Genomic DNA, 53,488 nt, shown 5'->3' on the forward strand with positions numbered 1-53,488 from the left:
AAAGAGGAAGAAGAAAAACGTAAAACTTCCTGGTGGAAGAGGTTTTGGAAATTCTGTGTAGCAGGTGAGATATAAATGAAAGTTTTATTTTATCTAAACAGAGGGGGAACTAAATATAGAGACTAAAACAAACTTTAACCAGGGGGTATTTTTTAACCCAGAGGATCGAACTGACGTCTGGGCTACCCCAATTGACTTTTTTAATAAAATCAATGAAAGGTATAAGTTAAATCTTGATGTGTGTGCCAAGCCATCAAACGCTAAATGTAAAAACTTCTTTACTCCTGAAATTGATGGATTGAAACAAAAATGGGTTGGCAGGGTATGGATGAATCCTCCATATGGAAGGGAAATTAAAAAATGGATTAAAAAAGCTTATGAAGAAGTTGAAAATGGGAATTCAGAAATTGCAGTTTGTCTTGTTCCTGCAAGAACTTGTTCTGCTTGGTGGCACGAATACTGTATGAAAGGTGAAATCTTATTCATTAGACACAGACTAAAATTTGGAGGAAGTAAAATTAATGCTCCATTCCCTAATGCACTAGTCATTTTCAGTAATGAACACGTGAATACATATAAAGCAATTGATAGAGAGGGCAACTTAGTTATTTAATAAAAGGATGATTTTAAGGAGTTGATTAGACATTAGTTTAAGTCAAAGGAAGTCTCAACGTATTCGAGAAGCTCTGATAAATTCAAACACAACTGCTGAGAAAATTGGAATGGATATAGCATTATCAGAAGTTCTCAATCTACTCAAGAGAAGAATTTTGGAGCTGGAATCTTTGTATTATCCAGAGTGGGAATATGAAAATGCAAAAGTGAAGCTTGAAGAGCTTAGAGAAATGGTGAATAAAGTTAATGCACTTCGAGGAACCGGGAAGGATGAACAAAGTGAATTTGAAAATGCAGGAAGCGGTTTTACATCTCAACAAATATGACAGCAGTTCAAAAAGTGCTCAAGATGCACAGAAGTTGTTGAATGCTTTGAAGGATACATACGAAGTAGTGGGTTGCCAGTTTAGACATTATAAAGGCGGTCTGTATAAGGTTATTGGAGAGGTCATTCACACTGAAACAGAAGAAAAGCTGGTTACATATGAAGATCAAGACGGTGTTCTTTGGGCAAGACCTAAAGAAATGTTCTTTGGAAAAGTGATTATTGATGGCAAAGAGATTAAGAGATTCACAAAAATAAATTAAAAGGATGATGAAGCCTGGAGTACATTAAGCATGGTAAATACGTAAAGGGATACATCGACTTTAATTTGCACTTTGATTCAAACGATGAAGAAAGCAGTTATATTGAACAAAGAATATTCAAGAATTCAAATGAGCTGTTTGAACATATGCAACCGAGTTTCTTAGAAGAGCTTAAAGATGCACATGGCGCTAATGATATTGAGGTCTTTGGTGTTACGTTTATAGCCGAAGAAAAGGGGATTGAATCAGTAATTACTATGTATGATACAAGCTCACAATTTAGAGTCTCAACCGAGTTAGATGTTAGTGATTTAGACAGTGAATATAAACAAACATTACAAACCATTAAAAGCATTGTAGATAAAAAACTCTAAGAGCAATGAAAAGGAGAATGAAAATGAACATTAGAGAGTTTATTGATGAGCAGAGAAAAGACGAAAAGTTCTTGGGTTTGAGATCAAAATTAAGAGAACTAATTGAACACAGAAGACTAGAACTTGTTGAGATACTTGGTCATAAAATCGATAGCTTGAATCAAGAGCAATTTATGGAATTCAAAGATAAATTCAGTGAATTAACTGCATTTAAAAAAAAGGTAAGTAATGATCCTTTCAACATTAGCCTGAATGAACTTGGCGAACTCCTATGTTTCCAAAAAAACAAGGAAGGCAGATACAAAACACTGGAGTATGTTTTGAGTAAAACGATTGATCCATACATTGATAAACCAAAGCAGGTTTCAGTTATTTCTAGATAAAATCACAGTTTCATAGGAAGGGGAAACAAAATGAGTGCAGCAAGAAAGTGGAGAGATCTAAGAAGCAAATTAATTGGATATAAGGTCTATGGTAAGTTCAGTGATGTTGTTATTGACCATATTCTCAATGATATGGATAAGTTAGACGTAAGACATGACAAAGATAAAAACAAAAAATAAAGAAAAGGGAGTTGTGGAATGGGAGCTGCTAAACAGTTATACGTTAAGCGCAGTCACTTTGTAACCTTGGATGAAGCAAAAGAAAATACGCAAGTACATATGAAGAATGGTGGTTCTTACACTGCTTTAAAAGGAGAGCTGATTGCGACCAATTTAGAAGGGGATCAAATGGTTATCACGCAAGAGCAGAAAGAAGATTATATCCCAGTACCAATGTCAGAGCTTTCTGATTTAAAAGCTAAGATGGCCAAAGGTTACATGGAAATGGGAGACCTTAACTTAGAAATGTCTGAAGCATTCCATCATGCTGAAAATGAAGCAGAAACAACCACGAACAGCCTAGTTAACGGGGAATATAAAGAATATTGATTATTACATATGAAAGCAAGACAGGTAACGTGAAAAGGTTTGCTCAAGCATTACAAAGGGAGTTAAACTTCGACATCATTGAAATTACAGATGACTTAATTGTCGAGGAAGAATTCATACATATTACATATACGATAGGCTTTGGGGAAGTACCTGAAAGGACTTTGCATTTTATTATTAAGAATAAAAATAAAATAAAAGGAGTTGTTGTGAGTGGTAATAAGGTTTGGGGTGATAACTATGGTTTAGCTGGGGACAAGCTTTCAGCAATGTTCCATGTACCATTGTTATTAAAGTTTGAACTAAGTGGAACAAAACAAGACTTGCAGAAGATTAATCGGGAGGTACAACTTATTGACAAACACAATACCAAAGTGGATCAAGCTCAATAATGAGATCATGATTCAGAAAGACGGTAAGTTTCAATTTGAGAAGGATAAGGAGGCAGTACACAGTTACTTTGTTGATTACATTAATCAAAACACAGTCTTTTTCCATGATCTAAAAGAGAAACTTGATTATTTGATTAAAAATGATTATTACGAAGAAGAATTCTTAAGCGAATACACATTTGAGCAGATTAAATCGATTTTTAAAATTGCTTACAGTTACAAATTCAGATTTCCATCTTTCATGAGTGCCTTTAAATTCTACAATGACTATGCATTGAAAACAAACGACAAAACAAAAATCCTAGAAAGATATGAGGATCGTGTCTCAATTGTAGCTTTGTATTGTGCAAACGGTGATTATGAAAAGGCTGTTGAGGAAGTACACGCTATGATGAAGCAAGAGTATCAACCGGCAACACCTACTTTCCTTAATGCCGGCCGTAAGCGAAGAGGTGAAATGGTGAGCTGCTTCCTACTTGAAGTGGGAGACAGTTTGAATGACATCTCTCGTGCAATTGACATTTCAATGCAGCTGTCTAAATTAGGCGGTGGTGTAGCATTAAACCTAAGCAAATTACGAGCCAAGGGTGAAGCGATAAAAGACGTAGAGAATGCAACTAAAGGTGTCGTAGGTGTTATGAAGCTATTGGATAATGCTTTTAGATATGCCGACCAAATGGGTTGATTTGGCCCCTTTCGTCAGCAATGGCGATCGAAAACCTCTTTAATTCATGGGAACTCCTACAAGGACAATCATGAGCGAAGCTAGACTAAAGTCTTGAACGTGCAACGACTAGCCGAAAGGCGTAGGCTGCAAGCTATTGGCAGTCGAAACAGGAGGCATCCTGAAAGGATGAAGATATAGTCTAACCTTCATGGCAACATGAAGCAGCCGTATGGCGGGGCGTGCTTAGCGAACACGCCTGAATGGTCTGCAAAGACAAGGTTCAGGAGCGGCTTATCTCAGTGTTTTTCATCCAGATATTACAGACTTCCTGGATACCAAAAAAATAAGTGCTGATGAAGATGTCCGAGTTAAAACACTATCCATTGGTGTAGTGCTTCCTGATAAATTCATTGAATTGGCAAGAGAAGATAAGGATTTTTATATGTTCTATCCTCATTCAGTTTACAAAGAATATGGACAGTATCTTGATGAGATGGACATCAATAAAATATATGATGAGCTTGTTGAAAACCCTAGGGTTAGAAAAGCCAAAGGAAATGCTCGAAAGCTGTTAGAGCAATTGGCCATTCTAAGAAGTGAATCTGGGTATCCGTATATTATGTTTGCTGACAATGTAAATAAAGTGCATCCAAATGAACATATTTCAAAAGTGAAGTTTTCTAATTTGTGTTAACTGTAGCACCTTCGGTCAGCAATGATCGTAGCAAACCCGTCTAAACGGTGAAACTCTATTCAATAGACAATACCGTGCTAAACCGCACCTTGCGGAAATGCCGAACGACTATCGAAACCACGCATACGCGTAAGGGAGTAGAGTACATCGCAAGCATATGGCGATGGAAACGGCGGGCGACCTTATAGGTCGATGATATAGTCTATTCTTACGAGTGATCGTAAGCAGTTCATAAGAGAACGGACGAGAGTGTTGCGCCTTTCGTTGAATATTAAAGTCAGAGGTACTCCAAGCATCACAAGTATCAGTTTATACAGATTACGATCAGGAAGATGAAATTGGATTAGATATCTCATGTAATCTTGGATCCATGAACATTGTAAATGTAATGAGTAATCAATCAATTGCATCAACGGTCAGAATAGCAATTGACTCGCTGACAACTGTTACAAGGAAAACAAACATTGTAAATGCCCCAGCTGTTGCGAGAGCAAATACACTAATGCGATCAATTGGTCTAGGACAGATGAACCTACATGGTTTTCTGGCTCAAAATAAAATCTCTTATGAAAGTGAAGAGGCTAAGGACTTTGCAAATACATACTTTATGATGGTTAATTTCTACTCCTTGCAGCGTTCAATGGAAATTGCAAAAGAAACAGGGGAGACATACTACAAGTTTGATGGATCAACCTACAAATCAGGCGAGTATTTCGAAAAGTACGTGACAAATGATTATAGCCCTAAATATGAAAAGGTTAAAAGCCTATTTGGAGATCAACATATTCCTAACATTGAAGATTGGATGAAGCTTAAAGAGGATGTGATGAAATATGGTTTGTATCATTCGTATAGGCAAGCTGTTGCACCTACTGGGAGCATCTCATATGTTCAATCATCTACGGCCGGTGTAATGCCTATTATGGAGAGAATTGAGGAACGTACATACGGAAACAGTAAGACATATTATCCGATGCCAGGTTTATCGGCTCAGAATTGGTTCTTTTATAAAGAAGCGTATGACATGGATATGTTTAAGGTAGTTGATCTAATTGCAACTCTTCAGCAGCACGTCGATCAAGGTATTTCATTTACGTTGTTCCTGAAAGATACGATGACGACAAGAGATTTAAACCGGATTGACTTATATGCGCATCACAAAGGTATTAAAACGCTGTATTATGCTCGAACGAAGGATACGACTCAAGAGGGTTGCTTGTCATGCGTTGTTTAAATATCTATACGGACAAACGCATCACAGAAGTCGGTGAAGTCTTTCGATATCTATATATTAGCCTTGGATGCTTTCGACTTGTATTTGCGTTAGGAGAAACAGTTTGGTATGAGAAGGGAAGAAAACGACGGATTCCTATATTTTTTAAGAAAGATCGAAATGTTTTCTTCTTTTATTGTTATTACCTTGCAGTAGCTATTGGAGTTCCAGAAGTTAAGGAGGACGAATAATTGACAAAAATTTATGACGCAGCAAACTGGTCAAAGCATGAAGATGATTTCACCCAGATGTTTTACAACCAAAATGTGAAGCAGTTCTGGCTTCCCGAAGAGATCGCATTAAACGGCGATCTCCTCACTTGGAAGTATCTTGGAACAAAGGAACAAGACACTTATATGAAAGTTTTAGCTGGGCTTACCTTATTAGATACAGAGCAGGGGAACACGGGCATGCCGATTGTGGCCGAGCACGTTGAAGGGCATCAAAGAAAAGCAGTATTAAACTTTATGGCCATGATGGAAAATGCTGTCCATGCGAAATCTTACAGCAACATCTTTCTAACTTTGGCTCCAACCGAGAAGATCAATGAAGTGTTTGATTGGGTGAAAAACAATAAGTTTCTTCAAAAGAAAGCAAGAACAATTGTTTCAATTTATAAAGCAGTTGAGAAAAACGATGATATTTCCTTATTCAAAGCAATGGTTGCATCTGTGTTTCTGGAGAGTTTCTTGTTTTACTCAGGGTTTTATTATCCACTTTACTTTTATGGACAAGGGAAGCTCATGCAGAGCGGTGAGATCATTAACCTGATTATTTAATAGTCCCTTTTGTCGGCAACGGCAAATGCGAACCTCTCTAATTGCTGGAAAATCCTTTTTAGGACAATCAGCAGCGAAGCTATGCGAACCCAAAGGAGGTGAAAATGATAAGGAAAGAAGTCGAAGAAGCGCCTTGGTGGATAACGGAAACGGGAGTTATCATATCAAAAAAAATAAAGAAGCCAAGAAAGACATTTATTACTCCACATGGCTATGAAATGATAGGATACACGCATCCGAAAAGAGGAACACAGAACTTTTTAGTACATAGGTTAGTCGCGAAATATTTTATTCATGAAATACCAAAAGGAATGTTTGTAAACCACATAGACGGAAATAAACTAAACAATCACGTTCGGAACTTAGAGATAGTTACACCTAAAGAAAATACTCTACATGCAATGAAAATTGGATTAATGTCAGGACAACCTGGAGAAAGTAATTCAATGTCAAAGCTCACAGACTCAGAGGCAACAAATTTAATCTATGATTTGCTTGCTGGAATGAATAATGTTGAAGCTGGTGAAAAATACAGCCTTCATCCTCGTTACGTTAGTCTGATTCGACATAAAAGAAGATGGAAGACTTTATGGGATCGCATAGAACGTTCAACGACTATCGCATAGGCGGCGAAATTCCGCAAAACGAGTAGGGCGCAAGCTATTGGCGTGGGTGAGAACCCCTTAAATCGAAACGGGAGGCATCCTACAGGGATGATGATATAGTCTGCTCCTTACGGTAACGTAAGGCGGTTGCGACAGGGCAACGAGCTGAGAGTAGCGAACTCGGTTGAACTAAAGGTATTAGAGACGAAGCACTGCACGGCGTTTACGTCGGTTTATTAGCACAGGAGATATATAAGAATCAAACTCCTAAGAAGCAAAAAGAACTGTTCACATGGGCTTTAAGCTTGCTCCAAGAGCTTTATGAAAATGAATTGGAGTATACAGAAGATGTTTATGATCAGGTTGGCTTAGCTCCAGATGTAAAGAAATTCATCAGATACAACGCAAATAAAGCATTAAACAATCTAGGCTTTGATCATTGGTTTGAAGAAGAGGATGTTAATCCAATCGTTATTAATGGATTGAGTACTAAAACTAAGTCGCATGACTTCTTTAGCCAAAAAGGAAATGGGTACAAAAAAGCAACTGTTGAGCCATTAAAGGATTCTGATTTCATTTTTACCGAGAAAGGATGTATTCAATGAGATTAATTAAATTAGAGCAGCCTAATTGCAATCCGTGTAAAACGGTGCCAATTACTTAAAACAAGCAAATATTCAATTTGAGACAGTTGACGTTACACAGGAACCAGAAGTAGCAGCAAGATTTGGTGTCATGGGAGTACCGGTAACCATTCTGCTGAGTGATCAAGGAGAGGAAGTAAAACGAAGCATTGGCTTTAAGCCCGATGAGCTTGATAAGTTAGCAAGGGAGGTTGTTTGAAATTTCAGAAGAACAAAAATCGTTAATAAAGATTGGAGACAAACTTAAATGCCTAAGAGGGGATTGGCATTTTGAAACTAATTGCATTTACACAGTTTATGGAGATAGGCCAGACAATACTAGTACGCCAGTTATATGGTGTGATGAAATATCTCCCCATACAGTAGAGGGATTGGATTTAGGACAGTGGGAAATTGTTTAAAAAATCAGAGTTCCAACGTTGAGCTTAAGTAGGAATAAGAGAATAAAAATAAACAACATAAATTAAAGGAGATAATACTTAATGCAAATTAAAATCAAATATCTAGACGAAACTCAAACGAGAATCAGCAAAATTGAGCAAGGGGATTGGATTGATCTGCGGGCAGCTGAAAATGTAGCAATCAAAAAGGATGAGTTTAAACTTCTCCCGTTAGGAGTAGCTATGGAGCTACCAGAAGGATATGAGGCTCATATCGTACCCCGGGGAAGTACATTTAAAAACTTTGGCATCATTGAGACAAACTCAATGGGTGTTATTGATGAGTCCTACAAGGGAGACAATGATTTCTGGTTCTTTCCTGCATATGCATTACGGGATACAGAAATTAAAAAAGGGGAACGTATCTGTCAGTTCAGAATCATGAAGAAAATGCCTGCAGTTGAATTGATTGAGGTAGATCATCTAGGCAACGATGATCGAGGTGGACACGGATCAACTGGAACTAAGTAATACAAGCCCTGGCTTAGATCATGATGTTTGTCCAGTGGAGGGTCTTAGCCAGGGTACAACTTAAAATACTCAAAAAGCTCAATAATTATGCCAAACAAAGAGGTTGTTTCAGGAAAAGGTTTTACAAAAAGGCGTCGATACAGGGATGTTGATGGAATGAACATCTCAATAAAAGAAGACTTTTATCTAAAACAATAAGGAGGAAAAAGACCATAAACAAAAACAGTTATAAAGATTTGCAAGCAAAATATGACAACATGCTCTTCAGGAATGGTCTGTGTTTAGGATTTATTCAAAAACATGGGCTTGAAGATGTGTTTTTGGAGCATATGAAACAAGTTGCAGCTTATGAAGAAGACCAAAGGTATAGAGTTGCAGCAGTTAATTTTTTGAGTTTATTAGAATCAAATTAAAACAAAAAGGGGCAAAGATATGGAAAATATTTATCGCTATTATAAATTAAACAAAGGATTACAGGCTGTGAAAGTTGTCTCTGAGTTGTTTCCTAAAGAAAGCGAAGCTTATAGAGAACTGATTAAAATTGAAATTGGAATTTTGGAGGAAAAGAGAGAGCTTCTTAATGGCAAAGGAAAAGTGAACAAACTGGATCAGGAACAAACAACAGACCTAGGAAGACAGCTAACAGATAAGATCGCTGAAGTTTTAGAAATTGTTGAAAGGATTAGCCATCATGAATAAACACATAGAGAAAATAAAAGCCCATCTAAAAGAAATAGAAAATTTTAAACAAGGTCTCCAATTATTCAGCGAGGATGAAGAAGAATACATAAGCTTATTAGCTAAGATTCAACATCAGTTTGATTTAATTTCAGATGAATCAATGGAAGGGTTTAAAGAATTAACCTTACATATAAGAAATACAGGACAGAAAAGAATACAACGGGGAATTGACCAGTTACCTCATGCAATTAAAGAAAGTGTAAGCGAAGAAATTAAAGACATGAAGAGATCCGGCGAGCTGTTTGATTGAACATAGTTATTTATAAGATAAAAATAAAATAAGGAGATGTATTAGAATTACATACTTTACGTTATTACTTGCAGCATACTTATTTACACTAAACATTAATGAAATTAGACTAATTACACGAGGAGAACAGAACGTATACGCTAAAGTTACACATATACTTTCTAATTCACCGTATAAAGAACTGAAGAAAAATAAGAACTTAGTGTATGCCATTACATTGTTCAAGGGGATTTCGTTCATTGTCCCCTTGGCTACTATTGGATTGATTACGCACGGTAACGTGCTAATGTTAGCTTGGACAGCTTTTGCTTTAATATATACCGGTTTAACAATGTTTAAAATTCTTGATGTTTTGGACGGTGACTCAAACAATAAGCAAAACAAGTTCGTATACATGCTTTTTGTTTGCGGTAATCTTATTTTTGTAGGTAACTATATTTATTGTGTCATCTGAGACAGTTCATATGGCTCTTGATATGGCATAAGGCCATTAAGGCGATTCATGCATGGATGTCTTGGTGAATTCTTAACTGTGAGAAGCCTGTTGTAATGGGTTTTGATAACAAATGCCTCGTCTTTATTTATTCCTTTTAGGAGCTGTTTAACATCGTGGCATTGCTTATTAAAACTTCGTTTATCGAATCGCTTTGGACAATCACCCCAAGCAAAGATTATCTTTTTAGATTCTTTGGCTAAATTGGCTATAATTTGATGATTAGTCTTAACAGCAGTTTCATACAGACTCCTGTCCGCTTTTTGAAGCTTATGAATTATTGAGGACAATTCTGCTGAGTCTGTTTCGTAAAAAGGATAGAGATTGACAATATGAATGGATCCAACTTCATTTAATGAGTGGCTAAAATTACATAACTTAGTTATAGTGAGGTCTGATACTTCTTTGTCAGCAATACTTGGATTTAACATAATAAACACATATGAAGAGTCTAAATTATTATTAAGCTTTATTGATAAACAATATCTTGCTTCAATTGAGTCTGTTAATCTTTCGGTTTTACATTCCAGTACTTCTTTAACCACCGCTGGCTTGTATTTGTAAACAGACAAAAAGATCACCTCTTTCCATTATGTGGGCAAGAATATTTTACCAAACGATGGAATTGAAAGGAAGGAAAATATGAGTCAATTTGATAAGCAGTACAACACAATCATAAATGACATAATTAATAATGGAGTATCAGACGAAGAATTCGATGTCAGAACCAAATGGGATACAGATGGGACACCGGCACATACACTCAGTGTAATCAGTAAGCAAATGCGGTTTGATAATTCCGAAGTACCGATTTTAACGACTAAAAAAGTCGCCTGGAAAACAGCAATCAAGGAATTACTTTGGATATGGCAGCTTAAATCAACCAATGTTAACGAATTAAACAAGATGGGCGTCCATATCTGGGATCAATGGAAACAAGAAGATGGTACAATCGGCAAAGCATATGGATATCAGCTAAGTAAAAAGAACAGGGAGCTAAACGGTGAGAAAGTTGACCAGGTTGATTATCTTCTTCATCAGTTGAAAAATAATCCATCATCACGTAGAAATATTACAATGCTTTGGAATCCTGATGAATTAGATTCAATGTCCTTAACCCCCTGTGTGTATGAGACACAATGGTACGTAAAACAAGGCAAGCTTCATTTAGAGGTAAGAGCACGTAGTAATGATATGGCTTTAGGGAATCCGTTTAATGTATTCCAGTACAATGTATTACAGCGTATGATTGCTCAAGTTACTGGCTATGAGCTGGGTGAGTACATCTTCAATATCGGAGACTGTCATGTATATACTCGCCATATAGACAATTTGAAAATTCAAATGGACAGAGAACAATATGAAGCACCTGAGCTATGGATTAATCCAGATATGAAGGATTTTTATGATTTCACAATTGACGATTTCAAACTGATTAATTATAAGCATGGAGACAAGCTTTACTTTGAGGTAGCAGTATAATGCTATCTCTTATTGCTTGCTGCGACAAATCAATGGCCATTGGGTACGAGAATAATCTTCTTTACCATATTCCTGACGATATGAAACGTTTTAAAGAATTCACTACAGGAAAGTTGTGTATTCAGGGAAGACTTACATACGAATCGATCGTAAACATTACAGGAAAGCCACTTCAGAACCGAAGGAATATCATATTGACTAAAAATAAGGATTTCAAGCCTGATCACTCTTCATTCGTTTATCATTCAATTGATGATGTATTAAAGCTTATACGTGGCCAATTGGATACAAATGAAGAAGTAATGGTCATTGGAGGAGGCGCTATTTACGAGGCATTCTTACCGCATGCAGACAAGGTTTATTTAACGATTGTTGATTCAGTTGCTGCGAAGGCAGATTCATATTTTCCAAGGTTAAATGATGATTGGAGAGTAATCGAAAAGGATCACAGAAAAGCAGACAACAATACCACATTTAATTATTCATTTGTGACTTACTCAAAATAATTTAAGAATAAAAATAAAATAGTTATAGACATCCGAGAAGTTGAATGATAAGATAAAGACAAGTTAAAAGCTTGTCTTTTTTTACACACTTTTAGAATAAAAATAAAATAATAAATGGGAGTGGCGATATGAAAACTGCAACGGATTACCTTGTTTCCATTTCGGAACCTCTTGCAGCAATTGAGGAGACTAAACAACGACTTCAAAATGAAATTGATAGCCTTTATAAAGAGCTAGGGAAAGTTGATAAAGAGCTCAATGAATTTTATCACAAGCTAGAAGAGGACAAATTTAATGCTTCAGAGGGATATCACCTTTCGTTAAAAGGTCAAAAGATATTGAGAAAGCGAAGAAGCTTAAAACAAGAGCTCCAATTATTGAACACACTTTACGGGAGTTTAAACAAAAACGGATGGACTCTTGAATCACTAAAAATTGCAGAGTATAGAATTAACAAAAAGAAAAACAATCATTTAAAGTATGAATCAGTTTAAAAACATAATCCACATTCACATTGTGAATACATATTTAATCCTTATAAGGAGGTGATAAATTGCAACAAAAAGAGCGTGAATTGTTGTCAAAGAAAGAACAGCTTGAAGTTGACGTTTTAGAAAAGGAAGTAGCTTTACTTCGGCTGGAAGTGGAACAAGAAGATTTCAATCTCCACAAAATTGGGGAGATCGGAGTACTTAAAGATTTTTTTTTATACATAAAGAAATACAGAGCAATGTTTACTGTTCAGCAAGCAGAAGAATTTAGAAATATGGATGACCGAATGAAAAAAATCATCAAAGTCCATGATGGACAAGTTATGGTTGATGAAGAAGCTTTAGAGGGGTTTATTTATGAACTTGAGGATCAAATTAATTTAATTGGAAGTGGAGGAGATAAGGAATGGAAAACGTAAATCAAACGGTGATCAATAATGCGAATACGGTATTTGAAAAGAAGGACGATAAATATTTCGGTTATAAATCTCGTTTTGGAGATATTGTTATTGGCGGCGCGTATTCTTATAGATTCGTTGTTCACTATGCAAAAACGAATCAAGATGTTGTTATTATATCTGGCGATGTAAATACGGTAACGACTCCGGTCTGTACAACACTAGAGGAGCGTTTATGGAAGCCGGAGAAAAGCGCCCAAGCCCTACGCGATGAAATCGTTGAGCAGGCGAAGGCGGACGTTGAGAAACTGGCGAATAAATACGGTTACTACTACGCTTATGGACGGAATACGAAAGCGGAATTTATCGTAAATTGCGAGAAAAGAACCGTAGTCACAATTTTACGGTGGATAGCGGATGGTCAAATCGTAGCGCGAGGAATCGCCAAAGCCGCACCGTCCGACTGCTTCAACGTTCATATTGGTCGTGCGATCGCGCTAAGACGTGCGCTAGGCCTGACGGTGCCAGACGAATACTTGAACGCTCCGCAGCCGACTGAGGTTCGTGTGGGCGATTTTATATCGGATGATAGAGGGGTTCACAAAGCACTAGTTATTGAAGACGATAGTTGGCCGCCTTTTTCCGGTGATGCAGTAATATACTTGAAAGATGCACGTAAATACGGCTATAAAGTCATCGACGACTCACGCGAAGAGGTAGGAGGTGAGTGACGCATCATAGACGCCTGAAGACTGCGGTGTTTAAAAAGTATAGCGGTTATGACTGGACTTGTGATGGAATGTTTGAAGCACCAAAAGTTAAAGGAAGCAACAAAAGAAGGAGATCGAAACACGAACGAGCAATCCGAAAAGCGATGGATAAAAAAGATATTGATTATCATAACTTTTAATATGAAATCTGTATTTTAAAGAGAAGGTGATGCAGTGAAAGAGTCGTTAAAGAATGATTTTCAAGAGTTTATGAGTATTGCAAAAAGCTTTCTTGCTGTTTCTGGAGCAGTCTTCTGGTTATTGATAATTTCATTTGTTTTTGTTGGGGGCTATTAAAATGAGTCAATTATATAAAGCTAGTCTAGAAAAATTACCAAAAGAAAGCCTAGAGACACTGAAGACAGACATACAAAATAGAATTAATGATGGATTGCGTACCGATAACCAAGCATACATAAAAGACCAAAGAAGGAAACTTCAAATCGTTTTAGACGAGTTGGTTAGACAAAGTACATTTGTTCACTAAAGGAGGTGAATACAATGCCAGTAGTACTTTATGGATTTGGAAGAGGAGCATAAAAAAGAGGGGAGCAATCCCCTCATAAATTAATGAAATTGACCATTCATGCTTTGTTGAGCCAGTCGAACCAAACGTTTTGTAATTTCTCCACCTACTGATCCGTTTGCTCGACTAGTTGTCTCAGCGCCCAATTGAACACCAAATTCAGAAGCAATCTCATATTTCATTTGTTCAATTGCTGAAGCAGCTTGCGGTACAACTAACTCATTATTATTGTTTGATCTTGATCTGTTTTGTTGAGCCATATGATCATCTCCTAAAGTAGTATGTAAAACAAGTTTGTTCAATTGTATTGTGTGGAGATGTTTTGAGATTATACACATTAATTTGAAGTGAGGTGATTGCATGGATTTTTCAAGTGTTAAAGAAGGAGACGCAATTAAATATATCGGTGATTCTTGGGCTTACGGTGGAACCTATACAACTGTTACAGCCGAATCTACATACAGTAACCCAGATAGCTGCCCAAGAAATGAACAAGGTCGATTGATGATTATTGAGTTTATGAACGACGGTACGCCAATGTTCTTCACATTAGATCAACTTAGTCCTGGAGAGTGGGAATTAGTTAATTAATACGATTCGGGTGAAATTCTAATTTTATTGGAAGGGGGAATTTAAAAATGAGTACACAAAGAGGGGCAAATACACCGGAGGAATTGGCCAAATCAATTCAGAAACTAGGAAAGGAAATGCAAGAATTCAGTGACTGTGGCAATGGTATTCGTGAAATTGTTATTACTCTAGATGAAGATGATGGTTCATTTACGATTACAACAGATTAAAATGTTGATTTTAAATAGAAAGGATGATTAAGTGCATTTGGATAAATGGTGGGGTGTTACTCTAAATGGAGACGAGGGAGCTGTTAAAGCTCTAAGTGAGTTAATGGACATCAACAAAACGCTGTTCGAGAATCTATACAAAGTGCAAGCAAACACAATTGAAGAACATGTAAACAAATTATATGAACGTGTTCCTGAGTATGAAAAGAAGTTCTTGAAGTTTGTCAATGAGCAGTTACCTAATCTGAAGAGGTACTTACAGTTCGAGCTACCTTATAATCCTCAACTAATATCCAGCATAGAATATGAAATTTACATATCAGGTGCCGAAATTGATTGTGAATACCCTTTTGATGCGAGAGGTTGTATTATTACATTCTTTCAACGGGTACCAGAAATATTCGATTTGCACAGGGAGGGATTGAATGAAAAACGCAATGTCCTGGTTTGATTTAGATTTTGAGTTTAAACCAGACAATAACATTGATGAAGCTCTATTGCGGTTATTTGATCTCATGAAGAAGAGTCTCCACATTTATTTCAATATTGAAAACTCTTCTGATATTCACGAGTTTTTAAAAATCGCAACAGCAAAAAATAATGTTGATTACTTTATTGAATGGATTAGGGGAAAGGGCATCCCAAGATTAAAGAAAATTGATTTTGAAAATTTACCAAGCAATGATCAATTTCTTGCAATGATTGAGTTCGATGAATACTGTCTTAAATGTGAGATGGATTTTAAAGAACCAGAAGAGGTAAGGAGCTGTATCATCACGATTATTAATAGTATTCAAGAATATATTAATATTTGCAAACAGTTAATCAAAGGGGGTGAGTGATCTGATCGTTACAGCATGGATATTGTTCGTTGCATTTGGGCTTGTGTTGTTAGCAAACATGGATTCCAAAGGGAATATTAAATTTGCAGTGTATATTGGTGTAATTAAATTTGTTTCAGTTTTCATTGTTGCCATTGCAGCAGGAGTGATTTGGGGAGGGTTATTTCAATGAGCAATATCACCGATATTGAAAATAAATATGTAAAGCTAAAGCATGTCAAAGAACTATTGGGGTTAATAAAGACCAGAGACAGTTATTATGATTGGTCGGATAGCTATGAAAAATATGATAACAAAGTAAAAAATACAGTAGAGTGGTTGGAACGGAATGCTAAAACATTGGATAAGCCGATCAAATTTAATCAAAAAGAAGAATTTTATGAAGTGACAAATTATGAACCAGTGAAAGGGTTTAGGGAGGATTATTTCAATGAAGACGATTAAATTATATGAACTTGTATTACAAGGTAAAAAACCGATTATTAAATTTAATGACAATGTGTATGAATGGATTGAAGAATCAGTCGATCCCATGATGATGGGGAAAATAATTGGGGTTTCAATTGAGTATGATGAGATTAAATTTTTATTAGATTTGAATCCTTTTGAAGCATACAATCGAAGCGTTGCGCGGTATGATTGGAGAGATGATGAAGGGAATAACGTTTTATCATGGTTTGAGACTTCTTTCTATCCGAAAAACGGAATTGCAGCTATTTACTTGCCTATTGATGAAAAAACAGAAATCGCATTTGATTTTATAGAAGAGGATTCTTTATTAAATGAATATGCAAAAAACACTCAAGAGATGTCGTATGTTGAATGGCTGGAAAATGAAGTTAAGCAATTAAGGATTAAATAAAATCGGTCTTTTGTTTAGAGTAAAAATAAAATTAGTAGAGGTGAATGTATGGGTCTATTAAAAGATGAAAAAAGAAAAACTGGGGACTGTGGAGAGTTTCTAGTTTTATATGACTTAACTAAAAAGGGGTTTGAGCTTTTTTCCCCAATGAATAATGGAAGCTTAATTGATATTGTTGCTATAAAAAATGGTGCATCCTTTAAAATTCAAGTAAAAGCTTCTAATAAGGTTCTGAATGATAAATTGGTATTTGATATTCGCAGATCTAACAATGTGTATTCGAAAACTAGTTTTGATGTTCTTGCTTTAGTTGATACTGAAAACAATAAAGTCGCCTATTTGAAGTGGGAAGAGATGTATAACCGTAGCACAATAAAAATGAGAACTAGTAACTATAATAGGAATTTTCATAGCCCGCATACCACAGTACATTACTTTGATGATCATTTAGAATTTCCATATAGAGCGAATGATCCTGATATACTAGTTACCCATTAAGTGATAATGGACAATTACTTAATCAAGAAATGACATACATAATCGCATGATATAGTTACCATTTAGTAGCGAGACAATAAATTCAAATAACATAGGGAAAAGAGGCGAGAACAATTAACAAGCCTTATCATTCAATTCAAGCACTGTGTAATAAGATGGATAGGCAAATGAAAACAGCAAAGGAGGCCATTGAAGAAAAAGATTACGAAAGAGCCCACCGTAACCTAATCAACCTTTCGGATAATAATGAAGAATTGATGCAGGAAATCAGATGGGCTCAAAAAGGGATTAAGATTTAACTTTTCTTCTTTCTTCGTGGTTCCATTCGTATAGCTCTTCAATTGAGCAACCAATGGCATCAGCAAAAGTCATGCCTGTAGCTAAGTTCATATTTGCTTTGGCTCCACTTATATAATCGTGGATACGTTGTCTCGGATATCCTGTACGTTTGAAAAGGTCATCAACTGTGAGGTCATATTCAAACATTAATTCATTTAAACGAGGGCGTAGGGGTGTCCATTGCTTCATTTCGTACACTTCTTTCAATATTAATTGACATAAAACAGTGTAACAAAGGTTTATTTTAATATCAATTTTGATTTCAATATTTTAGGAGAGTGATTGATTGGTAGGTACAAACCAGGGTAAGGTTTTTGAAGCAAATATAGAAAAATCAGCTGCAGATCAAAAGCTGTTCTTTTACAGAATCAAAGATGTTAACCCAATGTTTTTGAAAAGGGGAGCAGCTGTATCAAAAAACAAATACGATTGCTTCCTGCACTTTAAAGGTTATCTTTTTCCTTTTGAACTTAAATCAACAAAGAACAAGTCTGTATCTTTCAGTGAAAAGATCATTAAGCCACAACAGATTAAACACTTAAAAGAGGCAGCGCAATATCCAAACATAATTCCTGGTTTTCTATTTCAGTTTAGAGAGCCAGAAAACAAAGTTTATTTCGTACATATTAATGATTTCCTTACATATAAGAACATAGCTGAAAATCAGTTGTCACATACATATAGGAATAAAGTAAACAAATCCAGCATTCCACTTGCAATTTGCGAAGAGATCGGCACAGAAGTCCGTTCGATGAAGAAAAAAGTTAACTATACATATTACTTGAATAAGCTTTGCGATGATTTGATTAAAAAAGAACAGCAGAGTGTGAGCGCTGTATGAGTGAATTCGTTAAATCGTCCTCAAAGCAATCGTTTGAAATAGAAAAATATCATATAACGATTGAAAGCATGAATCAACCATCAGCTGAAGCAATTAAGAAAGTCAACCTAAAAGTGAATGAAGTAATGTCTAATTTATTAGCAAAAGAAAAGAGCCATTAAACCGGCTCTTTTTTGTTGTGCCTAAACTATAATGCTTGTGACGATTATCGGGATGACCTTAATGCCGGTCGCGATGAATCATATTGCCGGCGGGGAAGGCAGCAAGGATTTCGGTGATCCGGCTAACCTTGCCCTCGGATTTACGGTGCTCGTCATCATCGTGCTGCTTTATCGGTTTACAAAAGGATTTTTGAAATCCATTTCGATTTTAATCGGCATTGTCATCGGGACGGCCATCGCATATTTTATGGGAAAAGTGCAATTTGACAATGTGGCGAATGCTGACGCAATTCAAATGATTAAACCGTTTTACTTCGGGACGCCGACATTTCATGCGGCACCGATTATTACGATGTCCATCGTTGCCATTGTCAGCCTTGTTGAGTCAACCGGCGTCTATTTCGCTCTCGGTGACCTGACAAACCGTCGCCTGTCTGAACGTGATTTAGCAAAAGGCTACCGCGCGGAAGGCCTGGCGGTATTCATCAGCGGCATTTTTAATGCTTTTCCGTACACGGCTTATTCGCAAAACGTCGGCCTCGTGCAGCTGACAGGAATTAAGAAAAACGCGGTTATCGGTGTCACGGGCGCACTTTTAATGCTCTTCGGCCTTTTTCCGAAAATCGCAGCCTTCACGACCATCATCCCGTCTTCCGTACTGGGAGGCGCGATGGTGGCCATGTTCGGCATGGTCATCTCCTACGGCATTAAAATGCTCAGTCAAATTGACTTTAAAAAGCAGGAAAACCTTCTGATTGTCGCGTGTTCGGTCGGATTGGGACTCGGTGTAACCGTCGTTCCCGATATGTTTAAGCACCTGCCGTCTTACTTCAATCTGCTGACCACAAACGGAATCGTCGCCGGAAGCTTTACCGCCGTCCTTTTGAATATTATTTATAATATGATTCCTAAAACGAAAAAAACCCTTGATGTGACAAGGGTTCAAGAGGGTTAGTGATCCGTTTTCTTTAAAATAACATCTTATTTTATCCAGATCGAGGATGCTTCCGAAAGTTTGCTGAACTTTTTGCGAGGCATCCTCTTTCATTTATTATTTTCATTGTTTGAAAAGAAACAAATTGAGTGATGAGGCATCCGCCTTTTTTGCCGAAAAACCGTCCCGAACTATATGTACGTGAACGAGTATCTTGTGCACGGATCCTTACAAATGAGAGTGAAAAGAAGGGAAAGCCCCTTCTTTTAATTAATCCATCCTTCAAAAGTTGCGCGATAGAACCCTTCGATTATCTCTACTTTCTTAAGGTAATATGTAACACCATTCTTAACAGTTGTATTTGGGATATCCCATCTATGAAGGTAATCCATTGTAAAAGAATCTTTGGTCGCTTGTGTCGAAATTTTTGTTTGAGTTGAGTCGCTATTTGTATTGCCAGGGCTAGATGCAAAAGCAGGGGCAGCGGAAACGAGTAAAGCGAGAGACAAGGCAGAACCAGTTAAAACTTTTTTTAATTTCATTTTGAACACTCCTTTGTTTTTTAATACACTTGTATTATTACATACAATACAAAAAGAACCAAGGGTTTTTTTGTTAATATTTTGTGAGCGTGAATGTAGTTAGGGGAGTGGATGGCGATAGGAGCGATGCTTTCATTCACTGTTGCGGCTTATTTCAGAATATTGATAAGTATATAGAGAAAAAGAGTTGAATATTGCTGGCTTCTGGTGAGCTGCAGCCTTTGAGTCAGTGTTTGCTTTAGCTATTCCAGCGCTTTTCCAACGGGGAAGGTGCGATATGAAATTTAACACTGAAACAATTGTACAAAAGTAAAATCTTTATTTAAAATGTTATAAATGCGAATTTTCAATATAGGAGGTTATCTGATGGCAGAAAAGAAAAAAGCTTTAATCATTGTGGATGTACAAAAAGCCTTTGATGATAAAAAGTGGGGAGACCGAAATAACGTAAAGGCGGAAGAAAATATCAGCAAAATACTGAAATTATGGAGAGAAAAAGGATGGACAGTCATATACATACAACATATTTCTGATAAACCTGGTTCTTTATTTTATCCAAAAAATGAGGGGGTTGCTATAAAGGAAATCGTTAAACCTATGGAAAAAGAAGTCATTATAACCAAAAAAGTAAACAGCAGCTTTATTGGGACTAATCTAGAAGAGCTTTTAAAAGCAAATGATATAACAACTGTCGTAATCACTGGCTTGACTACGCCGCACTGTGTTTCAACAACCACAAGGATGAGCGGTAATTTAGGATTTGATACATACCTGATTTCAGATGCAACAGCAGCCTTCGGAATGAGAGATCAAAATGATACATATTATGATGCAGAGACTATTCACAATATATCTCTGGCAACATTGCATGATGAATTTGCCACAATATTAACGACTGATCAATTAATCAATGATTTTATAAAAACAAACTGACTAACATTATGGCTAAGGGCGGCGGTAGGGATAGGCGGCTGAAAAGCATATTCAGGCGCATACAAGGACCTCTCGAAAAATACGGGGATTACCGACTCTTTTCATCGTCGCAATATCGATTGAAAAAGGCATCTGCTTCAGATGCTTTTTTTGTTTCTTGTAAACCGGTTTTGATCGGCGGTTAACGGTCTGATTCGGCGAATAACAAAAGGCTTTACTAATCAGCGAATTATTCAAGATTTTTTGGCTTATGCTGGGCCTGGTGACTTTTGATTTCCTCGAATAGATTGGCTTGATCATCTTTTTGAGGCTGAGGCTCTTTGTTAAGACATTTTGGATCGATCACATTTTTAAGATCTTTGATGGTTAAAGGCTTACAGTCATCTTTTAATTCGTAGCCTAATTGTCCATTAGCTTCTAAAGTGGCATATTTAATTGTGTTTATATCTGAAATGCCAAGAAGCCTTAAACGCATTTCGAGTTGATCTGCTGTCAGTCTCAGCTTCTTTAAGTTTTCTATATTGAGTTGGCCGTCTTCTATAACGAATTTAGATTTTCCGGTTAAAAAAGATTCAATCCAGTTTACTTTTACTTGAAACCATTCCATCAAAATCAAAGCGCTAAAAAGGATAGACGCAGCGATTAATGTTTTCAATAAACTAGTTTCTAAAATGGGGTGAACGATAATCGTACCGATTGAAATCATCACCATTGTCTGTGCAATGGTCATTTGTGCAATGGATTTTCTCCCTGAAATTCTCAGTAAAATCATTCCGAATGCAATTATAATTAATTCTTCCCAAGCAAATCTCATGTTATCACTCTGGATTGTGTTTTATCAAAAATAAAAGAGCAAGTAAGAGGTTTTATGGGGTACTTGCTCACGAAGAATTATTGCCCTTACATTTAATTTTATTCATTTTAGGTGTTTTCCTAACTGGAGAAACTATTCTGCGAGGGTGAATTCATTTCGGAATCTCCAATACAAGAGGCGGCGGTGAATATTGGTGGCTGAAAAGCACACCAAGGAGTATAAGGAGTGCGTAAGGCATGAAATAGAAGAACCTTGCCAAGAAATACGAGTTGTCAATTAACACAATTAAGTCATAGGAAAAGCGGCATGGTTGGGAACAAAAAAGGATGCATACTGAGACATTCTGCTAAAATGCATTGAGGAACAACGGTCTGCTGCTGAGACAGAGCTTGAAATACGGTTGCTTGGGATCGCCGCACAACGTTCTTCGTTGATCATGGTTTTTAGGAGGTTAGTAGGGAAAACAACTATGAAAAAAGGGATGAGAGAAAAATCTCTTATCCCTTAGATAATCTTAAAACCAACCTTGGTATTCACCAGTCCATGTGCCATCACTGTTCTGCTTGGCATCTTTTAAATAGTATTTAACTCCAGCAAATACTGTTACATTAAGAAGTTCTCCACGTGTATTAGCATTGATGTATATAGTTTTTAACACTGCCTGAGGAGCTGCAGTTTTATGACTCCCGCCATCTGCAGTCGGGCTTGCTGCAAAAGCAGGAGCAGCAGAAACAAGTAAAGCAAGTGATAGAGCTGAACCGGTTAAAACTTTTTTAAATTTCATTTAAAACACTCCCTTTTTTTATTTGATACAACTGTATTATATAACTGTATGTAAAATTTGTCCATATAAACTTATGTTAACTTTTTGTGAATATAAGAAAGTATTTTCCACCATGAGTTTTATTAACTCGTATCATCTTATTTTAAGCCTCCAGAGTAAGGCATCATCATATGACGTCAAAACTGTTGTATGATACTAGGGAAATCATTTTTAGTCGAAATGGGGAGTTGCATGACATTTACGGAACGGGCGGTAGCCATTATCAAACAGATTCCTGAAGGAAAAGTGATGACGTATGGTCAAATTGCCGATCTTGCGGGAAGTCCGCAGGGAGCGAGGCAGGTTGTGAGGATTCTTCACTCCATGAGTAAAAAGCATCGTCTTCCTTGGCACAGGGTCATCAATGCAAAGGGCGAAATCGGATTGAGAGACGAAGAGATGTTTTCTGTACAGAAGCTGTCTCTTGAAGCTGAGGGGGTAGCGGTCACGTCAGACGGACGGATCGATCTCAATTTATACGTATATGATCCGAATATGTAAAAAAACCTGCCATATATCGGCAGGTTTTTCAGTTATATGCTTTGAGCCGGCCAGAAAGGTTTTGCCGGATATAAGGCCATTCCTCCCGAAGGATGGAGTAGTAGGCGGTATCTCTGAGACCGCCGTCGACAGCCGGAATGTGTGCGCGGCGGATCCCTTCAAATTGGGCTCCGATCCGCAAAATCGCAGTCCGTGAGCGCTGGTTGCGAACGTCGGTTTTCAGCGTCACCCTGACAGCTTGCCACACGTCAAACGCATGAGTCAGCATCAGAAGTTTACATTCCGTATTGACACCGGTCCGCTGCACGGCAGAGGCATACCATGTGCTGCCGATCTCACACACTTCCGGAGCTGCGTCCGCCGGCCGCGTAAACACTTCCGCATCCATAAACCGCGTGCTTCCGACGATTCGGTCTGTTTCAAGACTCCGTACTGCAAAAGGCAATGCAAGTCCTTTTTCATAATCGGAAAGCGCACGCTCAATATAACGCTTTGTTTCTTCGATTCCGTCAGGGACATGGGTGTAAGCGTAAGTCGTCCTATTTTCTGAAGCAGCGTCACAAAGTGCCTGAGTGTGATCAATCGTCATCGGCTCTAACTGAACGAGTGACCCTCTAAGAATGACAGGCTTCAGCATTCTTATCACAACCTTTTTTATGAATGGATCAAGTATAGTCGAACGGTTTCTTATTCAAAAGGGCCAATTTCCTATTAAAATGGCATGTCAGTGAAATCCTCGATTCAAACTTATGCATACATTCAGGAAAAAAGCGGAAACCTTTATGTAAAGAGGTGATGGGCATGGCATATGTGTTATCTGTCGGAACGAGCATTCCAAAGTATCATGTCTCGCAAGAAACGGCGGCGGATTTTGCGAGAGGGATGTTTGCCGATTCATTTAAGGATATTGATCGGCTGTTAAAAGCCTTTCAAAACGGCGAAATTGAATCAAGGCAGTTTGTCCGGCCGATTGAATGGTATAAAACGGCACGGGGTTTTTCAGAAAAAAACCGGCTGTATACGGAAGAAACCGTCAAGCACAGTGCGGATGCGGCACTTGATTGTTTAACAAACCCGGATTGTTTAACAAATCCCTTTCCATATGAAAAAGTGGATGCGATCTTTTTTATTTCCAGCACCGGGCTTTCGACACCCAGCATTGAAGCGAAAGTGATGAATCAGCTTCCGTTTTCTGCGAAAACAAAACGGATACCGATCTGGGGCTTAGGATGCGCGGGCGGAGCGGCCGGCCTGTCCAGGGCGTACGAATACTGCCGCGCGTATCCTGAAGCATACGTGCTTGTCATCGCGGCTGAACTCTGCAGCTTAACGTTTCAGCCGAACGACAAGTCAAAAAGCAACTTAATCGGAACTTCCCTGTTTGCGGACGGGATTGCCGCAGTACTAATGGGAGGAGAAAAGGCGAACCGAAACGACGTCAAACAGCCGCTTCTTCCGCGGATATTCGCCACTCAATCGGTGATGATGCCGGATGCGGAAGATGTGATGGGCTGGGAATTCACCGACAGCGGTTTTCAAGTCATTTTTTCAAGAGACATTCCCACCCTGGTTTCACAGTGGCTGAAGGACAATGTTGATGAATTTTTATTTGAATATGGTGTCAGTCCTCACGACATTAAAACCTTTCTTGCCCATCCAGGCGGGAAAAAGGTCATTGACGCCTATTTAACGAGTCTTTCAATGGGCACCGGGCAGCTTGCGGCATCTCGGAAGGTGCTGCAAAAACACGGGAACATGTCTTCCGCAACTATTTTTCATGTGATAAAAGAACAGTTGCTCAACGGACGGCAGAAAGAAAACGAAAAAGGGCTGATCGGCGCTCTCGGGCCGGGATTTTCGTCTGAGCTTTTGCTGTTCAGCTGGGAAAAGGGGGCTTCTTAATGTTTTGGCTGTTTATCATGCTGCTTGCGGCCCAGCGGATTGCGGAGATGATCGTGGCCCGGCGCAATGAGCAAAAGGTGAAAAAGCAAGGCGCAGTCGAATACGGAGAAGGACATTATCCCTTTCTCGTCCTGATGCACGTGCTCTTTTTTGTCTCTCTTACAGCTGAGGTGGCGGCGTTTAAAAAAACGCTTTCTCCAAGGTGGGCCGCCATTATATGTATCATTTTATTTGTACAGGGGATCAGGTATTGGGCGCTATTATCATTAGGGCGGTATTGGAATACGAAAATCCTTGTCGTGCCGGATGCGGAGCTTGTCAGAAAGGGGCCGTACAGGTGGATGAAGCACCCGAACTACGCGGTCGTCATCTTAGAATTTATTTTTCTGCCGCTGTTATACGGAGCGTATTGGACACTGTTTCTCTTTTCGATTCTCAATGCCTGCATGCTCACTGTGAGGATTCGCGCCGAAGAGAAAGCGCTAGAAGAAAACACCGCAAAATAGAGATTGAAAATCATTCTCACTCATGATAAGATATAAATATGAAAATGATTCTCATTCAAGGTGGTGCCAAAAATGACAATGTTATTTTTATTTGCAGCCGTTTGTACATACAGTGTTTTAATTGGTTTCGTATTGAAAAAAGTTTCGAATAAATCGATGTCTTCTTAAACATCTGCGGTTTTTCCTGCCGCGGGTGTTTTTTCTTTATCAGCTGCCGATATCGGCGGCTTTTTTGCGTTTCCTGAAGAAAAGTGAGCCATTCTTGTGTAAAATGGGGGAGAGGTTTTTTTCAGAGCTTTCTAAAAATGAAAAACGTCATTTGATGCGACAGACACAAAGGGGTAAAGACACATGACAGAAGAAGAACGCCATAACAGGGAGATTTTCAGCAGAACGGGTGCCTTATACGCACAATTTTTGGATCATCAGGATGAAAAACGGGCCGATCAGCTCGCTGCCATTATGAAAAAAGCGGCTGATGAAGAGGTTTATATCGCGTTTACCGGGCATTATTCGGCCGGAAAGTCCTCTTTATTAAATACATTGCTCGGTGAAGACATACTGCCGACAAGCCCGATTCCCACAAGCGCCAACCTCGTCGTCATCCGGCACGGTGCAGATAAAGTCGTGCTTCATACGACGGACGGGGCTTATGCAGAGATCAAAGGAAGTTACGATAAAGAACAAGTGCAGCAATTCTGTAAAGACGGTGAGCAAATTGAGACGGTGGAAGTCTATGCCGGCTTTAAGGAGTCAGAGCCTTATGCGGCCTACATTGACACACCGGGAATTGATTCGACGGACGAAGCGCATTTTTTATCTGCCGCTTCGGTTCTCCATCAGGCTGACGCTTTATTTTACGTCGTTCATTATAATCACGTCCATTCAGAAGAAAATATGCTGTTTCTCAGCTCCATCAAAGACCGTATTCCGAATTTGTTTCTGATCGTCAACCAAATTGACAGACATGATGAAACTGAAACGAAGTTTGAAGAGTACCGCAGGCAGGTGGAAGATATGCTTGAAGGCGCGGGAATACCGAAAGAATCGCTTTTCTTTACGTCTGTCACTGAGCCTGACCATCCTTTAAACGGCATGGAACAGCTGAAAAAACATCTGCAGAAGCTGAAACAGCAGGCAAAAACAAATTTATGGTCCTTAACGGAGAGAAAAGTCGCACACTTAGTCACAGAGCATACAGAGATGCTCGTAAAAGAAGATAAAAACAGCAGCGGAGAGCAGTTTGACAAACAAGAAGCACTTGTCCGTTCTGTTGAAGATGAGCTTAAACAAGCCGTTCAACAGGCTGAAACAGCAGAGAAAGACATCAGAAAAGACGTGCAGAACATACTGCAAAACGCTAATCTGACACCCTTTGAGATGAGGGAGCTTGCATCTGCTTATATTGAATCACAGCAGCCCTCATTTAAAACCGGATTATTCTTTTCAAAAGCGAAAACGGCTTCGGAAAAAGAAAGAAGGCGTGCAGAATTTTTTGCTGATATTAAAAAAAGAACGGAAGGGGAAGCGGATTGGCATATTATCGACACATTTACGAAAGCTGCCAAGCGGTATGAAGCGGATTCGGACGAACTGATCAAGAAAATCCAGGCGTACCGCACACCGCTTTCTGATGATATCACCGCTCAGGCCCTTAAGCAGGGAGCGGCCTTTTCATCTGAATACGTATTAACTTATACGAAAGACCTCGCTGAAATGATCAGAAGGGAAGCCAAAAGACAGACAGCGGAACTCATTGAGGAGCTGACCGCTTATGTTCAGACAAAAAACGGACCGCTCATTGAGAACTTGAAAAACCGGCTCGAAAAAGAAAAGAAAATAAGGGATGAGCTCGCGCAATCGGCAAAAGAAGAACGCAATGCCTTGGAAAAAGCAGCCCGCGTCCGCGCTTTGTGGGAAGAAGAATTGACCTGTGATACGGGAAGCGGCGACTGGTATACGCGAAAAAAACGCCTTGCAAAAGCGCCCGTCCAAAAGAAACCAAAAGAGGCTGTACAGCATGAAGTAAGCAAGCCCGAAAAAAATGCGATGAAGGAACTTCCTATAAAAGAGCAGACTGATCGGTTCTATGAGCTTGCCGGGATTCTTGAATCCTCGAGCATATTAGGAAAACAGGCAGAAGCCTTTCGAAGCAGGATTGAGCGGCTTGAAAACCGCCAGTTTACCTTGGCGTTATTCGGCGGATTCAGTTCCGGTAAATCATCATTTGCAAATGCGCTTGTCGGTGAATACGTGCTGCCATCATCACCGACGCCCACAACGGCTACGATCAACAAAATAACGAAACCGCAAGACGGCAAACCGCATAAATCTGCGGAGATCGTTTTTAAAACGGAGGAGGAGCTGGACGCTGAAATGCTTCAGCTGACTGAGCTGAAAGACGCTGATGTAAAGGGGCGTTCACTGAAAGAGAGATGGAATTATGCCATTAAAAAGGGAAAAATTCCGGATGAACTCATCCCGGTGATTCAGACGATGCTGCAGGCGTTTGATACGTACGAAGAACAGATCCGTCAAAGGCTGACACTGACGGTGCCGGTTGAAGATTTAAAACCGTACGCAGCCGAAGAAAAAACGGCCTGCTGCGTAAAAGAAGTCACCGTGTATTATGATTCGCCTCTCACGCAAAAAGGCATCACCATTGTTGATACGCCGGGAGCAAGCAGTATAAACAAGCGCCATACGGAACTTGCCTTTCAATATATAAAAGATGCTGACGCGTTCTTTTATATGACGTACTATCAGCATTCTTTTTCAAAAGGAGACAGGTCTTTTCTGAAGAAACTCGGCCTCGTCAAAGAATCATTCGGCATGGATAAAATGTTTTTTGTCATTAACGCCGCCGATCTGGCCAAAACGGAAAGCGAGCTGGAAACCGTCAAAGACTATGTCCGCTCAGAACTCTCAAAAGAGGGAATTAACCGGCCGAAATTATATCATGTCTCAAGTAAAGAAGAGCTTGCGGGTAAAAAAGCAACTTTTTATAACAGGTTCTCTGATGTAAGAACCGGGCTTGAGCACTTTATTGAGGAAGATGTAATGAGGGCCAGCTGCGCCCAGCTGAAAACAGAGGCGGACAAATTGTGCGATATGGTGGAACAACTTCACGAATCTCTTCACCAGTCGGCAGAAGAAAAAGAGAAAAAGAAACAGCGTCTGGAGTCTTCCTATGAAAAAGCTCTCGCTGACATTTCAAAGCGCCGTACGTCTGAGGTCATCATTCGAAAAGTGATGAAAGATACGGAAGAACAGCTCTATCACATTAAACACCGCCTGACGTTTTATGCGAATGATATGCTGAAAACCGCCTTCCATCCGGGTCTTCAAAACGGTGATTGGAAACAAAATATATCAGCGGCGCTGAATGAAGCGCTCAAGGAATTCCGTTTTGAATATATTCAAGAGCTGAAAACGCTCGATATCCGGATGACCGGTTTTATTGAGCGCCATATGACTGAGGAATGGATGGAAAACTGTCAGAAGAAGCTTATGGAAGACGGAGATTTCTCCATTTATGTCAGCGGTGAAAACGAATTTGCCGTTCAGCTGAAAGAGGTCGCTCCGGTCATTGACGTCTCGGCATTCTCACATCACGTAAAGGAAGTTAAATCACCGAAGCAGTTTTTTGAACAGAACGGAAAAGCAGCGTTTGTAGAAGGGCTCAGGCTCAGCCTGCAAAAAGTGACAGAAAAGTGGCTTGAGCAGGAGAAAGAAAGCCTTTCAGAGCGATATACTGAGCAGGTGCGCCGTCTGCAAGGAGACATGGCGGATAAAAGCCTGTCCCAGATCCGCGAGCAGCGGGACACTTATTTACAAGGTCTTGCGGAAAATACGAGTGCAAGGGAAATTGAACACCTTTACGAAGCCGAAAAAGCATGGAAAAAGAAAGATGAAATGCTGAAAATTTAAAAATCCGGTTGGCGGGCAGATAACAGTCGTGGTAGACTAAAATGAAAAAAAGCGAGATGAAACCTTTTATGTCAGAAGTCCATAAAGCAATTTCAGCACATTCCGCAAAACAGCATCAGCACGTCAAAACATTTGTACAGCTTGATTATGAGCGTGAACAGGCCATTGAAGAAGCCATTGTAAAATGCAGACAGAATAAACCGTTCACGACAGATGCCATCAATGGCATCACCGCAAAAATGAACCAGCTGGCTAAAAAGGGCATCGTGCCGCAAAGACAATTCGTAAGTGAAGAGATGGTGAAAGAATTCGTCAGCAGACAGTAATGGATGAACCTGCCGCGTGTGTCATCAGCGCTTGCTGTACATACTATCCGTATCTTCTCTAAAGGGGGATATGACCATGGGCAGAACAAAACTGGGAAACAGAAATGCTCAGCAGAATAACAATGCCAAAAAGAAAAACGGCTTCGGACAGAAATTTGATTCTTATGCCGGCCGTGAAGCTGAAAAGCTGATGGCAAGCAATAAAAGACACGGTGAGTAAACGTGACGGCAGCATCTTCCAAATGGGGGGATGCTGTTTTTTTACCGCCTTCTTTGGTAAAATAGGAACATTGAATAAAAAGGAGTTTCGATATATGAATAATAAATTACTGCTCGTTGACGGCATGGCGCTTTTGTTCCGCTCGTTTTTCGCGACGGCCGTTCATCGCAATTTTATGATAAATGAAAACGGAATTCCCACAAACGGCGTCAACGGTTTTTTAAAGCATCTTATTACGGCTGTTGATACGTTTCAGCCCACACATGTCGTCTGCTGCTGGGATATGGGAAGCAAAACGTACCGCAATGATTTGTTTCAAGATTATAAGGCCAACAGAAGCGAACCGCCGCTAGAGCTGATTCCGCAATTTGATCTAGCGAAAGAAGCAGCGCGAGAGCTCGGTTTTTTAAACATCGGCATAAAAGGCTATGAGGCGGATGACTGTATCGGTACGCTTTCTGCCCTATTTTCCGGGGAAGCGGAAATTACGATTGTAACGGGTGATAAAGATCTGCTTCAATTGCTGAATCATCAAGTTCAAGTAGCGCTGCTGCAAAAGGGTATCGGCAATTATAAGGTATATACAGATGAGATATTCAGAGAAGAAACGGGAGTTCCGCCAAAAGCGCTGATTGACATTAAGGCGCTGATGGGAGACACGAGCGATAACTATCCCGGCGTTAAAGGGATCGGGGAAAAAACGGCGTACAAGCTGATCCGTGAATATCAAAACATAGACCGGTTATTAGAAAGCCTCGCTCTCTTGCCGAAGGGCCAGCAAACGAAAATTCAGCAAAGCTTGAAAGAATTGGAGCTGTCAAGGCAGCTTGCTGAAATACATTGCGAGGTGCCGTTAGCCTGTACGCTTGAAGAAGCGCTTTTTTCATTAAAGATGGAAGAGGCGGCATTAATGCTCAGACGTCATCAGATAAAAGGAATTGAAAGGATGCTCGAAAAGCTGAACGCCAGAGAGATCAGCTGATCCCTCTAGCGTTTTGTATTGCTTTTTTTTGCGTTGTTTTCAAGGGCTGATTTCGGGTCTTTATGCGCATTTCCTTCCATATTTCCCTGAGGATTCACGCCCCCGGTCAGCCGGCCTTTATTTTCTTTTCTCATAGCTGTTCACCTCATTTGTAGGATGAACAGTGAGACGCAATTTCATTCCGGTTATTTATTCAGCCGAATCGCTTTTTTTGCGAGCTGATCGGCTGTTTGGTTTTGTCTGCCGGGAATCCACTTAATGAAAAACAATGGAAATTCGGCCTTTAAGCGGATGATTTCGTCAACAAACGGCTGGAAAGCCTTGTTTTTAACCGCTTCAAGATCTGCGGCCCGCTCCACGATATCCGAATCCGTCCGGAATGACACGGACTCAAATCCGCGGGCGGCACACAGCTTCATTCCTTCAATTAAAGCGAGAAATTCAGCTTCCTGATTTGAATGGTCGCCGATCGGAATTGAGAAAGATTCTGTTTTCCCGTCATGTTTAATAAAAATACCGATACCGGACGGGCCCGGGTTTCCGGCGCTTGCACCGTCTACATAAATTTCAGCGGGCATCATCCGTCACTCTCCATTCGGTGTCATTTGTTTTGCCGCGTACGCATAAGGGACAGAAATGAGTGACACCGCAAATTTAATCAGGTAAGTTGAAATGAAGATGCTGAACCATACGCCCGCGGAATAAACGCCGATAAAGGCCACGGCAGTGAAGATAAATGTATCCAGCAGCTGGCTGAGCGCCGTGCTTCCGCTGTTTCTGAGCCAGAGAAGCCTGTCTGAAGGAAAGATTCTCCGAATGGCTGAATATACATAAACATCTATCGTTTGGCTGAAAATAAAAGCCAAGAGGCTTCCGAGCGCAACACGCGGCAGAAAACCGAAAATCGTCTCAAGGGCCGGCTGTGCGATATCTGACGCAGCCGGTTTATATAAAAGAGCCCCCTGCATGGCGCATGTCAAAGCGAGCAGAGTGGAAAACCCGAGCCAGACGGCTTTGCGCGCTTCCCTGGGACCGTATTTTTCATTCAGCACATCCGTTGCGAAGAAAACGGTGCCGTACATGATATTTCCCAGTGTCGCCGTAAGCCCGAACAGCTCGACTGTTTTGACAACCTGCAAGTTGGCGCACACCGTGGCGAAACCGATCCATACGAATAGGCCCGTTTTGCCAAATCCTTTATAAAACAGAAGAACAATGATAAAATGAATGACCGCAAATAAGATCCATAACACATCGTTAAACAAAACCTGCTGACTTCCTTTCAATTTGAGAATGGTTTGATTATAGCACACGCCCGTCAACTAATGAATGGTAAGGTGATTTCAATGAATCTTAAGCCGTATATCGAAATAGAAGCAAAAGGAACAGGCCCTGTCGCATTTTTTTCCGAAGATTGGCTGACCGTTCCGAAAGCGCGCATGCTTGCAAGAGAAGTCAGCCGCTTTCCTTATATAAAAGACATTTATTTTGAGGATGAAAAAGGCGCGAGCTGGACGCTTAAAGAATTAGAAAAGCTTACTGAAGAGCTTGCGCACGAACCTGACGACATTACAGTGTATTTCGACGGCGGCTTTGACAAAACAAGCGGACGCGCCGGACTCGGAATTGTCGTGTATTATTCTCTCGGCGGCAAGCGGCACCGCATACGGAAAAACAAAAGCTTAACGCTTCAGACGAACAATGAGGCGGAATATGCCGCTTTGTACGAAGCGCTTAAGGAAGTGCAGGAACTTGGCGCAAGCAGAAATTCAATCACGATAAGAGGGGATTCCCTCGTCGTTTTGCATCAGCTTGACGGCAGCTGGCCGTGTTATGATGAAACGCAAAACGAATGGCTGGATAAAATTGAAGCGCTGCTCGAATCCCTAAAGCTGACACCGACATATGAAGCCGTAAACCGAAAGGAAAATCAAGAAGCGGATGACCTTGCCAGAAAAATTCTCTCGGACCGGCAGATTGAAAGCCGTATAACATTGGAAAGTAACGGAGATGACTGATATTGGATAAAAAAAGCATTTATAAAGAATTGACAGAGCTTCAGGATGAATATTGCAAAGACTGTTTCGTAAAAAAGCATTTTCGCAAAGAGTTTGGAAAAACGCACGCTCATTCTTTCTGCATCAACCAATGCACGGTGGGGGAGAAGCTGAAAGCCTACGGCAAGGTGCTGACAAATCAATAAAAAATAAAACCGCAGCTTCTGCGGTTTTATTTTTCGAATTCATCAAGCTGATGCTGGCAATCGTCGAGAAGCATTCGCTGCTTTTGCAGAAAATCCTGATCGAGAGCCTGCAGTTCACTGGATTGTGACATCGTTCTGGCATCCTGAATCGCCTGGTATGCAGATTCCACCAAAGTTGAATTTTGGCCCCGGGTAGCCGCTCCCGTTGTTTTCTGGGCCGTTTCCACCGCTAATTCAAGCTGGCGTTTATCCGTCAGTCCGTTTGGAAAAAATTCAGAGTCCATTAAAAAACACCTCCGCAAATAGTTTGGAGATTTTTTTTTAGAAATATGTACGGAAAATAGAAAAAAATATAGAAAATAAGCCGATATAACTATTGAACCTGATTAATTAGGGCTTATTTACTATTATTCAGGGTATCTTGGGAGAGAAGGGAAAAACCAGCCGTGAATGATAATGATTTAAAAACAATCCTTCAGCAGACATTTAAAGAAATATACGGTGATTTGGGAAGTTTAGCAGAAATGGCGAAAAAAGGAATGCCGTCAATGGAGAAACAAATTGAAGAAATCGAGCAGCGCTGCAAGCAGAATCTTGTCGCAATTGAGATTCAGACGGCAATCAAATAGGAGAGGCATACGCCTCTCCTCTATTTGTCATCTGATCAACATGTATTGAGTTTAGAGTTTTACAACATTAGAAGCTTGAGGTCCACGATTACCTTCGACAATTTCAAAAGAAACTTCTTGTCCTTCTTCTAATGATTTGTATCCTTCTCCTTCGATAGCAGTGAAGTGAACAAATACGTCGTCTCCGCCTTCAACTTCGATGAAGCCGAATCCTTTTTCGTTATTGAACCATTTTACTTTACCGTTTTGCATATTGCTTAATTCCTCCTAGTACTGTAGCACCTTCGTGCTAAAAAAAATTTTGTCATCATCCAACCGTACGTATGTAAACGTTGTTAAATGATGGTTCAACTATACACCATATGGGAGCGGACGTCAAGCGGCCGCTCCCTATTTTTTATCTTTATTTTTCCAGTAACAAAGCTTAACCGGAAAAAACAAAAAGCACACGAATCATTCGTGTGCTTTTCTTTTACGATAATGCCATATCCGCCTTCCCGGCCATCATTTCAGATTCTTTTATAATATCCTGCAAAATGACTTCAGAAGAGTTGGGGAGGTGAAGGCTTTTAATATTGTCCTTCATCCGGTTCAGCTTCTCCTCATCCGCAAGAAGGGAGGTGACAGACTCTAAAATTTCTTCGTGGCGGTTGACCACGACAGCCGCACCGCGATCTTCAAAGAAAATGGCATTTTCTTTTTCCTGTCCGGGAACCGGTTTGTACAAAATAACGGGTACTCCGATCGCCGTCGCTTCCGTCAGTGTGATGCCGCCCGGTTTCGTGATCATGCAGTCCGTAATACGGAACAACTCGTCAATTCTTTCTACATAGCCCAGAACTTTCAGCCGGTCGGCATTGTCACCTTCCAAGCTGCTGAGGGATTCTTTCAGCGAGCTGTTTTTGCCGCATACCACCACAACTTGCACCTGATCGTCATGAACGAGATTTTCGCACAGTTCTTTTACGTTTTTCAGCACACCATGCGCTCCCGCCATAATAAGAAGAACTTTTTTGTCGGGAGAGAGATTGTATTTTTTATAAATCGGCTCTTTTGGCATCGATTCCTCGAATTGAGGTCTGATGGGAATGCCCGTGATCTTTACGTTGTTCGGGTGAGTGCCGATTTCAATCAGTTTTTCCTTCACGTAATCTGTGGCGACATAATATTTATCAACATTTTCATGAACCCAGATTTTGTGAAGGCAGAAATCGGTCATAACGTTGAACGTCGGGATCACTTTTCCGGTTCTCCGTCTGTATTCTGGTACGACAATCATCGGAAATGTATTGATAATAATGTCCGGCTTATGCTCTTCGACGAGCTGGCCTAAACGTTTATTTCCCATTTTAAAATAAATATTGAATTTGCGTTTATTATAGATTTTGTCAACTCCGTAATAAAACAAACGATAAAACTGTTTCCCGATTGAGAAGCTTTTTAAATAAAGGTATTGAGTAACCTCTGAAACAATCGGATTTGACTCTTGATACAAATTGGAAACCGTCACATCTAAGCCGAGACGCAGACACTGTTCGTAGAGCGTTTTGGCCACTTGAACATGCCCGTTTCCGTAATTTGCAGTCAAAATTAATACTTTTTTATTGGTATTCAAGTAAATTCACCTCAATGTAATCAACAACAAGCAAGCTTCATGCATCGTAAGGAGTTATTGTCTATAGATAAACATAACACATGTGCATCATTTTATAATAAGCGCGGCAACATATTTAAACTAAATTTAATTAATATGTTCCATTATTTTAAAGTTTTGTTATACGTATACTGAATCAAGAGTATTTTATCATATTTTTGTCACCGTATCACTCAAAACAAAAATTAATCCCATTCATACGGGGTTTCCTGATATACGTAATAATTCAGCCAATTCATAAACAATAACGTTGCATGAGCTTTCCAGCGGTTAACAGGTTCTTTCCCGCCGGGCGCAAAATAGTGCTTAGGAGCTTCTACGTTTGAAAGATTTCTCTCTATGTCTCTCTCATACTCCTGAAGTAGCGTATCGGTATCATATTCCGGATGACCCGTTAAGAAAATCTGTTTTTCGTCTTTTGAAACGATTAAACAGACCCCCGCTTCCTCTGAAACGCTGAGCACATCCAGATCCGAAGCCGATTGCAGCTGCTCCGTATTAATATCTGTATGCCGTGAGTGGGGCACATAGTATAGCTCGTCAAATCCTCTTACCAATCTCTCATGTTTTTTAAGAACGGTATGCTCAAACACACCGAAGATTTTTTTCGGCAGCTCCACTTTCTCAATGCCGTAATGATAGTATAAACCGGCTTGAGCGCCCCAGCAGATATGGAGGGTTGAAGTGACATTCGTTTTGCTCCATTCCATGATTTCCTTCAATTCTTCCCAGTAAGAAACATCTTCAAACGGCAGGTGCTCAATCGGAGCCCCGGTAATAATCATTCCGTCAAACCGTTTGTGGCGGATGCTGGAAAAATCCGTATAAAATTCATCCAGATGCTGCCTTGCCGTATTTTTTGGAGTATGTGTGCTCGGAATTAAGAACGTAAAGTGAACTTGTAAAGGTGAATTCCCAAGCATCCTGAGGAGCTGGGTTTCCGTTTGGATTTTTTTCGGCATCAGATTTAAAATCACGATCTTCTGCGGCCGGATATCCTGATGAAAAGCCCGGCTTTCATCCATTACAAAGATGTGTTCACTTTCAAGCACCTGCTTAGCGGGCAGGTGATTTGGTATATTAATAGGCAACATGCCACCTCCGTTATTCCCCGTTAATTTTCTTCATTATAGAAATTTTTAAGCCATTTTTCAATCCATCCCGGCGTAATAAACCGCATTTAACGCATAATGACGGGGATAAAAGCGGCAAATAGGCATAAATTCGGAGCGGCTCTTTATTATGACGGGTAAAGAGCCGTTTGGTTCCTCGAAAAAAACGTTTTCCGTTAAGTGGAAGGAAAAAGCGGTTGCCGTTTGTTTTGCAGTGTAAAACAGGTAAAATAAATGAAGAATGTAAAAAGGAGGGCCGCAGATGACAATTTACGATATAAACGTACGGACCATAACAGGCGAAGACATGACGCTATCGGCTTACAGAGGCAAGGTGATGATCATTGTGAATACAGCAAGCAAATGCGGGTTCACATCCCAGCTCAAGCAGCTTCAGGAGCTCTATGATACATATCGGGAGGAAGGTCTTGAAATATTGGGATTTCCCTGCAACCAATTCATGAACCAAGAACCTGGAAACGAAGCGGAAATTCAAGAGTTCTGTGTGAAAAACTACGGAGTCACATTCCCGATGTTTGCGAAAGTTGATGTCAATGGAGCAGACGCTCATCCTCTTTTCACATATCTGACGGAACAGGCGAAGGGGATGCTCGGCACAAAAGCGGTCAAATGGAATTTCACTAAGTTTATCGTGGACCGAAACGGTGAAGTCACCGGGCGTTTTTCACCGAACGTCAACCCAAAAGAGCTTGAAGATACGGTGCAGAGGCTTTTGGCCCGATAAGAGGTGATACGATGAACGAAAAAGAGCAGCTGGAAAGCGTCAGGAATTGGGTCAGAGAAAAGCTTATCAATGAACGAACGGGCCATGACTGGCTTCATATTTCCCGGGTCGCAAAACTTTCTGTGTACATTGCAAAAGAAGAAGGCGCCGACTTATTTATCACTGAGACGGCCGCGCTGGTTCATGATCTGATTGACGCCAAGCTCGAAAAAAGCGAAAGGCTGACGGCAGGCGAAGTGACAGAACGGCTGGCTGCTTTCAACATTGCGGATGGCTCCATTCAGGAGATCGCGGATATTATCACGAGAATGTCATTCAGACACAGGGAACTGCTGATAAAGCGGCCGCTTTCATTGGAGGGGAAAGTTGTTCAGGATGCAGACATGCTTGATGCGATCGGCGCAGCGGGCATCGGCAGGGCTTTTATGTTTGCCGGGGCGAAGGGTCACCCGATGTACGGAACTCAAACAAGTGTGCTGGCCCATATAGAGGATAAATTAATCAAGCTTAAAGGCTTAATGAATACAAAAGCGGGGGCCGGTTTAGCAGAGGAGCGGCATCAATTTCTTTTGCAGTTCGCCGCCCGTATCCAAAAAGAGGCCGGCATTTGCAAAAGCTAAGCGGCGCAATAGAACGCTTGTGCCGACTATGTTAGAATAAGTGTCAGATTGCGCATAGGAGGACCAATATGAAGATTAAATCAATAGAACCGACGCCGAGTCCGAACACGATGAAAGTGATTTTGACTGAAGAGCTTCCGGCAGGGAAAAGCAACAATTACAAGCCCGGTCAGGCAGATGATGCTCCGGCTGTCGTACGTGATATTTTAAACATCGAAGGAGTAAAGGGCGTTTATCACGTTGCCGATTTCCTGGCTGTGGAGAGAAACGCCCGTTTTGACTGGAAGGAAATTCTGCCTCAGGTCCGTTCCGCCTTCGGAATGGAACATACGGAGCAGTCTGAGAGCCGTTCTGAACAGGAATCGTTCGGTGAAGTGAAGGTTTTCGTACAAATGTTCAGCGGAATCCCGATGCAGGTCAAATTGACGGACGGCGAACGTGAAGAGCGCTTCGGCCTTCCGGAACGTTTCCAAGAAGCCATCTTAAAGCTGCGTTCCGAAGCTTCAAATGTTGTATTTGAGCGGGCTTGGAAAGAACAAGGCGTGCGCTTCGGGGATTTTACCGAAATCGGACACGATGTCACAGAAGAGCTTCAGGCCGCCTACAGTGATGAGCGGCTCAAACGCCTGACAGAAGCAGCCGCACAGCAAAAGGGTGAGGCCAAACCTGCAGTGCAGCGGAAAGCTTATAAAGTGACTTTGGACATGCTCGATGATGAAGACTGGAAACAGCGCTATGCCCATCTTGAGCAAATGGATCCGGATGAAGACGATTTACCAGTATTGGAAAAGGCGCTGTATGATCCGAAGACTTCGATCAGAAGACAAGCCGTCGTTTATTTGGGAATGATCGAAAAGCCGTCTGTGCTTCCGCTGTTATACAAAGCGCTTGAAGACAAAACGGTGACGGTCAGAAGGACGGCGGGTGACTGTCTGTCGGATCTTGGCGATGCGAGCGCCATCCCGGCCATGACGAAATCGCTCAGTGACTCAAGCAAGCTCGTGCGCTGGCGCGCGGCCATGTTTTTATATGAGGTCGGCGATGAAAGCGCGCTGGAAGCATTAAAAGCGGCGGAAGACGATCCGGAATTCGAAGTCAGCCTGCAAGTCAAAATGGCGATTGAACGGATTGAGCACGGAGAAGAGGCGAAAGGTTCAGTCTGGAAACAGATGACTGAAAGCAGAAAAAAAGAACAGTTATAACAAAAAGGTGCGCCCATGCACCTTTTTTATTTGAATTCACTTTTTATAAAAATTATTTAGAATATTGTTGAAAAATGATTCAAAACTCTATATAGTAAGTACAATATTAATTGTTGGAGGGTTTTTATCGAAATACAGAAAGAATAGAAAAGCGAGACAGGGCAAAGACACTGTAAAATTTGCAGAACGCGCCCTAGAATAAACTGAAAATTTTAAAAATAGTGCACAGTCTAAAAACAGTAGGGGGATCACCATGGCAGAATTACGCAGCAACATGATCACACAGGGAATTGACAGAGCGCCGCACCGCAGCCTTCTTCGCGCTGCCGGCGTAAAAGAAGAGGACTTCGGTAAGCCGTTTATCGCGGTCTGTAATTCATACATCGATATCGTTCCCGGGCATGTTCACCTGCAGGAATTTGGAAAAATCGTAAAAGAAGCAATCAGGGAAGCGGGCGGTGTGCCTTTTGAATTTAACACGATCGGAGTAGATGACGGAATCGCAATGGGGCATATCGGCATGAGATATTCGCTGCCGAGCCGCGAAATCATTGCCGATTCAGTTGAAACGGTCGTCTCGGCGCACTGGTTTGACGGAATGGTCTGCATTCCGAACTGCGACAAAATTACGCCGGGAATGCTGATGGCGGCTATGCGGATTAATATTCCGACCATTTTTGTCAGCGGGGGGCCGATGGCAGCCGGCCGCACAAGCGACGGCCGCAAAATTTCGCTTTCTTCAGTATTTGAAGGCGTCGGCGCATATCAAGCCGGGAAAATCGGTGAAAGCGACCTGCAGGAGCTGGAACAGTTCGGCTGCCCGACGTGCGGATCTTGTTCGGGCATGTTTACGGCAAACTCCATGAACTGTCTGTCTGAAGCGCTCGGTCTGGCGCTTCCGGGCAACGGAACAATTCTTGCAACTTCACCGGAAAGAAGAGAGTTTGTGAGAAAATCAGCGGCCCAATTGATGGAGACCATCAAAAAAGACATTAAGCCGCGCGATATCGTCACCGAAAAAGCGATTGACAACGCATTTGCGTTAGACATGGCTCTCGGCGGCTCAACCAACACAGTGCTACATACGCTTGCGCTTGCCAATGAAGCTGGGGTTGAGTACTCTTTAGAACGCATTAACGAAGTGGCTGAACGAGTGCCTCACTTATCGAAATTGGCGCCGGCCTCGGACGTCTTCATTGAAGATCTGCACGAAGCGGGCGGAGTCTCGGCGGCCCTTAATGAATTAGCGAAAAAAGAAGGGGCGCTTCATCTTGACGCGCTGACTGTAACAGGCCGCACACTCGGAGAAACAATTGCGGGTCATGAAGTAAAGGATTATGACGTGATTCATCCGCTTGACAATCCGTTTACCGAAAAAGGCGGTTTGGCCGTCCTGTTTGGGAATCTGGCTCCGGACGGCGCCATTATCAAAACAGGCGGGGTGCAGGACGGGATTACAAGACATGAAGGCCCCGCTGTCGTCTTTGATTCCCAGGATGCCGCGCTTGAAGGCATTATAAACCGCAAAGTAAAAGAAGGAGATGTTGTCATTATCCGTTATGAAGGGCCAAAGGGCGGCCCGGGCATGCCGGAGATGCTCGCTCCGACGTCTCAGATTGTCGGAATGGGGCTTGGCCCGAAAGTGGCGCTTATTACAGACGGCCGTTTTTCAGGAGCGTCCCGGGGCCTTTCAATCGGGCACGTATCGCCTGAAGCGGCTGAAGGTGGCCCGCTCGCATTCGTAGAAAACGGCGACCATGTCATCGTTGACATAGAAAAACGGATTTTGGACGTACAAGTGCCTGAAGAAGAATGGGAAAAACGCAAGGCCGAATGGAAAGGCTTCGAGCCGAAAGTAAAAACAGGATATCTGGCCCGGTATTCCAAACTCGTAACAAGCGCCAATACGGGCGGAATCATGAAAATATAAAACAGAGGCCTGAACAATTGAATTCCGGCCCCCTCTATAGTATCCTTGACTTCATATAAGGATTTTAGAGGGGGCTTTTTTATGTCAATGGCTTATGAAGAATATATGCGCCAGCTGGTCGTGCCGATGCGCCGTGAGCTGACGGGTGCGGGTTTTCAGGAATTAACGACTGCTGAAGAAGTAGAAAGCTTTATGGAACAGGCAGAGGGCACGACATTGGTCGTTGTCAACTCCGTGTGCGGCTGTGCAGCCGGTCTTGCCCGTCCGGCTGCGACTCAGGCTGTTTTACAGCATGAAAAAGCGCCTGATCATACGGTTACCGTATTTGCCGGTCAAGATAAAGACGCAACTGCAAAAATGCGTGAATACTTTACAGGGCAGGAACCTTCCTCGCCATCAATGGCGCTGTTAAAAGGGAAAGAGGTCGTTCATTTTATTCCCCGTCACGAAATCGAAGGGCATGACATGGAGGAAATTATGAAAAATCTGACGGATGCCTTCGATGCGCACTGCTGAAATGCCCGAATTCCGGGCATTTTCTTTTTGGAGAAAAAGATGATCACAACGAGTTACCGACCAAGCGAATATACGATACACACAGCGCAGTCACTCAGTGTCAGGCTGGGTGACACTTACTGCAGCCGCAATAAACAGCCCATTGAAAAAATGCTGGAACGAGCGGCTAGCGATCTTTTAGTCATCGGAAAGGAACGGTTCGAACTTTACACGAAGCAAGGGGAGAAGTTCTTTTTTCACCCGAATACAGCGATGTTCCGCGCAAAGCGGTTTTTGAGAGGGGAAGCCGAGCCGTTGTTAAAAGCAGCCGGATTACGCGAAGGGGATTCCTTTTTAGATTGTACGCTCGGGCTGGCATCCGATGCGATTTTGGCAAGCCTGGCAGTCGGAAAAAGCGGACAAGTCATCGGCCTGGAGAAAAACAAGCTTGTCTCATTGCTTGTTGAAACAGGACTTCAAACGTGGGAAACCGGAATGGAGCAGCTCCAAACCGCCATGAAACGCATTCAGGTCAAACATGCCGACTGCGCCGATTATTTGCGGGAGCTTCCTGATTCATCGGTAGATGTCATTTATTTTGACCCGATGTTTCACGAACCTGTTGAAACGTCAGACGGCATTGCACCACTCCGCGCGCTGGCAGAAGAGGGTTTTAACGAAGAGTGCATCACGCAAGCCGTCCGGGCGGCGAAAAAATGCGTAGTGCTTAAAGACCATTGGAAAAGCCCGCGGTTTGAACGATACGGCTTCAAGGTGCTGAAAAGAAAGACGGCGCTTTTCCACTTTGGTGTCATCCATGTGAGCTCATGATATCTTGGGCTTCTTTTTCGTTAATCAGTGATTTCCATAACGACAAAATAAAGCAGCGTGAGAAGTGATACAGTCGCAAATAAAGCGTTAATCATCTCATCCCCTCCTTTTTCTCCTTCTTATTGTAAGCGGTTTATCCGCTCGGTCACAGTTACCAATTTCCCATATTGCATGATAATACGCTGCCGGACATGACGCCGCGCTTTCATCTATGCTAAAATAAAGGAAAAGAGGACAATAAAACAGAGGGGAACAATCTGTCATGAAATTGTGGATGAAAAAGACCCTTGTGGTTCTGTTTACCATTGTAACGTTCGGACTCGTGTCTCCTCCGGCTGCTTTGATGACAGACAAGCCTTCAGGACAGTCGAGCAGTCTTGAGCAGAATGATTACACCGCTTTTTATGATGAACACGCTCTGCCGGGAGAAGAGAAGGCAGGGCGGGAGCCTGAATTACTGTTTCAATCGTATCAGCAGCAGCTTCTCGGTGATGCTGAAAATCAATCATTTTTAAAATTCGGCAGCAAAATCTCTCCGGTCATTGAAGATGATTACAGAAGTGAAATTCTGCCGAAAATCGAAGATGTGATCACAGGACATTTAGCCAAGTTTCAAGATGATGAAGCGTATCAGGATGTGGTTATTTCCAGCAAACCGTCGGCCGGAAAAACTGAAAAAATTTTTCATGTGTATAACAGGCTGACGGGTGAAGATCTTTTAAGGTTCCACGTCCGCCGGGATCATCCTCCGCAAGACGGCTACTGGTTTAATTTTCATTACCATACCGCTGAAGACGGATTTCAATCACATCATGAGCTCGGCAGCATTTACTGGGACCGCAATACGCCGCCTGACTGGATGAGCGTGTAATAGCGAGAAGAAATAAAAAAATCATTTCTGAGAAATTTTGCAGAAATGATTTTTTATTGTGTTACACTACTAAAAGACTACTTTAAAAGGATGAAAAAAATGAAACAATATAAAGATTTGTGCCGTCATGTGTTAGAAAACGGAGAAAAAAAAGGAGACCGTACGGGAACGGGTACGATCAGCACGTTCGGCTACCAAATGCGGTTTAACCTTCAGGAAGGTTTCCCGATGCTTACGACGAAAAAGCTCCATTTTAAATCCATCGCGCATGAGCTGCTTTGGTTTTTAAAAGGAGATACGAATGTCCGCTACCTTCAGGAAAACGGAGTCCGCATCTGGAACGAATGGGCGGATGAAAACGGAGAGCTCGGACCGGTTTACGGTTCTCAATGGCGTTCATGGCGCGGAGCGGACGGCGAGACCATCGATCAAATCTCCCGGCTGATTCATGACATCAAGACAAACCCGAATTCCAGACGTTTAATCGTCAGCGCCTGGAATGTCGGCGAAATTGATCATATGGCGCTTCCGCCTTGCCACTGCCTGTTTCAGTTTTATGTCGCGGACGGAAAACTGTCGTGTCAGCTTTATCAGCGCTCAGCGGATGTCTTTCTCGGCGTGCCGTTTAATATTGCGTCTTATGCGCTTTTAACAATGATGATCGCGCATGTGACGGGGCTTGAACCGGGTGAGTTTGTTCATACATTCGGAGACGTCCACATTTACCAAAACCATGTGGAGCAGGTGAATTTGCAGCTGACAAGGGATGTCCGTCCGCTGCCGAAACTGCGGTTTGCGCGAAATGTTGATTCTATTTTTGATTTTACGTTTGAAGACTTTATCATTGAGGATTATGACCCGCATCCGCACATAAAAGGAGCTGTCAGCGTATGATTTCGTTTATTTTTGCGATGGATGAAAACCGGCTGATCGGAAAAGATAACGATCTGCCTTGGCACCTTCCCGATGATCTCGCATATTTCAAAAAAGTGACGACGGGCCACACCATTGTAATGGGGCGGAAAACGTTTGAATCAATCGGACGCCCGCTTCCGAACCGGCGTAACATCGTTGTAACCTCACGGGACGAATCTTTATTCCCGGGCTGTATTACCGCCGACTCGGCTGAGGAAGTGCTCAAGCTGATCCCGGCAGATGAAGAATGCTTTGTGATCGGCGGCGCCCAGCTGTACAGTGCGCTCTTTCCTTATGCGGACAGACTCTACATGACAAAAATTCACCATGTCTTTGAAGGAGACCGTTTTTTTCCGGAATTTAATGAAGCTGAATGGGAATTGACATCCCGCAAACAGGGAGTAAAAGATGAAAAAAACCCTTACGATTATGAGTACCTTGTATACGAGAAAAAGAATTGAGTTTAAGCAGGGGGACAAGAATTGATTCGTTACGGCTGCCTTGTGATGTACGTTGTATTTATGTTCATGAAAAATATTCAGGAATATATCAATCAAAAAGAGCTTGACCCGCGGCTTTCTTTTCAAAAACAGATGAGGCTGGTGTATGAGCGGCCGAAAGCCTTTATGAGAGGCTGCATTGACGTGTCGGGATCGGCAATCGGCATTCATCATGATCAGCCGATACCGGACGGCCCCGTATTGTATGTGCATCCCAGATTGCGCCCGGCTGATCTTCTGCTGCTTGCGGGACATCTTGAAGAGCCGGCTGGTTTTATCGCTGGCGAGAAAGCTTTCCGGATGCCGTTTCTCGGAAATTGGCTGCGGCTGATGGGTGTCATTTGTGGCGGAGACAGCCGGGATGCAGTGCTTCATGAGGCGGAAGTCCGTCTGCAAAAAGGGCAAAGTCTGATTCTGTCCGAAGACGGCAAAATCAATCCGGAGGAACTGGCCCTTCGTTTCGACCTCCCGATTGTGCCTGTCAGCACTTCGGGAACAGACCGGCTGCTGCGGGGCAGATTACTGAAACGGCTGAAACCGGCTGACATTGAATTACATATAAAGCCCGCTTATTTTCCGGCCGATCAGAAACGGCTCCGTGCATAAAAAAAGCACAGTCTCTATAGAGAGGCTGTGCTTTTTATTTCAGATAAAGGGGACTTTGACGCAATAAAATAAAATACAGAAAAACATCGAGGCGCTGCCGCCTAAAACAAAACTGTGCCAAATGGCGTGATGATACGGAACCTTTCTCCAAATATAAAATATTGTGCCGGCGGAATACAATAAACCGCCGAAAAGAAGAAGGCCGAAACCGGGGCCTGACAGCGAAGCGTACAGCGGTTTAATGGCGACGATGATCAGCCAGCCCATCATTAAATAGACAAGCGTTGAAAAAATGATAAACCGCTTCACGAAAAAGATTTTAAACACGATGCCTCCGATGGCAAGCGACCAAACAATAATTAAAAGGGTCAGACCGAGCGCCCCTTTAAGGGGTCCTAATAAAAATGGCGTATATGTTCCGGCTATTAATACGTATATCGCGGAATGATCCACAATCTCAAGAATGTCTTTCGTTTTTTTATGCTGAATGCTGTGCAAAAGAGTCGAGCTGAGATACAGCAGCAGCATTGAAGCGCCGAAGATTGAAAAGCTGACGATGTCTGTCGGCGAGCCGTATTTCACCGCGAAGATAATGAGAAAAATAAGCGCCGGAATCGACAGCAATACACCGATTCCGTGTGTGACGGCATTTGCGATTTCTTCTTTTATTGTGAACAATCAAATGTCCTCCTTTTTAAAGGATTTGTTTTTGCAGTGACTGCAAAAAGCTCAACCCTTCTAATGTAATTTTTGTTCCAGCGCGTCCTCGGCCTTTTGTCACATAGTTCATCTTTTCTAAGTAATCAAGCCTGTTTCTGACCTGCTGGGGCGATAATGTCATTGTGCTGTTTTCGCTTAATTCGGATATGCTCCGTCTGCTGGCGGGTTCGCCTTTTGTATTTAAGTCTTTAATTGATTCCAAAATAAACAAAAACTCTTCTTTCTCCATCAATGTCAGCCGTTTTTCTTTTTTCTTAGCTGTTTTCGCTTTCTGGCTGTTTTTGATATACAGCGGGACATCATCGGGATAAATCGTGCTGCCGGATGCTGCCGCGGCCATATAGTACGCCGCATTTTGAAGTTCTCTGATGTTGCCGTTAAAGGTGTGCCGCTCAAACAGCGGATAAACGGACGGATCGATATGAACATGCTGCCCCGTGGCTGTCAGCATATGCTGCAGAAGAAGCGGTATATCGCTTTTTCGTTCAGATAAAGCAGGGAGCGGAAGGCATAACACGTGAAGCCTGTAAAATAAATCTTGGCTGAACGTATTTTCTGCGTCGGTATCACCAAGATCCGCCGTGCTGCTTGCAATGATGCGGGCGGAAAGCCCGGCATCCAGCTCGGAAAGAAGGCGGGCCTGTACCGAGAGCGGCATGTCTCCGATTTCATATAAGAATAATGTTCCGCGGCGGGCCCTGTTTAATGCGCCTTCAGCGCCGAACAGTTCATATTCGAGCCGCTCTTCGCTTTGGCTGCAGTGAACGGTAATAAATAGTTCGCTGTTTCTGCGGGATTTATGATGGATCGCTCTGGCCATTTGTTTTTTTCCGGTTCCGACTTCACCCGTTATGAAGACTGGCAAATCAGATAAGGCAAATTGCGAGGCCAATCGTTTCGCTTCTGAAAAGGTGTGATGTTCGCCGGCTAGCTGATAAAAAGGATCAGTTTGTTCAATTACACTCATGAATTGGCTCCTTTTGGTTCTAATTGGTTTAAGTATAACACGTTTGTGCGATCGAAAATATCTTTTTCTCTTGTATCGGTTCATTTAATTTTATTTACAAAATTAAAATAATTGTCTTATTATTTGAATATTCATGTTATAATGGCATATTAAATAGGGATTTAAATAAGAAAGGACTCTGTAAATGAAACCGTTGCTTAAAGAAGACTCTCTCATCCAGGTAAAAGACATTTTAAAAGCGCACCAAAATGTAAAGGACGTTGTGATACATACGCCTTTGCAGAGGAATGACAGACTTTCTGAGAGGTATGGCTGCAACATCTATTTGAAAAGGGAAGACCTGCAGGTGGTCAGATCATTTAAGCTCAGAGGGGCTTATAATAAAATGAGGCAGCTCTCAAAAGAGCAGACTGAAAACGGAATTGTATGCGCAAGTGCGGGAAACCATGCGCAGGGGGTTGCGTTTTCATGCAAACACCTCGGCATTCACGGCAAGATTTTTATGCCGTCAACCACACCGAGACAGAAAGTATCCCAAGTGGAACTGTTCGGAAAAGAATTTGTTGAAATCATATTGACGGGTGACACTTTCGATGATGCGTATAAGAGTTCTGCGGAATGCTGTGAAAAAGAAAACCGCACGTTTATTCATCCGTTTGACGATCCCGATGTCATGGCCGGACAGGGAACGGCTGCCATCGAAATTTTAAATGACATTGACGTTGAACCGCATTTTCTTTTTGCAAGCGTAGGGGGAGGAGGACTCCTGTCCGGGCTCGGCACGTACATGAAAAACATATCGCCGGATACAAAAATCATAGCGGTAGAGCCGAAGGGCGCAGCCTCCTATTTTGAATCGAAAAAAGCCGGACAAGTGGTTGAACTTGAGAAAATTGATAAATTTGTCGATGGGGCGGCCGTAAAAAAAATCGGCGCCGAAACCTTTCAAACGCTCGAAACCGTCGTCGATGACGTTGTGCTTGTCCCGGAAGGAAAAGTGTGCAGCACGATTCTCGAATTATATAATCAATGCGCCATCGTAGCGGAGCCGGCGGGGGCATTGTCCGTGTCAGCACTTGATTTGTATAAGGAAGAGATTAGAGGGAGAAATGTCATCTGCATGGTCAGCGGAGGGAATAACGACATCGGCAGAATGCAGGAGATGAAGGAGCGCTCCATGATTTATGAGGGGCTGCAGCATTATTTTATCGTTAATTTCCCGCAAAGGGCGGGAGCGCTTCGCGAATACCTAGATGAAGTGCTTGGGCCTGATGATGACATCACCCGGTTTGAATACACGAAAAAAAATAACAAAAGCAGCGGCCCCGCATTGGTCGGCATTGAGCTTAAGCATCGGGAAGATTACGGCGCGCTCATTGCCCGGATGAATCAAAAAGGATTTCATTACGTAGAGGTGAATAAAGATCAGGATCTGTTTCACCTGTTAATCTGACTTTTTTTAGAACGGCCGCGCAAAATGACAGACACGCTTTCTCAGATTGTATATAATAAAAAGAAAACAATCGAAAAAGAAGGATTGATATCTTGTTACTCAAAAGCCTAGAGTTCAAACGACAGGACGGGATTCAGGTAAAAGTGACAGAAATACCGGTTGTCACGGAAGGTGAACATTATTTTTTTCAAATTCATCAGCACCTTGAGCTTTATTTGAGAGAGGTTTTTGCTTCACAAAGTGTGAGAACAGTGTATTCATTCCGACAATATGTCAAGCGCCGTATGAAGTGGAAAGATTACGAGGCCGTTTTCAACCAAGAGATTTTAAAACATAACGCATAACGGTGCATATTCCTTAGCGCCTTCCTTTTGATAAGGGAGGGTGCGGGAATTTTTTTATGATGAATGCTGTAAGCGTTTTATCCATGGGGGGAATGGAAATGAAAAAAATGAAAATCTTCGCTGCCGTCTTTTGTTTGCTGCTCTTGTGCGCCTGCGGGGGGAAAACGATAAAAGACCCGCTGAACTATCAGATTGAACCGTTTTCATATCAAAACCAAGATGGAAAAACAGTGTCACTGAAAAGCCTGAAGGGGCATGTCTGGATTGCCGACTTTATGTTTACAAATTGTAATACGGTCTGTCCGCCGATGACGGCCCACATGACCGAACTGCAAAAAAAACTGAAGGCTGAGAATCTGGACGTGCGGATTGTGTCGTTCAGTGTAGATCCTGAAAAGGATACGCCGAAACAGCTGAAAGCCTTTGCTTCCAAATATCCGCTTTCGCTTCGCAACTGGGATTTTCTGACCGGTTACAGCCAAAAGGACATTGAAGATTTTGCGCTGAACAGCTTTAAAGCAATCGTCAAAAAGCCGGAGGGAGAGGACCAGGTCATACATAAAACCTCTTTTTATTTAGTCGGACCTGACGGGACGGTGCTTAAAGATTATGACGGCGTGCAGAAGGTTCCGTATGATGACATCCTCTCAGATGTCAGAGCGGCTGAGGAGCTCAAGTAAACTGGCAGATTAGACATTTTCAAATCTGAAAAAACATGTTACACTTTCCACTAGTAGACGGGGAAGGAGCAACCAGATTGAAGCTGCGAATGTTCTCATTGATCGCCGGACTGGCTTTGCTTTTATCAGCTTGTTCTGTCCAGCGCACCGGTTCTGACACTGAAGAACCGAAAACGAAAGATCATATTGTCATAGCTGCGGTCGGTGATTCATTGACTGAAGGAGTAGGAGATCCTGACGGTTCAGGATACGTCGGCAGGGCAGCGGAGTCTCTTAAGAAAAAGGGACATGTGAAAACGGTTGATATTAAAAATTATGCGGTGCAGGGTGACAAAACGTCTGACCTGCTGGAAAAGCTTGATAATAAAAAAGTTCAGAAATCATTAAAGAGCGCCGACTATATCTTTTTTACCATCGGCGGCAATGACTTAATGAAGGTGCTCCGCCAGAATATGATGCAGCTGACGGTTCAGCCGTTCCAAAAGGAAGAGAAACCTTTTGAAAAACGATTCAAGGCGATCGTTTCAAAAATCCGCAAATATAATGAAAACGCAGAGCTGGTGTATGTCAGCATGTATAATCCATTCACGTTTACGCTGCCTGAATTAAAAGAAATTAATGGGGTTGTAACGGATTGGAACAAGATCGCCGCAAAAGAGCTGGAAAAAGATCCTCACGCCGCCGCGGTGAATGTTGAAGACTTGTTCAGTCAAAAAAGCGGCAGCAGACGGATTTCAAAGGATGATGATTTTCATCCGAACGCAAAAGGGTATGCACTTATCGCCGATCGATTGTACGGCATCATTGAAAAACAAGGGTTACCAGCAGAATAGGGTGAAATGATGAAAAAGTGGAAATCGCTGTTTTTTGTTCTTCTCGCACTCAATGTGATTGCCGCCGCGGTAATTGTGACATTATTGGTTATGCCGGGAGAGCAGGCGAAAATACAAGATCAGACAAAAAGTGAGTACGGCTTTCATATCACGAGCTCGAAAGAATCTCTTGCCAGGTTTGTGAATGCGTACTTAAAAGAGAAGGCATCGAATCAGCTTGACTACAAAGTGGACATCAATAACGATGTGCACGTGGCAGGTAAAATCAAAGCATTCTCAACCTCCATTAACGCGGTCGTCACATTTGAACCGTCCGTACAGGAGAACGGAGATGTGATGTTGAAAGTGACGAAGTTTTCCTTAGGCGAATTAAGCCTGCCGATCAGCTTTGTGCTGAATTATATGGACAGCTTTTATGAACTCCCGTCATTTGTGCACGTTCATTCCGGGGATAAAAGCATCGAGATCCGTCTGTCGGAAATGCCTTTAGACAACGGCATGTATGTAAAAGCGGATAAAATCAATCTCGACACGGATGAAATTGAATTTTCCTATTATCATCCGAAACAATAAGTTTTCATAAAAAAAACACAGATCCTTTCAGGGATTTGTGTTTTTTCGTGTCAGCGTTTTTTGTCCAGCTTGCTGAACAGTTTGATTAACGTTGCGAGCTCTTCATCAGAGTAGCAGTCAAACCGTTTAAAAAAGTATTCTGTTTTTTTCTGGTTGAAATGATCGACAATTTTCTCCCCGGCTTCCGTAATATGGATTCTGATAATTCGCCTGTCCTCTTTGGAACGGATGCGGGTGATCCATTCCTTTTCTACTAAAGCGTCGGTCACTGCGGTAATATGGCTTGCGGAGACCTCAAGAATGGGGGCGAATTCCGTTACTTTTTTAGGCCCTTGTTCACTGAGAATCCGCAAAATGGTGAATTCGTTCCTGGACAGCTCTTTATCTAGAATTTCATTAACTTCATTTCTGATTTGTTTAAACACTTTTCGAAGCAAAGCTTCCATATCATACATCATTTGTGTCCTTACTTTCAAATCATGAACCTCCAATATGTAGTCAGCGTGGCATTCGTTCAGCTTCCCCTGAAAGCAGAATTATTTTTATTCTGTTTATACATGCTATAATATAATAATACCACGTATGAACAAAGGAGGGCACCCGTATGTCAGAAAAAAAAGAAATCGCCACATTTGCAGGCGGCTGTTTTTGGTGCATGGTGAAGCCGTTTGACGAACAGCCCGGGATTGAAAAGGTGGTGTCCGGCTATACAGGAGGTCATACTGAGAATCCGACTTACGAAGAAGTGTGCAGTGAAACGACCGGACACAGAGAAGCCGTTCAAATCACATTTCAACCTGACATTTATCCGTATGAAAAGCTTGTCGAGCTGTTTTGGCAGCAGATCGACCCGACTGATGCAGGCGGCCAGTTTGCAGACCGCGGAAGTTCATATCGGGCGGCGATATATTACCATAATGATGAACAAAAACAAATCGCTGAAGCCTCAAAAAAACAGCTTGAAGAAAGCGGCATATTTAAAAAGCCGATCGTGACAGACATCTTGAAGGCTGAGCCTTTTTATGAAGCGGAAGGCTATCATCAGCACTTTTATAAGAAAAATCCTGATCACTACGGGCGCTACCGTGTAGGTTCCGGACGTCAAGGCTTTCTGGATGAGCATTGGAGGGACAGATAAGATGGCTTTTAATAAAGAAGAAAAAATCAAATCATTAAACCGCATGCAATATGAAGTCACACAAAATAACGGAACGGAGCCGCCGTTTCAAAATGAATTCTGGGATCACAAAGAAGAGGGGCTGTATGTTGATATCGTATCGGGAAAGCCCTTGTTTACTTCTCTGGATAAATTCGATTCTCATTGCGGCTGGCCCAGTTTTACAAAACCGATTGAGGAAGAAGAGGTTGACGAAAAACTGGACACAAGCCACGGGATGATCCGGACGGAAGTGAGAAGCAAAACAGCTGATTCCCACTTAGGCCACGTATTTAATGACGGTCCGGGGCCAAGCGGTCTCCGTTATTGCATTAACTCTGCGGCACTCCGGTTTATTCCGAAAGACAAGCTGAAGGAAGAGGGCTATGAAGCCTGTCTGCATTTATTTGAAAAATAGAGCTCAGCAATGAGGCCTGCCTATCAGACAGGCCTTTTTTCTATGTTTTTTTTTCTTCATGTAATCGTTCAATAATCTTTACGATTGTGTCTTTTGTGATGAGCGGCGCCTGATCGGATTGATATCTGGGGAGATTGACCTTCCGAAATTCCGGATGTTTGGCGGGTTCCGGCAATATTGCGTAAAGATTGCCCCATTCATATAAAGATTCCGTCTCATGAGGAGAGGTCAGTTCTTCATGAAGCTTCTCACCGGGACGTTTTCCCACTTCAACAGCGGCGGGGCGCGGCAGTCCGTGCCGGAACGCATATTCTTCAAATCCGTGAAGCAGTTCTTCAAGCCTCAGGGACTCCATTTTAAAAATAAATGTTTCTCCGCCCTTTGTGATCGCCGCAGATTGCAGGGTGAGCGTTGCGGCATCATCAATCGACATAAAAAACCTCGTCATGTTTTTATCCGTAATGGTGAGCGGGCCGCCTGCCATCAACTGCTCAAATAAAATAGGAATAACAGAACCGCGTGAACCGAGCACATTGCCGAAGCGGACCGAACAAAATACCGTACCGCGGTTTTGAACATGATGATTTGCCTGATGAAACAGCTTTTCGGACAACAGCTTCGTAGCTCCCATTGTGTTTACCGGGGAAACGGCTTTATCGGTTTTTTAAGATATTTACTGTATTTTGAGGGACTATCAGTGACGGTGAGGTCGATAACGAAAAATTAAACCTTAGGATAGGGGTAATTTCAAACTGAGCCGGAATTGGCCCTTTTCTTTTTTGTGTCATCGTAACGATAACTTCTTTGAAGACCATTCTTAATAGCGCGTTCTTTTTCTCTGTGCTTGATTCAATGTGATATTGATCAATTATCCTATTTATGTTGTTTCTGACTGTATTACTGTCTATTTCTGATTGCGCTTCTTGAGTTCCATTGAGCTCATGCTTGGCAATCTGGAGTTCTTTAAATTCTTCATCTAAAACAGCTTTTCTTTTCAAAAAAAGTTCATCAGTGTAAATGCCGCTCTCATATTTCTCGAAGATAAAATTCTCTTTGTTTTTTAACTCTTGTTCTTTTTGTGAAAGATGTTCAGACATTTGCTTTTTTGTTTTCACATTACTATTTACGTCTTCGTATTTAGAAA

75 protein-coding genes and 10 pseudogenes (2 of these 85 cut by a window edge) are annotated in these 53,488 nt (G+C 41.7%); 65 read left to right on the forward strand and 20 right to left on the reverse strand.

Annotated elements, in window-relative coordinates:
- The 19 genes and pseudogenes from BGM27_RS09280 to BGM27_RS09370 all read left to right on the forward strand — a co-directional run.
- Window positions 1-75: the 3' portion of a hypothetical protein gene (locus BGM27_RS09280; protein WP_254122818.1), read on the forward strand. It extends 288 nt beyond the left edge of the window; the window shows 75 of its 363 coding nt (coding positions 289-363); its start codon lies beyond the left edge, outside the window; its stop codon occupies window positions 73-75.
- A gap of 40 nt (window positions 76-115) precedes the next feature.
- Window positions 116-613, forward strand: coding sequence for a DNA N-6-adenine-methyltransferase (locus BGM27_RS09285; protein WP_041482298.1), 498 nt, complete (start codon window positions 116-118; stop codon window positions 611-613).
- Between the two features lie 109 nt (window positions 614-722).
- Window positions 723-941 carry a hypothetical protein gene (locus BGM27_RS09290; RefSeq protein ID WP_020954079.1) on the forward strand — a complete coding sequence of 73 codons (219 nt, stop codon included), beginning with the start codon at window positions 723-725 and terminating at the stop codon, window positions 939-941.
- Entirely contained in the window at window positions 895-1,203 is a 309-nt protein-coding gene (locus BGM27_RS09295) for a DUF1653 domain-containing protein (RefSeq protein ID WP_242402070.1), read from the forward strand. Before BGM27_RS09290 ends, BGM27_RS09295 begins: the two co-directional genes overlap by 47 nt.
- A 65-nt stretch (window positions 1,204-1,268) precedes the next feature.
- Window positions 1,269-1,577 (forward strand): hypothetical protein, encoded by a 309-nt coding sequence (locus BGM27_RS09300; protein ID WP_020954077.1) that lies wholly within the window; start codon window positions 1,269-1,271, stop codon window positions 1,575-1,577.
- Between the two features lie 23 nt (window positions 1,578-1,600).
- Window positions 1,601-1,960: a hypothetical protein gene (locus BGM27_RS09305; protein WP_020954076.1), complete on the forward strand. Its 360-nt coding sequence runs from the start codon at window positions 1,601-1,603 to the stop codon at window positions 1,958-1,960.
- Between the two features lie 30 nt (window positions 1,961-1,990).
- On the forward strand, window positions 1,991-2,140 hold the full coding sequence (locus BGM27_RS09310) for a hypothetical protein (protein ID WP_020954075.1): 150 nt from the start codon (window positions 1,991-1,993) through the stop codon (window positions 2,138-2,140).
- A gap of 18 nt (window positions 2,141-2,158) precedes the next feature.
- Entirely contained in the window at window positions 2,159-2,509 is a 351-nt protein-coding gene (locus tag BGM27_RS09315) for a hypothetical protein (RefSeq protein ID WP_020954074.1), read from the forward strand.
- Window positions 2,506-2,901: a class Ib ribonucleoside-diphosphate reductase assembly flavoprotein NrdI gene (gene nrdI, locus BGM27_RS09320; protein ID WP_020954073.1), complete on the forward strand. Its 396-nt coding sequence runs from the start codon at window positions 2,506-2,508 to the stop codon at window positions 2,899-2,901. Before BGM27_RS09315 ends, nrdI begins: the two co-directional genes overlap by 4 nt.
- A pseudogene (locus BGM27_RS09325) lies at window positions 2,864-3,583 on the forward strand (ribonucleotide reductase N-terminal alpha domain-containing protein); the annotation flags it as partial. The gene nrdI and the pseudogene BGM27_RS09325, both read left to right, overlap by 38 nt.
- A gap of 253 nt (window positions 3,584-3,836) precedes the next feature.
- Window positions 3,837-4,259 (forward strand): annotated as a pseudogene (locus BGM27_RS09330) (ribonucleotide-diphosphate reductase subunit alpha); the annotation flags it as partial.
- Between the two features lie 280 nt (window positions 4,260-4,539).
- Window positions 4,540-5,496: pseudogene (locus BGM27_RS09335) on the forward strand (ribonucleotide reductase large subunit); the annotation flags it as partial.
- A 230-nt stretch (window positions 5,497-5,726) separates the two neighbouring features.
- A pseudogene (locus tag BGM27_RS09340) lies at window positions 5,727-6,311 on the forward strand (ribonucleotide-diphosphate reductase subunit beta); the annotation flags it as partial.
- Between the two features lie 107 nt (window positions 6,312-6,418).
- Entirely contained in the window at window positions 6,419-6,940 is a 522-nt protein-coding gene (locus BGM27_RS09345; protein WP_020954071.1) for an HNH endonuclease signature motif containing protein, read from the forward strand.
- Window positions 6,941-7,116: 176 nt separating this feature from the next.
- Window positions 7,117-7,524: pseudogene (locus BGM27_RS09350) on the forward strand (ribonucleotide-diphosphate reductase subunit beta); the annotation flags it as partial.
- Window positions 7,521-7,762 (forward strand): annotated as a pseudogene (locus BGM27_RS09355) (thioredoxin domain-containing protein). The pseudogenes BGM27_RS09350 and BGM27_RS09355, both read left to right, overlap by 4 nt.
- Window positions 7,763-8,045: 283 nt before the next feature.
- Window positions 8,046-8,474, forward strand: a complete 429-nt coding sequence (locus BGM27_RS09360) for a dUTP diphosphatase (RefSeq protein WP_020954069.1) — start codon at window positions 8,046-8,048, stop codon at window positions 8,472-8,474.
- 432 nt (window positions 8,475-8,906) lie between these two features.
- On the forward strand, window positions 8,907-9,173 hold the full coding sequence (locus tag BGM27_RS09365; protein ID WP_020954067.1) for a hypothetical protein: 267 nt from the start codon (window positions 8,907-8,909) through the stop codon (window positions 9,171-9,173).
- Window positions 9,166-9,465, forward strand: a complete 300-nt coding sequence (locus tag BGM27_RS09370; protein WP_020954066.1) for a hypothetical protein — start codon at window positions 9,166-9,168, stop codon at window positions 9,463-9,465. Before BGM27_RS09365 ends, BGM27_RS09370 begins: the two co-directional genes overlap by 8 nt.
- 438 nt (window positions 9,466-9,903) lie before the next feature.
- Here the strand turns inward: BGM27_RS09370 and BGM27_RS09375 are convergent, their stop codons facing one another.
- The gene (locus BGM27_RS09375) at window positions 9,904-10,530 is read right to left on the reverse strand and encodes a DUF1643 domain-containing protein (protein WP_041482295.1); all 627 of its coding nucleotides are present in this window, start codon (window positions 10,528-10,530) and stop codon (window positions 9,904-9,906) included.
- 70 nt (window positions 10,531-10,600) lie between these two features.
- Between BGM27_RS09375 and BGM27_RS09380 the strand changes: the two genes are divergently transcribed.
- The 6 genes from BGM27_RS09380 (at window position 10,601) to BGM27_RS09405 (ending at window position 14,092) form a co-directional block, all read left to right on the forward strand.
- Window positions 10,601-11,440, forward strand: a complete 840-nt coding sequence (locus tag BGM27_RS09380) for a thymidylate synthase (RefSeq protein WP_020954065.1) — start codon at window positions 10,601-10,603, stop codon at window positions 11,438-11,440.
- Entirely contained in the window at window positions 11,440-11,946 is a 507-nt protein-coding gene (locus BGM27_RS09385) for a dihydrofolate reductase (protein ID WP_020954064.1), read from the forward strand. Before BGM27_RS09380 ends, BGM27_RS09385 begins: the two co-directional genes overlap by 1 nt.
- 128 nt (window positions 11,947-12,074) lie before the next feature.
- Window positions 12,075-12,440 carry a hypothetical protein gene (locus BGM27_RS09390; RefSeq protein WP_020954063.1) on the forward strand — a complete coding sequence of 122 codons (366 nt, stop codon included), beginning with the start codon at window positions 12,075-12,077 and terminating at the stop codon, window positions 12,438-12,440.
- A 59-nt stretch (window positions 12,441-12,499) separates the two neighbouring features.
- On the forward strand, window positions 12,500-12,856 hold the full coding sequence (locus BGM27_RS09395; RefSeq protein WP_020954062.1) for a hypothetical protein: 357 nt from the start codon (window positions 12,500-12,502) through the stop codon (window positions 12,854-12,856).
- Window positions 12,844-13,566, forward strand: a complete 723-nt coding sequence (locus tag BGM27_RS09400; protein WP_020954061.1) for a hypothetical protein — start codon at window positions 12,844-12,846, stop codon at window positions 13,564-13,566. The genes BGM27_RS09395 and BGM27_RS09400 overlap by 13 nt, the downstream gene beginning before the upstream one ends.
- A 337-nt stretch (window positions 13,567-13,903) precedes the next feature.
- A complete protein-coding gene (locus tag BGM27_RS09405; protein ID WP_041482293.1) occupies window positions 13,904-14,092 on the forward strand; it encodes a hypothetical protein in 189 nt (62 codons plus the stop codon).
- Window positions 14,093-14,172: 80 nt separating this feature from the next.
- On the opposite strand, the gene BGM27_RS09410 is transcribed toward BGM27_RS09405, so the two are convergent.
- Window positions 14,173-14,391 (reverse strand): alpha/beta-type small acid-soluble spore protein, encoded by a 219-nt coding sequence (locus BGM27_RS09410; RefSeq protein ID WP_020954060.1) that lies wholly within the window; start codon window positions 14,389-14,391, stop codon window positions 14,173-14,175.
- Between the two features lie 100 nt (window positions 14,392-14,491).
- On the opposite strand from BGM27_RS09410, the gene BGM27_RS09415 reads away from it, so the two are divergent.
- The 9 genes from BGM27_RS09415 to BGM27_RS09455 all read left to right on the forward strand — a co-directional run bounded on the left by BGM27_RS09415 (window position 14,492) and on the right by BGM27_RS09455 (window position 17,432).
- The gene (locus BGM27_RS09415; RefSeq protein WP_041482292.1) at window positions 14,492-14,722 is read left to right on the forward strand and encodes a hypothetical protein; all 231 of its coding nucleotides are present in this window, start codon (window positions 14,492-14,494) and stop codon (window positions 14,720-14,722) included.
- Window positions 14,723-14,769: 47 nt separating this feature from the next.
- Entirely contained in the window at window positions 14,770-14,931 is a 162-nt protein-coding gene (locus BGM27_RS09420; protein ID WP_020954059.1) for a hypothetical protein, read from the forward strand.
- A 37-nt stretch (window positions 14,932-14,968) separates the two neighbouring features.
- A complete protein-coding gene (locus tag BGM27_RS09425) occupies window positions 14,969-15,382 on the forward strand; it encodes a hypothetical protein (protein ID WP_157870238.1) in 414 nt (137 codons plus the stop codon).
- Complete coding sequence (locus BGM27_RS09430; RefSeq protein WP_020954057.1) at window positions 15,357-15,773, forward strand: hypothetical protein; 417 nt, start codon at window positions 15,357-15,359, stop codon at window positions 15,771-15,773. Before BGM27_RS09425 ends, BGM27_RS09430 begins: the two co-directional genes overlap by 26 nt.
- A gap of 1 nt (window position 15,774) precedes the next feature.
- Window positions 15,775-15,945 carry a hypothetical protein gene (locus BGM27_RS09435; protein WP_041482325.1) on the forward strand — a complete coding sequence of 57 codons (171 nt, stop codon included), beginning with the start codon at window positions 15,775-15,777 and terminating at the stop codon, window positions 15,943-15,945.
- Window positions 15,942-16,217: a hypothetical protein gene (locus BGM27_RS09440; protein WP_020954055.1), complete on the forward strand. Its 276-nt coding sequence runs from the start codon at window positions 15,942-15,944 to the stop codon at window positions 16,215-16,217. The genes BGM27_RS09435 and BGM27_RS09440 overlap by 4 nt, the downstream gene beginning before the upstream one ends.
- Window positions 16,204-16,635 carry a hypothetical protein gene (locus BGM27_RS09445; protein ID WP_020954054.1) on the forward strand — a complete coding sequence of 144 codons (432 nt, stop codon included), beginning with the start codon at window positions 16,204-16,206 and terminating at the stop codon, window positions 16,633-16,635. The genes BGM27_RS09440 and BGM27_RS09445 overlap by 14 nt, the downstream gene beginning before the upstream one ends.
- A gap of 48 nt (window positions 16,636-16,683) precedes the next feature.
- Window positions 16,684-17,133: a group I intron-associated PD-(D/E)XK endonuclease gene (locus BGM27_RS09450; RefSeq protein ID WP_020954052.1), complete on the forward strand. Its 450-nt coding sequence runs from the start codon at window positions 16,684-16,686 to the stop codon at window positions 17,131-17,133.
- Window positions 17,134-17,246: 113 nt separating this feature from the next.
- Window positions 17,247-17,432, forward strand: coding sequence for a hypothetical protein (locus BGM27_RS09455; RefSeq protein ID WP_157870247.1), 186 nt, complete (start codon window positions 17,247-17,249; stop codon window positions 17,430-17,432).
- Here BGM27_RS09455 and BGM27_RS09460 read toward each other — a convergent pair.
- On the reverse strand, window positions 17,422-17,661 hold the full coding sequence (locus tag BGM27_RS09460) for a helix-turn-helix domain-containing protein (RefSeq protein ID WP_014470254.1): 240 nt from the start codon (window positions 17,659-17,661) through the stop codon (window positions 17,422-17,424). The two genes, BGM27_RS09455 and BGM27_RS09460, sit on opposite strands and share 11 nt — an antisense overlap.
- Window positions 17,662-17,758: 97 nt before the next feature.
- On the opposite strand from BGM27_RS09460, the gene BGM27_RS09465 reads away from it, so the two are divergent.
- On the forward strand, window positions 17,759-18,313 hold the full coding sequence (locus BGM27_RS09465) for a Holliday junction resolvase RecU (RefSeq protein ID WP_041482291.1): 555 nt from the start codon (window positions 17,759-17,761) through the stop codon (window positions 18,311-18,313).
- A gap of 195 nt (window positions 18,314-18,508) precedes the next feature.
- Window positions 18,509-19,429: pseudogene (locus tag BGM27_RS09470) on the forward strand (nucleobase:cation symporter-2 family protein); the annotation flags it as partial.
- 245 nt (window positions 19,430-19,674) lie between these two features.
- On the opposite strand, the gene BGM27_RS09475 reads toward BGM27_RS09470, so the two are convergent.
- A complete protein-coding gene (locus BGM27_RS09475) occupies window positions 19,675-19,950 on the reverse strand; it encodes a hypothetical protein (RefSeq protein WP_007409505.1) in 276 nt (91 codons plus the stop codon).
- 366 nt (window positions 19,951-20,316) lie between these two features.
- On the opposite strand from BGM27_RS09475, the gene BGM27_RS09480 reads away from it, so the two are divergent.
- On the forward strand, window positions 20,317-20,883 hold the full coding sequence (locus tag BGM27_RS09480) for a cysteine hydrolase family protein (protein ID WP_007409506.1): 567 nt from the start codon (window positions 20,317-20,319) through the stop codon (window positions 20,881-20,883).
- Between the two features lie 229 nt (window positions 20,884-21,112).
- Here the strand turns inward: BGM27_RS09480 and BGM27_RS09485 are convergent, their stop codons facing one another.
- Window positions 21,113-21,697: a DUF421 domain-containing protein gene (locus tag BGM27_RS09485; RefSeq protein WP_007409507.1), complete on the reverse strand. Its 585-nt coding sequence runs from the start codon at window positions 21,695-21,697 to the stop codon at window positions 21,113-21,115.
- Between the two features lie 514 nt (window positions 21,698-22,211).
- Entirely contained in the window at window positions 22,212-22,481 is a 270-nt protein-coding gene (locus BGM27_RS09490) for a hypothetical protein (protein ID WP_007409508.1), read from the reverse strand.
- 231 nt (window positions 22,482-22,712) lie between these two features.
- Here BGM27_RS09490 and BGM27_RS09495 point away from each other — a divergent pair, with 231 nt between their 5' ends.
- The gene (locus BGM27_RS09495) at window positions 22,713-23,021 is read left to right on the forward strand and encodes an MGMT family protein (protein WP_007409509.1); all 309 of its coding nucleotides are present in this window, start codon (window positions 22,713-22,715) and stop codon (window positions 23,019-23,021) included.
- A 28-nt stretch (window positions 23,022-23,049) separates the two neighbouring features.
- Here the strand turns inward: BGM27_RS09495 and BGM27_RS09500 are convergent, their stop codons facing one another.
- Window positions 23,050-23,658 carry a GNAT family N-acetyltransferase gene (locus tag BGM27_RS09500; protein ID WP_007409510.1) on the reverse strand — a complete coding sequence of 203 codons (609 nt, stop codon included), beginning with the start codon at window positions 23,656-23,658 and terminating at the stop codon, window positions 23,050-23,052.
- Between the two features lie 164 nt (window positions 23,659-23,822).
- On the opposite strand from BGM27_RS09500, the gene BGM27_RS09505 reads away from it, so the two are divergent.
- The 7 genes from BGM27_RS09505 (at window position 23,823) to BGM27_RS09535 (ending at window position 30,887) form a co-directional block, all read left to right on the forward strand.
- Entirely contained in the window at window positions 23,823-24,923 is a 1,101-nt protein-coding gene (locus BGM27_RS09505; protein ID WP_007409511.1) for a type III polyketide synthase, read from the forward strand.
- The gene (locus BGM27_RS09510; RefSeq protein WP_007409512.1) at window positions 24,923-25,429 is read left to right on the forward strand and encodes an isoprenylcysteine carboxyl methyltransferase family protein; all 507 of its coding nucleotides are present in this window, start codon (window positions 24,923-24,925) and stop codon (window positions 25,427-25,429) included. Before BGM27_RS09505 ends, BGM27_RS09510 begins: the two co-directional genes overlap by 1 nt.
- Window positions 25,430-25,501: 72 nt before the next feature.
- A complete protein-coding gene (gene fbpC / locus BGM27_RS09515) occupies window positions 25,502-25,597 on the forward strand; it encodes a Fur-regulated basic protein FbpC (protein ID WP_025284905.1) in 96 nt (31 codons plus the stop codon).
- 183 nt (window positions 25,598-25,780) lie between these two features.
- Window positions 25,781-29,359: a dynamin GTPase gene (gene dynA / locus BGM27_RS09520; protein WP_007409513.1), complete on the forward strand. Its 3,579-nt coding sequence runs from the start codon at window positions 25,781-25,783 to the stop codon at window positions 29,357-29,359.
- Window positions 29,360-29,427: 68 nt separating this feature from the next.
- Window positions 29,428-29,685 carry a YpbS family protein gene (locus BGM27_RS09525; RefSeq protein WP_007409514.1) on the forward strand — a complete coding sequence of 86 codons (258 nt, stop codon included), beginning with the start codon at window positions 29,428-29,430 and terminating at the stop codon, window positions 29,683-29,685.
- 76 nt (window positions 29,686-29,761) lie between these two features.
- A complete protein-coding gene (locus tag BGM27_RS09530) occupies window positions 29,762-29,905 on the forward strand; it encodes a hypothetical protein (protein ID WP_003153570.1) in 144 nt (47 codons plus the stop codon).
- Between the two features lie 94 nt (window positions 29,906-29,999).
- The gene (locus tag BGM27_RS09535) at window positions 30,000-30,887 is read left to right on the forward strand and encodes a 5'-3' exonuclease (protein ID WP_007409515.1); all 888 of its coding nucleotides are present in this window, start codon (window positions 30,000-30,002) and stop codon (window positions 30,885-30,887) included.
- A 5-nt stretch (window positions 30,888-30,892) separates the two neighbouring features.
- On the opposite strand, the gene sspL is transcribed toward BGM27_RS09535, so the two are convergent.
- The 3 genes from sspL to BGM27_RS09550 are packed head-to-tail and all read right to left on the reverse strand — an operon-like array spanning window position 30,893 to window position 32,152.
- Window positions 30,893-31,021 (reverse strand): small, acid-soluble spore protein L, encoded by a 129-nt coding sequence (gene sspL, locus BGM27_RS09540; RefSeq protein ID WP_003153575.1) that lies wholly within the window; start codon window positions 31,019-31,021, stop codon window positions 30,893-30,895.
- A gap of 51 nt (window positions 31,022-31,072) precedes the next feature.
- Window positions 31,073-31,465, reverse strand: coding sequence for a reverse transcriptase-like protein (locus BGM27_RS09545; RefSeq protein WP_007409516.1), 393 nt, complete (start codon window positions 31,463-31,465; stop codon window positions 31,073-31,075).
- A gap of 6 nt (window positions 31,466-31,471) precedes the next feature.
- Entirely contained in the window at window positions 31,472-32,152 is a 681-nt protein-coding gene (locus tag BGM27_RS09550; RefSeq protein WP_007409517.1) for a queuosine precursor transporter, read from the reverse strand.
- 81 nt (window positions 32,153-32,233) lie between these two features.
- Here BGM27_RS09550 and BGM27_RS09555 point away from each other — a divergent pair, with 81 nt between their 5' ends.
- Together BGM27_RS09555 and BGM27_RS09560 are read left to right on the forward strand one after the other, a co-directional pair.
- Complete coding sequence (locus tag BGM27_RS09555) at window positions 32,234-32,905, forward strand: ribonuclease H family protein (RefSeq protein ID WP_007409518.1); 672 nt, start codon at window positions 32,234-32,236, stop codon at window positions 32,903-32,905.
- A gap of 2 nt (window positions 32,906-32,907) precedes the next feature.
- Window positions 32,908-33,090, forward strand: a complete 183-nt coding sequence (locus tag BGM27_RS09560) for a zinc-finger domain-containing protein (RefSeq protein WP_003153581.1) — start codon at window positions 32,908-32,910, stop codon at window positions 33,088-33,090.
- Window positions 33,091-33,116: 26 nt separating this feature from the next.
- Here the strand turns inward: BGM27_RS09560 and BGM27_RS09565 are convergent, their stop codons facing one another.
- Window positions 33,117-33,374, reverse strand: coding sequence for a DUF2564 family protein (locus BGM27_RS09565; RefSeq protein WP_007409519.1), 258 nt, complete (start codon window positions 33,372-33,374; stop codon window positions 33,117-33,119).
- Window positions 33,375-33,536: 162 nt separating this feature from the next.
- Between BGM27_RS09565 and BGM27_RS09570 the strand changes: the two genes are divergently transcribed.
- Entirely contained in the window at window positions 33,537-33,719 is a 183-nt protein-coding gene (locus tag BGM27_RS09570; RefSeq protein WP_003153585.1) for a hypothetical protein, read from the forward strand.
- A 51-nt stretch (window positions 33,720-33,770) separates the two neighbouring features.
- On the opposite strand, the gene cspD is transcribed toward BGM27_RS09570, so the two are convergent.
- The 4 genes and pseudogenes from cspD to metA form a co-directional block, all read right to left on the reverse strand.
- Window positions 33,771-33,971, reverse strand: a complete 201-nt coding sequence (gene cspD, locus BGM27_RS09575; RefSeq protein WP_003153604.1) for a cold-shock protein CspD — start codon at window positions 33,969-33,971, stop codon at window positions 33,771-33,773.
- 15 nt (window positions 33,972-33,986) lie between these two features.
- Window positions 33,987-34,098: pseudogene (locus BGM27_RS09580) on the reverse strand (hypothetical protein); the annotation flags it as partial.
- Between the two features lie 93 nt (window positions 34,099-34,191).
- A complete protein-coding gene (locus BGM27_RS09585; protein WP_007409520.1) occupies window positions 34,192-35,334 on the reverse strand; it encodes a diglucosyl diacylglycerol synthase in 1,143 nt (380 codons plus the stop codon).
- Between the two features lie 224 nt (window positions 35,335-35,558).
- Complete coding sequence (gene metA, locus BGM27_RS09590; RefSeq protein ID WP_003153608.1) at window positions 35,559-36,464, reverse strand: homoserine O-acetyltransferase MetA; 906 nt, start codon at window positions 36,462-36,464, stop codon at window positions 35,559-35,561.
- A gap of 283 nt (window positions 36,465-36,747) precedes the next feature.
- Between metA and BGM27_RS09595 the strand changes: the two genes are divergently transcribed.
- From BGM27_RS09595 to BGM27_RS09640, 10 genes are all read left to right on the forward strand, one after another.
- Window positions 36,748-37,230 carry a glutathione peroxidase gene (locus BGM27_RS09595; RefSeq protein ID WP_007409521.1) on the forward strand — a complete coding sequence of 161 codons (483 nt, stop codon included), beginning with the start codon at window positions 36,748-36,750 and terminating at the stop codon, window positions 37,228-37,230.
- An 11-nt stretch (window positions 37,231-37,241) separates the two neighbouring features.
- Window positions 37,242-37,850, forward strand: coding sequence for an HD domain-containing protein (locus BGM27_RS09600; protein ID WP_007409522.1), 609 nt, complete (start codon window positions 37,242-37,244; stop codon window positions 37,848-37,850).
- Between the two features lie 68 nt (window positions 37,851-37,918).
- Window positions 37,919-39,052 carry a conserved virulence factor C family protein gene (locus BGM27_RS09605; protein ID WP_007409523.1) on the forward strand — a complete coding sequence of 378 codons (1,134 nt, stop codon included), beginning with the start codon at window positions 37,919-37,921 and terminating at the stop codon, window positions 39,050-39,052.
- Between the two features lie 253 nt (window positions 39,053-39,305).
- A complete protein-coding gene (gene ilvD, locus BGM27_RS09610) occupies window positions 39,306-40,982 on the forward strand; it encodes a dihydroxy-acid dehydratase (protein WP_007409524.1) in 1,677 nt (558 codons plus the stop codon).
- Between the two features lie 81 nt (window positions 40,983-41,063).
- Window positions 41,064-41,498 carry a BrxA/BrxB family bacilliredoxin gene (locus tag BGM27_RS09615; protein WP_003153619.1) on the forward strand — a complete coding sequence of 145 codons (435 nt, stop codon included), beginning with the start codon at window positions 41,064-41,066 and terminating at the stop codon, window positions 41,496-41,498.
- A 39-nt stretch (window positions 41,499-41,537) separates the two neighbouring features.
- Complete coding sequence (locus tag BGM27_RS09620; protein WP_007409525.1) at window positions 41,538-42,308, forward strand: class I SAM-dependent methyltransferase; 771 nt, start codon at window positions 41,538-41,540, stop codon at window positions 42,306-42,308.
- Between the two features lie 262 nt (window positions 42,309-42,570).
- Window positions 42,571-43,179, forward strand: a complete 609-nt coding sequence (locus tag BGM27_RS09625) for a YpjP family protein (protein WP_007409526.1) — start codon at window positions 42,571-42,573, stop codon at window positions 43,177-43,179.
- A 99-nt stretch (window positions 43,180-43,278) separates the two neighbouring features.
- On the forward strand, window positions 43,279-44,073 hold the full coding sequence (locus tag BGM27_RS09630) for a thymidylate synthase (protein WP_003153622.1): 795 nt from the start codon (window positions 43,279-43,281) through the stop codon (window positions 44,071-44,073).
- Entirely contained in the window at window positions 44,070-44,555 is a 486-nt protein-coding gene (locus BGM27_RS09635; protein ID WP_007409527.1) for a dihydrofolate reductase, read from the forward strand. The genes BGM27_RS09630 and BGM27_RS09635 overlap by 4 nt, the downstream gene beginning before the upstream one ends.
- A gap of 21 nt (window positions 44,556-44,576) precedes the next feature.
- A complete protein-coding gene (locus BGM27_RS09640) occupies window positions 44,577-45,200 on the forward strand; it encodes a lysophospholipid acyltransferase family protein (protein ID WP_007409528.1) in 624 nt (207 codons plus the stop codon).
- A 39-nt stretch (window positions 45,201-45,239) separates the two neighbouring features.
- Here the strand turns inward: BGM27_RS09640 and trhA are convergent, their stop codons facing one another.
- Together trhA and BGM27_RS09650 are read right to left on the reverse strand one after the other, a co-directional pair.
- Window positions 45,240-45,878, reverse strand: a complete 639-nt coding sequence (trhA, locus tag BGM27_RS09645) for a PAQR family membrane homeostasis protein TrhA (RefSeq protein WP_007409529.1) — start codon at window positions 45,876-45,878, stop codon at window positions 45,240-45,242.
- Window positions 45,879-45,894: 16 nt separating this feature from the next.
- On the reverse strand, window positions 45,895-46,887 hold the full coding sequence (locus BGM27_RS09650; RefSeq protein ID WP_007409530.1) for a sigma-54-dependent transcriptional regulator: 993 nt from the start codon (window positions 46,885-46,887) through the stop codon (window positions 45,895-45,897).
- A gap of 184 nt (window positions 46,888-47,071) precedes the next feature.
- Between BGM27_RS09650 and ilvA the strand changes: the two genes are divergently transcribed.
- From ilvA to BGM27_RS09675, 5 genes are all read left to right on the forward strand, one after another.
- Window positions 47,072-48,340: a threonine ammonia-lyase IlvA gene (gene ilvA / locus BGM27_RS09655; protein ID WP_007409531.1), complete on the forward strand. Its 1,269-nt coding sequence runs from the start codon at window positions 47,072-47,074 to the stop codon at window positions 48,338-48,340.
- 92 nt (window positions 48,341-48,432) lie between these two features.
- A complete protein-coding gene (locus BGM27_RS09660) occupies window positions 48,433-48,684 on the forward strand; it encodes a DUF2535 family protein (protein WP_007409532.1) in 252 nt (83 codons plus the stop codon).
- A 98-nt stretch (window positions 48,685-48,782) separates the two neighbouring features.
- Entirely contained in the window at window positions 48,783-49,364 is a 582-nt protein-coding gene (locus tag BGM27_RS09665) for an SCO family protein (protein WP_023842866.1), read from the forward strand.
- A 77-nt stretch (window positions 49,365-49,441) separates the two neighbouring features.
- On the forward strand, window positions 49,442-50,197 hold the full coding sequence (locus BGM27_RS09670; RefSeq protein WP_007409534.1) for an SGNH/GDSL hydrolase family protein: 756 nt from the start codon (window positions 49,442-49,444) through the stop codon (window positions 50,195-50,197).
- A gap of 9 nt (window positions 50,198-50,206) precedes the next feature.
- Window positions 50,207-50,770, forward strand: a complete 564-nt coding sequence (locus tag BGM27_RS09675) for a YpmS family protein (RefSeq protein WP_007409535.1) — start codon at window positions 50,207-50,209, stop codon at window positions 50,768-50,770.
- 50 nt (window positions 50,771-50,820) lie between these two features.
- Here the strand turns inward: BGM27_RS09675 and BGM27_RS09680 are convergent, their stop codons facing one another.
- On the reverse strand, window positions 50,821-51,246 hold the full coding sequence (locus BGM27_RS09680; RefSeq protein ID WP_003153639.1) for a MarR family transcriptional regulator: 426 nt from the start codon (window positions 51,244-51,246) through the stop codon (window positions 50,821-50,823).
- Between the two features lie 128 nt (window positions 51,247-51,374).
- On the opposite strand from BGM27_RS09680, the gene msrA reads away from it, so the two are divergent.
- Window positions 51,375-51,908: a peptide-methionine (S)-S-oxide reductase MsrA gene (gene msrA, locus BGM27_RS09685; protein ID WP_003153641.1), complete on the forward strand. Its 534-nt coding sequence runs from the start codon at window positions 51,375-51,377 to the stop codon at window positions 51,906-51,908.
- A 1-nt stretch (window position 51,909) separates the two neighbouring features.
- Window positions 51,910-52,344: a peptide-methionine (R)-S-oxide reductase MsrB gene (gene msrB / locus BGM27_RS09690; RefSeq protein WP_007409536.1), complete on the forward strand. Its 435-nt coding sequence runs from the start codon at window positions 51,910-51,912 to the stop codon at window positions 52,342-52,344.
- A 40-nt stretch (window positions 52,345-52,384) separates the two neighbouring features.
- Here the strand turns inward: msrB and BGM27_RS09695 are convergent.
- Window positions 52,385-53,005: pseudogene (locus tag BGM27_RS09695) on the reverse strand (polysaccharide biosynthesis protein); the annotation flags it as partial.
- Window positions 52,981-53,488: pseudogene (locus BGM27_RS09700) on the reverse strand (recombinase family protein) (it continues 1,177 nt past the right edge of the window). The pseudogenes BGM27_RS09695 and BGM27_RS09700, both read right to left, overlap by 25 nt.

The sequence above is a fragment of the Bacillus sp. FJAT-27001 genome, assembly GCF_019039175.1.
Taxonomy (GTDB): Bacteria; Bacillota; Bacilli; order Bacillales; family Bacillaceae; genus Bacillus; species Bacillus velezensis.

Excerpts from the sequence above, each read along its gene's own strand:
- BGM27_RS09490 (WP_007409508.1), bottom strand. The coding sequence starts at position 22,481 with ATGAAATTTAAAAAAGTTTTAACCGGTTCAGCTCTATCACTTGCTTTA.
- BGM27_RS09595 (WP_007409521.1), top strand. The coding sequence starts at position 36,748 with ATGACAATTTACGATATAAACGTACGGACCATAACAGGCGAAGACATG.
- BGM27_RS09430 (WP_020954057.1), top strand. The coding sequence starts at position 15,357 with ATGAAAAACGCAATGTCCTGGTTTGATTTAGATTTTGAGTTTAAACCA.
- dynA (WP_007409513.1), top strand. The coding sequence starts at position 25,781 with ATGACAGAAGAAGAACGCCATAACAGGGAGATTTTCAGCAGAACGGGT.
- cspD (WP_003153604.1), bottom strand. The coding sequence starts at position 33,971 with ATGCAAAACGGTAAAGTAAAATGGTTCAATAACGAAAAAGGATTCGGC.
- msrB (WP_007409536.1), top strand. The coding sequence starts at position 51,910 with ATGGCTTTTAATAAAGAAGAAAAAATCAAATCATTAAACCGCATGCAA.
- BGM27_RS09345 (WP_020954071.1), top strand. The coding sequence starts at position 6,419 with ATGATAAGGAAAGAAGTCGAAGAAGCGCCTTGGTGGATAACGGAAACG.
- BGM27_RS09480 (WP_007409506.1), top strand. The coding sequence starts at position 20,317 with ATGGCAGAAAAGAAAAAAGCTTTAATCATTGTGGATGTACAAAAAGCC.
- BGM27_RS09475 (WP_007409505.1), bottom strand. The coding sequence starts at position 19,950 with ATGAAATTAAAAAAAGTTTTAACTGGTTCTGCCTTGTCTCTCGCTTTA.
- BGM27_RS09315 (WP_020954074.1), top strand. The coding sequence starts at position 2,159 with ATGGGAGCTGCTAAACAGTTATACGTTAAGCGCAGTCACTTTGTAACC.
- BGM27_RS09525 (WP_007409514.1), top strand. The coding sequence starts at position 29,428 with ATGTCAGAAGTCCATAAAGCAATTTCAGCACATTCCGCAAAACAGCAT.
- ilvD (WP_007409524.1), top strand. The coding sequence starts at position 39,306 with ATGGCAGAATTACGCAGCAACATGATCACACAGGGAATTGACAGAGCG.
- msrA (WP_003153641.1), top strand. The coding sequence starts at position 51,375 with ATGTCAGAAAAAAAAGAAATCGCCACATTTGCAGGCGGCTGTTTTTGG.
- BGM27_RS09390 (WP_020954063.1), top strand. The coding sequence starts at position 12,075 with ATGAAAACTGCAACGGATTACCTTGTTTCCATTTCGGAACCTCTTGCA.
- BGM27_RS09535 (WP_007409515.1), top strand. The coding sequence starts at position 30,000 with ATGAATAATAAATTACTGCTCGTTGACGGCATGGCGCTTTTGTTCCGC.
- BGM27_RS09630 (WP_003153622.1), top strand. The coding sequence starts at position 43,279 with ATGAAACAATATAAAGATTTGTGCCGTCATGTGTTAGAAAACGGAGAA.
- BGM27_RS09625 (WP_007409526.1), top strand. The coding sequence starts at position 42,571 with ATGAAATTGTGGATGAAAAAGACCCTTGTGGTTCTGTTTACCATTGTA.
- BGM27_RS09485 (WP_007409507.1), bottom strand. The coding sequence starts at position 21,697 with ATGAGATTTGCTTGGGAAGAATTAATTATAATTGCATTCGGAATGATT.
- BGM27_RS09385 (WP_020954064.1), top strand. The coding sequence starts at position 11,440 with ATGCTATCTCTTATTGCTTGCTGCGACAAATCAATGGCCATTGGGTAC.
- BGM27_RS09450 (WP_020954052.1), top strand. The coding sequence starts at position 16,684 with ATGGGTCTATTAAAAGATGAAAAAAGAAAAACTGGGGACTGTGGAGAG.
- BGM27_RS09555 (WP_007409518.1), top strand. The coding sequence starts at position 32,234 with ATGAATCTTAAGCCGTATATCGAAATAGAAGCAAAAGGAACAGGCCCT.
- BGM27_RS09500 (WP_007409510.1), bottom strand. The coding sequence starts at position 23,658 with ATGCTGAAGCCTGTCATTCTTAGAGGGTCACTCGTTCAGTTAGAGCCG.
- BGM27_RS09445 (WP_020954054.1), top strand. The coding sequence starts at position 16,204 with ATGAAGACGATTAAATTATATGAACTTGTATTACAAGGTAAAAAACCG.
- BGM27_RS09510 (WP_007409512.1), top strand. The coding sequence starts at position 24,923 with ATGTTTTGGCTGTTTATCATGCTGCTTGCGGCCCAGCGGATTGCGGAG.
- BGM27_RS09380 (WP_020954065.1), top strand. The coding sequence starts at position 10,601 with ATGAGTCAATTTGATAAGCAGTACAACACAATCATAAATGACATAATT.
- BGM27_RS09400 (WP_020954061.1), top strand. The coding sequence starts at position 12,844 with ATGGAAAACGTAAATCAAACGGTGATCAATAATGCGAATACGGTATTT.
- BGM27_RS09615 (WP_003153619.1), top strand. The coding sequence starts at position 41,064 with ATGTCAATGGCTTATGAAGAATATATGCGCCAGCTGGTCGTGCCGATG.
- BGM27_RS09370 (WP_020954066.1), top strand. The coding sequence starts at position 9,166 with ATGAATAAACACATAGAGAAAATAAAAGCCCATCTAAAAGAAATAGAA.
- BGM27_RS09505 (WP_007409511.1), top strand. The coding sequence starts at position 23,823 with ATGGCATATGTGTTATCTGTCGGAACGAGCATTCCAAAGTATCATGTC.
- BGM27_RS09635 (WP_007409527.1), top strand. The coding sequence starts at position 44,070 with ATGATTTCGTTTATTTTTGCGATGGATGAAAACCGGCTGATCGGAAAA.
- sspL (WP_003153575.1), bottom strand. The coding sequence starts at position 31,021 with ATGAGAAAAGAAAATAAAGGCCGGCTGACCGGGGGCGTGAATCCTCAG.
- BGM27_RS09495 (WP_007409509.1), top strand. The coding sequence starts at position 22,713 with ATGACATTTACGGAACGGGCGGTAGCCATTATCAAACAGATTCCTGAA.
- BGM27_RS09310 (WP_020954075.1), top strand. The coding sequence starts at position 1,991 with ATGAGTGCAGCAAGAAAGTGGAGAGATCTAAGAAGCAAATTAATTGGA.
- BGM27_RS09530 (WP_003153570.1), top strand. The coding sequence starts at position 29,762 with ATGGGCAGAACAAAACTGGGAAACAGAAATGCTCAGCAGAATAACAAT.
- fbpC (WP_025284905.1), top strand. The coding sequence starts at position 25,502 with ATGACAATGTTATTTTTATTTGCAGCCGTTTGTACATACAGTGTTTTA.
- BGM27_RS09565 (WP_007409519.1), bottom strand. The coding sequence starts at position 33,374 with ATGGACTCTGAATTTTTTCCAAACGGACTGACGGATAAACGCCAGCTT.
- BGM27_RS09305 (WP_020954076.1), top strand. The coding sequence starts at position 1,601 with ATGAACATTAGAGAGTTTATTGATGAGCAGAGAAAAGACGAAAAGTTC.
- BGM27_RS09620 (WP_007409525.1), top strand. The coding sequence starts at position 41,538 with ATGATCACAACGAGTTACCGACCAAGCGAATATACGATACACACAGCG.
- BGM27_RS09650 (WP_007409530.1), bottom strand. The coding sequence starts at position 46,887 with ATGAGTGTAATTGAACAAACTGATCCTTTTTATCAGCTAGCCGGCGAA.
- ilvA (WP_007409531.1), top strand. The coding sequence starts at position 47,072 with ATGAAACCGTTGCTTAAAGAAGACTCTCTCATCCAGGTAAAAGACATT.
- BGM27_RS09440 (WP_020954055.1), top strand. The coding sequence starts at position 15,942 with ATGAGCAATATCACCGATATTGAAAATAAATATGTAAAGCTAAAGCAT.
- BGM27_RS09675 (WP_007409535.1), top strand. The coding sequence starts at position 50,207 with ATGAAAAAGTGGAAATCGCTGTTTTTTGTTCTTCTCGCACTCAATGTG.
- BGM27_RS09420 (WP_020954059.1), top strand. The coding sequence starts at position 14,770 with ATGAGTACACAAAGAGGGGCAAATACACCGGAGGAATTGGCCAAATCA.
- BGM27_RS09415 (WP_041482292.1), top strand. The coding sequence starts at position 14,492 with ATGGATTTTTCAAGTGTTAAAGAAGGAGACGCAATTAAATATATCGGT.
- BGM27_RS09605 (WP_007409523.1), top strand. The coding sequence starts at position 37,919 with ATGAAGATTAAATCAATAGAACCGACGCCGAGTCCGAACACGATGAAA.
- BGM27_RS09365 (WP_020954067.1), top strand. The coding sequence starts at position 8,907 with ATGGAAAATATTTATCGCTATTATAAATTAAACAAAGGATTACAGGCT.
- BGM27_RS09460 (WP_014470254.1), bottom strand. The coding sequence starts at position 17,661 with ATGAAGCAATGGACACCCCTACGCCCTCGTTTAAATGAATTAATGTTT.
- BGM27_RS09600 (WP_007409522.1), top strand. The coding sequence starts at position 37,242 with ATGAACGAAAAAGAGCAGCTGGAAAGCGTCAGGAATTGGGTCAGAGAA.
- BGM27_RS09405 (WP_041482293.1), top strand. The coding sequence starts at position 13,904 with ATGAGTCAATTATATAAAGCTAGTCTAGAAAAATTACCAAAAGAAAGC.
- BGM27_RS09665 (WP_023842866.1), top strand. The coding sequence starts at position 48,783 with ATGAAAAAAATGAAAATCTTCGCTGCCGTCTTTTGTTTGCTGCTCTTG.
- BGM27_RS09360 (WP_020954069.1), top strand. The coding sequence starts at position 8,046 with ATGCAAATTAAAATCAAATATCTAGACGAAACTCAAACGAGAATCAGC.
- BGM27_RS09410 (WP_020954060.1), bottom strand. The coding sequence starts at position 14,391 with ATGGCTCAACAAAACAGATCAAGATCAAACAATAATAATGAGTTAGTT.
- BGM27_RS09545 (WP_007409516.1), bottom strand. The coding sequence starts at position 31,465 with ATGCCCGCTGAAATTTATGTAGACGGTGCAAGCGCCGGAAACCCGGGC.
- BGM27_RS09290 (WP_020954079.1), top strand. The coding sequence starts at position 723 with ATGGATATAGCATTATCAGAAGTTCTCAATCTACTCAAGAGAAGAATT.